Source organism: Paraburkholderia sp. 2C, assembly GCF_054589215.1.
In genome coordinates, this window is record NZ_BAAILL010000036.1 from 1 (window position 1) to 54,249 (window position 54,249).

A 54,249-nucleotide genomic window follows, 5' to 3' on the forward strand; every position below is an offset into this window, starting at 1 on the left:
AGACTTCCTCTCCGATAGCGCCGCCGAAGAGACGCTCGACGCGGTGATCAACTGGGGCCGTTACGGCGAGATTTTTTCGTATAACGACCAGTCGGAGATTTTCAGCCTCGAGGACGTCGAGTCCTGACTCGCGCGGGAACCGCTACTGCAGGTTCCCCCACCGGTCGACCGCGGGTTCCGCCGACGCCCATTTCCACCAGCGTTTGTCCTGCTGCATCTGGCATGCGGCGGCCGTGTACCAGTGCTCGGGCGAATTCGCCTCGTCGCCGTCGGCGACCGAGAACGCGAACTCCTTGCAGTCCGCGAGCGCCGACGAAAACGCGCGCGTCACGCGGATCTGCCCGTGGCCGTTTTCGATCGGCAGCGTGTGCTTGACGTTCCACGGCCGCGTGTCGCCGACTTTCATCGTGCCGACGAGCGCCGCGATCACGTTCTGCTGATCGCTATGCATGACGCGGTAGTAGCGATTGATGGACTCGGTCGTCACCGCCTGCACGGCGATGCCGACGCCGATGCCGATCGCCGGGTTCGCGGTGACGATGCCGGTTGCCGTGCCCGCCGCCGCGCCGCCTGCCGCACCGAGCGACGTGGAGCTGCAGCCGCTCATCAGCGTGCCGGCGCCGGCGCACAGTGCGGCGACGAGCGCTACGCGCAGCATGCCTTCGACGGCGCTCATTGCAACGCGCCCCAACGCTCGGTAGCGGGCTCAGCCGATGCCCACCGCCACGCGGTGCCGTCCCGGCAGATCGAAGCGACATAGAACGCGCTCGACGCGGGCTTGTCCTGGGTCGCCGCCTTGTCGACCGAGAACACAATTTCCTTGCAATCGAGCGGCCCGCTGCTGATGACGCGGCTCACCGTCACGCGGCCGTGTTCGTCTTCTTCGAGCGGCACCGAATGCGTGACGCTCCACGGTGCGACGCCGCCGACCTCGAGCGGCCCGGCGACCTGAGCGATGCCATCCTGAGTATTGCGATGGATCACGCGCTCCGAATACTGGACGCCGGCGCGCGCCGCGGCGACTGCGCCAAGACCGATGCCGGTCGCGACGGCTGCGTTGTTGGTGATGGACCCGGCGACGGCCGCACCGGCGATACCGGCACCCGCTGTTGCGCCTTCGGAGTAGAGCGACGAGCAGCCGCTCAGTGCGGTGGCGACCGCGGCGATAAAGAGCGCGGCCAGCAGCGCGCCCGGACGCGGCACCCGAATGGCGCCGGACATGATTGTTTGCATTGCTTCTTTTTGCTCCTGCTTACCCGTCGCGCCGCATGGAAGGGGGGCGCGGCCGCTACGGGTCAGACCTCATGACTTGTTAGCAAAAGGATTGTGCAGGATGCCTTTTGTAATTGGCATAGAAAAAATGCAAGTAATTGCAAAAGCTGATGCGTGTGCCGGACGTTTCTGTTTAACGCCCGGCTATCGGGTGCTGTGGCTCGACTCAGTTGCCCGGTCTGATGGACGGGTTGTCTTCCGGGCTGCCGTCATCTTCGTCGCCGTAGGTGCTCAAGCGGTTGTACAGCGTCTTCAGACTGACGCCGAGCGCCTTCGCCGCGCGCCGCTTGTCGCCGCCGCAGTACTTGAGCGTGCCGAGAATGATCTGCTTTTGCGCGTCGGCGAGCGGCGTGCCGATCCACACGCTCATCGAGTCGCCGAGCGTAACGGGCTTCTTCACGCGCGACATCAGATGCGGATGAGGCAGCTCGACCGACTTTTCCGCGAGGATAAATGCGCGATACACGGCGTTTTTCAGTTCGCGCACATTGCCGGGCCACGACCAGGTGCGCAGCGTCTCCATCGAGCGCTTGCTGAATACCTTGTTCGTGCCTTCCTGCTGATTCAATGCGGCGAGAAAGTGCTGCGCGAGCAGTTCGCGGTCGCCTTCGCGTTCGCGCAACGGCGGTGCGCGCAACGGAAATACCGCGAGCCGGTACATCAGGTCTTCGCGCAGTCCGTTTTCCTTGACGGCGACCGCCGGATCGCGGTTGGTCGCCGCGATCACGCGCACGTCGCCGCGAATCAGCTCGGAGCCGCCGACGCGAAAGAACGTGCCGGTTTCGAGCGCGCGCAGCAGCTTGACCTGGCGCACCGGCGACATTTCCGTCACCTCATCGAGAAACAGCGTGCCGCCGTTCGCATGCTCGAAGTAACCGATGCGGCCTTGCACGGCGCCCGTGAAGCTGCCTTTCTCGTGGCCGAACAGTTCGGCTTCGATAAGCTCGTCCGGAATCGCGCCGCAATTGACCGCAACGAATGCGCCGCTCCTGCGTGCGCTGTGTTCGTGAATCGTGCGGGCGATCAACTCCTTGCCGGTACCCGATTCGCCGATGATGAGCGCGGTCGCGTCGGTCGCCGCCACGCGTTCGATCTGCTCGTAAAGATCGAGCATAACGGGGGACGAGCCGTACAGCGTCCCGTACGACTTCAGTCCCGCGACGCCTTCGGCGCCGCGCTGTTTTGCCTGTGACGTTGCGCTGCCGCCGGCAGTGTCGGCGGCGGGCGAGTCCAGATCGGTTGACGCCATAACCAGGGTGTCCTGTGTAAATGTTCGAGGATGTGATGGCGCGGGCCGTGAGAGGGCGGGTTCCATCCCGATGCATCACCGTGAACCGCGCGTGCGCACGATGCGCGATACGCTGCAGTTGCGCCGGAAGCGATCCGCCATCTCGTAAAAACTAATTTAACCACTGGCACGCCATACCCGGCAAGGCGCTTGCATTCGTCGCGCATGGCAGTGGCGGGCGGAAAAAAGTTCGTGGCGGACGTTTGCGAACCTGGCAGCCGGCAACATTGACACGTTGTTCGCGAGGAACTTCGCGATGCGCGCGTTCATCGACATGATTGTCGGGTATGGCTGTTGCAAGCGTGCCATCTATCGACAAAAGAATCGACGTAAAGATCGACAAAACCTGAAAACAGGAGAAACGCGATGACAGCCACCACCGACCAGTTCGCGCTCGGCAAGCAGAAAATTGTCGAGGACCTGAACGTATTGTTGACGGATTCGGAGGAAATGCTGCGCCTCGTGGCCCAGTTGCCAGGCGAAGGTCTTGACGCATTGCGCGAACGTCTGCGTGCGCATGTCGATACGTTGCGCACGGCGCTCGCCGATGCGCAGGTCGCCGCGCAGCGCGGCTATCGCAGCGCGACGGTGCAGACCGAGCGATATGTGCGGCAAAACCCGTGGCAGGCGCTTGGCCTTGCCGTGGGTGCGGGCTTTGTGCTCGGTGTGCTGGCGGCGCGCTGACGCGGCAGCGGTTTCGTTCATGGTTCATTGCCCACGGTTCTCACAAGCAAGGAGGTCAACATGGCTCGACCCAGAATCGGCATCTTCGGTGCGCTCTTCGCCATCGGCGGCATGCTCGCATGGCGCTGGGCGCAGAATCGCCGCTCCGCGCAAGCGGCCACCCTGCGCGATCTGACGCGCTGGGAGGGCGAGGGCGGCGCGGTCACCGCCGACAGCGACGCTTTGCAGCCGGCGACGACGTCGGGCGGCACGCATCCGCGCGTCGGTAACGGCGCCGATCACAGCGCGGCCGGCGGCGCGTGGCCGTTCCCGCGTAGCTGACCGGTCCTGCCGGCTGGCAAGGCTGCGTCGCGGTGGCGTCAGCGCTTTTGGCTGACGCAAGCAGCCGCAATGCTTGCGCGCCTGCGCCCTGCGCGGTCACGCGCGCCGCCTCGCGCCGTGCGCCGTGCGGTGTTCGCGGCACGAACGCCGCGCTGGCCGGCGTTTTTCTGCCGGCGGTCGACCGCGCATTCGGCAAAACCTGACCGGCCCGTATCGTTTTATTGGGATATCGCCGTATAATAAGTAAATGAACAACAATGAAGCGTTTTGCCTCACTTTTAGGCGGCAATTGTTGCGAGATTGCGCTAAGTTGGTAAATTTTTCATAGACAGCCGCTCCAAGCGGCGTTGCCACACCTAGCATTGACGTAGGCTCGTGACCGTTCGCGTTCGAGCTATCCACCACCCGTACTTTTAGGTTTCGGAAAACGCGATGCCACACGCACTGATTGTCGATGACGATCCGGGTACCCGCGAAGCGCTAGCCGCGATCATCGCCGAAGACGGCCTGACCACCGCGACTGCCGGCGATTTGCGCGAGGCCCGCATTCAACTCGTCCGGCAGATGCCGGACGTCGTATTCACTGACCTGAAGCTGCCGGACGGCACGGGCGTCGATCTGTTCGAAGATCTCGATCCGCGCTCCGGCGTCGAGTTCATCGTGATCACGGGACATGCGACCGTCGAGTCCGCCGTGAGCGCGTTGAAGATGGGCGCCGCCGACTATCTGGTCAAGCCGATCAACATGCAGCGCGTGAAGGCGATTCTGAATCGCCTGCCGCGCGCGGGCGATCTCAAGGCCGAAATCGGCACGTTGCGCGGCGAGCTGCGCCGCATGGGCCGCTTCGGTCTGATGCTCGGCAATTCGGCGGTCATGCAGCAGGTGTACGACCAGATCAGCCGCGTCGCGCCGACGGCCGCGTCGGTCATGCTGGTCGGCGAATCGGGCACCGGCAAGGAAGTCGCGGCGCAGACGCTGCATCAGCTGAGCCTGCGCCGCAAGCATGCGTTTCTCGCCGTGAATTGCGGCGCGATCTCGCCGAACCTGATCGAGTCGGAAATGTTCGGTCACGAGCGCGGCTCGTTCACCGGCGCCGATCGCCAGCACAAAGGCTATTTCGAGCGCGCCAACGGCGGCACGCTGTTCCTCGACGAAATCACCGAGATGCCGATCGAGCTGCAGGTCAAGCTGCTGCGCGTGCTCGAAACCGGCATGTTCATGCGCGTGGGCACGACGAAGGAGATCGAGACCGACGTGCGGCTCATCGCCGCGACCAATCGCGATCCGGAGCAAGCGGTGCTCGAAGGCAAGCTGCGTCTCGACCTGTATCACCGGCTCAACGTGTTCCCGATCAGCCTGCCGCCGCTGCGCGAGCGCGGCAAGGATGTCGAACTGCTCGCGCAATCGTTCCTCGACGAACTCAACGAGCAGCACGGCACGCGCAAGCACTTTCCGCCGGCGGTCAAGGACATGCTGCTGTCGTATCCGTGGCCGGGCAATGTGCGCGAACTGAAGAACTACGTGCAGCGCGCGCACATCATGTCGGGCACCGACTCCGACAGCACAGCCACGGTGCCGCTGCAAATCACGCTGTCGAAGTCGACGGCGGGCACCGCGATCACGATTCCGTTCGGCACCTCGCTCGCCGAGGCGGACCGTCAGCTGATTCTCGCGACGCTCGAGCAATGCGGCGGCGTGAAGACGCGTGCCGCGGAGATTCTCGGCATCAGCCTGAAGACGCTGTACAACCGGCTCGTCGAATACGGCAACGACGCGGGCCGTGCCGACGATGGCGACGGCGCCGAAGAACCGCAGGCATTCGGCAAGGCCGACGCGTAGGCGGAGTGCCGCGCGCGCCTGCGCACACGCCGCAGGTCACCGCAGGTCACCGCGGTCTGCTGCGGGCCTTTGCGGATACCAAAGAAGAGCGGTATCCGCAGAAGTCGCCGGGAACCCGAAACGGCACAGCCTTTGCAACGTCCTCGAAGAGGCACATGAGGACGCGAACAAGGAGGCTCCATGTCGAACCCGCACCACGACACCGTCGCTTTATCGAGTGCATCGGCATTGTTCGCGCGGCGCCGGTTGCGGACGACGGACGGGTTGCATCGTCCGGAGCCGACCGAGCCGCCCGGCCCCGACGATCCTGACGAGGGCGACGACGCGCCGCCCGATCCCGATCGCCTGCCTGGCGAACCGCTGCCACCGCCGATCGGCGACCCTCCGCCGAATTACGCGCCGCAAAGCGTTCGCGTGCCGATGCCGCGCGACGCGCATTGCGCGGCGAGCCGCCGCGTTCCCGAGCACCAGCGACCCGATCGTATTGATCCGACTTATCGGATGGCCCTCAACGGTGCCGTTGCATCTGCGCGGCTTGCTGTACTCGTTACAAAACCAGCGAACTTTTTACCGGCAATTTACGTTGCCGGGTTCTAGACTGTGGTGATGCCACCGTTCGGTGGCGGCCTTCCCCTGGAGGCATCGATCATGAGACACCCTGCATTGCGGCGCTCCGCGCGCCACTCGAAGCGCGAACCGCGCCCCGGCAGTGTTCCAGCCAGCTCGCCCGCGGCACCGGACCCGGCGGCGCAAAACCGCGCCGCGCCGGATGCCCCGCCGGACGGGGATCACAACCAGGGCGGCACGCGCAGGGAAGGACTCGACTACCAGCGCGATCTCGGTTCCGAGCAGGACGCCTGAGCGCTCCCGGTCGCACTTTCCGGTTGATTTGCCCGTGGTGGGAAAGCCTGCGCGCGCGCGGCGCGCGCAGGACGTTTTCGCTCGTTTGTCACATTTGCATACATTTTCCTGTTCCGGTTTGCCGCAATGCGGCATAACTCTTGCGTGCACTATTTCGGCGCATCGTCGCACGGAACGTCAACTGAATGAGGGGGAGCTGTATGAGCAGATTGATCGTAGTGTCGAACCGCGTCGCGCCGACGCAGGAAGGCCGTCCCGCAGCGGGTGGTCTGGCGATCGGCGTGCTGGATGCGCTGAAGGAAACCGGCGGTGTCTGGTTCGGCTGGAGCGGGGAGATTGCGGGCGAGCCGTCGCAGCCTGTGATCGAGAAGCAGGGCAACGTCACCTACGCGACCGTGGCGCTTTCGAAGCGCGACTACGACCAGTATTACCGCGGTTTTTCGAACGCGACGCTGTGGCCGACCTTCCACTACCGCAACGACCTGTCGCGCTACGACCGGCAGGAATATGCGGGCTATCTGCGCGTGAACGCATCGCTCGCGAAGCAGTTGAAGGAGATGATTCGCCCTGACGACATCATCTGGGTGCACGACTATCACATGCTGCCGTTCGCGCGCTGCCTGCGCGAGCTCGGCGTGAAAAACCCGATCGGCTTTTTCCTGCACATCCCGTTTCCGGTGCCGCAAGTGCTGCTGACCGTGCCGCCGCACGAAGAGCTCGTGAGGGACATGTGCAGCTACGACGTGGTGGGTTTTCAGACCGAGGCCGACCGCCAGTCGTTCGTCGACTATATCGAGCGCGGCCGTCACGGCAGCGCGAGCGAAGACGGCATCGTCCATGCGTACAACCGTTTCCTGAAGGTGGGCGCGTATCCGATCGGTATCTATCCGGATGCGATCGCGAAAGCGGCCGAGCAGTTTGGCGACCGCAAGGCGGTGAAGAGCCTGCGCGATGCGATGCGCAACCGCAAGCTGATCATGAGCGTCGATCGGCTCGACTATTCGAAGGGGCTCGTCGAGCGCTTCCAGGCGTTCGAGCGGTTGCTGCTCAATGCGCCCGGCTGGCACGGCCGCGTGTCGCTCGTGCAGATCGCGCCGCCGACGCGCTCGGACGTGCAGACCTATCAGCGCATCCGCCAGAACCTCGAAGGCGAAGCGGGCCGCATCAATGGCCGATTCGCACAGCTCGACTGGACGCCGATCCAGTACCTGAACCGCAAGTACGAACGCAATCTGCTGATGGCGCTATTCCGCCACTCGCAGGTCGGCTACGTGACGCCGCTGCGCGACGGCATGAATCTGGTCGCGAAGGAATACGTCGCGTCGCAGGATCCGGCCGACCCGGGCGTGCTCGTGCTGTCGCAATTCGCGGGCGCCGCGGAGCAGCTGCCGGGCGCGCTCGTCGTCAATCCGTTCGATCTGTCGCAGATGGCCGAAGCGCTCGAACGCGCGCTGTCGATGCCGCTCGCCGAGCGGCAGGCACGCCATGCGGACATGATGGCGCCGCTGCGCGAGAACAATCTTTCGGTGTGGCGCGATACCTTCCTCGCTGACTTGCGGCATGTGGCGACCGCCTCGTCGGTGACCGAAAAAGCGGTAAAGCGCGCTGACGTGACGGCTTGATGGAGTCGGACGTGGCGGCTGTCACGTCGACGCGTATGCATGAAACCCGATTTGCGCATCGCGCCCGATGCGCGGAGATCGGATGGCAGCTTCGGCTGCCGTTTTTTATTGGGCTTGTGTCACGTACTGGCGGGGCGCTTATCCGCGCGATCCGTCACGCCGACGCCGCCGCGCCCGTCTGCGTCACACGCAACGAGCTGACGACGGCCGCGACCGCGGCAAAGCCCGCCGCGACATACAGCGCGACGACCGGACCGTGGTGTTGCACCACGCCAAAGATCAGCGCGACGAGCGCGGCGCCCAAGGTCTGCCCGGTCAGGCGCGCGGTGCCGAGCATGCCGCTCGCGCCGCCGCTGCGCGAGCGCGGCGCGGACGACAGGATGGTCCGGTTGTTCGGCGACTGGAACATGCCGAAGCCGACGCCGCACAACGCCATGCGCCACGCAATATCGGCCGGCTGCGGATGCGTGCCGATCGTCGTCGCGAGCAGCAGCAGGCCGGCCGTCAACAGCGCGAGCCCGATGCCGCCGAGCAGTCCCGCCGACATCCGGTCGGACAGCACGCCCGAGACCGGCGCGGCGACGATGATGACGAGCGGCCACGGCGTCATCAGCAGGCCCGTCTGCACTTGCGACAGGCCGAGTGCGTTCTGCATCAGGAACGGCAGCGAGACGAACGCCAGCATTTGCGCGGTGAACGAGCAGACCGACGTGCCGATCGACAACGCGAAAACCGGATTGCGCATCAGATCGACGGGCAAAAGCGGGGCGGGCTGCGTCAACTGGCGGCGCACGAAGAAGTAGCCGATCGCGAGGGCGCCGATCAACTCCGCCGCAACGTACACGTACGATTGCCCGTGCCCGAGTCCATCGACGGCAAAGATCAGAAGGCCGAACACAAACGCGTTCATGACGGCGCTGACGTAGTCGTAGGGCAAGTCGTGACGCACGTTGCCGGGCAGGGCCTTGATGCCCATCGCAAACGCGGCGAGGCCGATCGGCACGTTGATCGCGAACAGCCACTGCCACGATGCGATCGACAGAATGCCCGCCGCGACAGTCGGTCCGACTGCCGACGACACGGCGACGACCATCGCATTGACCGAAATGCCACGGCCCAGCGACGCGGGCGGATAGATCATCCGCACCAGGGCGGTGTTCACGCTCATGATGCCGGCGGCGCCGAATCCCTGGATCACGCGTGCGAGCGCGAGTGTCGGCAGCGAGTTGGCCAGCGCGCAGCCTAGCGAGGCGAGCGTGAACAGCACCAGTCCGCCCAGATAGACGCGCCGGTAGCCGATCCGGTCGCCGAGCGAGGACAGCGGCAGCAGCGAGATCGTGACCGCAAGCTGATACGCATTGACGACCCAGATCGAACTGGCCGCGCTCGCATGCATATAGCGCGCGATGGTCGGCAGCGCGACGTTCGCGATGGCGCTGTCGATCACCGAGACCGAAATGCCGAATGCGACGACGAGGATTGCCCAATAGCGTTGCGGCAAGGGCAGGCCCAGTTCGTTGTCTTGCGCGGTGGCGGGGCCGCGGCGGTTGGCGGGATCGATGGTAGAGGGGGGAGAAGGGTTGCGGGAAGGTTGTGCGCGCATCGGCGGTGGCGGTGTAGCGATGGTTGTTTTTGCTTGATGGCCTCGCGGCCGCTCAAACCGTTGTGGATCGAAGGGCCGGGCTGGCTAGCGGGCCGGCCCGGCGCCGGCTACTTCAGTTCATACAGCCCCGTGTACGTCGTCGAGTCGAGCTCGTTCTGATGAATGAGCAGGCGCGCGACCGCATTCGTCGTTTCCGGCGCGAGCGGCAACGGCGCCTTCAGCGCGTACAGCCTGAAGATGAAGCGATGCGTCTTGTCGCCGCGCGGCGGCGCCGCGCCGCCATAACCTTGCGTGCCATAGTCGTTGCGCAGTTGCACCGCGCCGTGCGGCAGCAGTGTGCCGTCCGCTTTGCCCGCGTTGCGCGGCAGGCTGCGCGCATCGACCGGAAGATTGACCACCACCCAATGCCAGAATCCGCTGCCCGTATGCGCATCGGCATCGTAGACGGTCAGCGCGAGGCTTTGTGCGTCTTCGGGCGGCGCATCCCACTGCAGGGCGGGCGAGATGTTTTCGCCGTCGACGCCGAACGATTTGTCGTTGTATTCGGCCGCTCTCGGCAGAAAACCGTTCGCGGGAAAGTCGTCCGACCAGATTCGGAAATCAGCCATCGTATGCCTCTTTCATGTGAGTTCTGAGAGGGACGGGCTCTGCGGGCGAGGCCCGGCTTAGCCAGTCAAGTTTAGCACCGCACGCTTACATGCCTTGAGGCCTCGATTGCGCGGATGCGCTCAGGAAAGGCACGTAGGGAGGCGCGTTCGAAGCGCTTCCGGCGCGCGTTCAATGGCCGGCGCAACGATGCGTGGTGTAAGCCTGCAGTGGGGGAGCTCGCGCGGGTGGCTAGGCGCGTTCGTCGAGCGTGGGCGCGTCGCTTTGCAGCCAGTCGACGAGGCGTTGCAACACGCCGTCGAGGTCCCGATTCGCGCCGCGCAATGCGCATTCCCAGACCGTCGCGACACGCCAGCCGCGTTCGAGCAGCGCGGCCGTCACCTTCGCGTCGTTGCTGCGGTTGCGGCCGATCTTTTCGCGCCAGAAGTCGACGCGCGTTTGCGGCCACTTGAACAGATGACAATCGTGACCATGCCAGAAACATCCATGCACGAATACGACCGCGTGATAGCGCGGCAGCACGATGTCGGGGCGGCCCGGCAGGTCGCGCACGTCGAGGCGAAAGCGAAAGCCGCGGCGGTGCAGCAGGCTGCGGATCAGCAACTCGGGTTTCGTGTTGCGGCCGCGTATGCCGGACATCATCCGGCTGCGCGTCGCCGCATCGACGATATCGACCATTCACGCCACCTGGGCGTGGATCGGCAAGCGCGGCGGCGCGAGCGGCACGGCGTTGTCGAGCGCGCCTGTTGTCGGGAATGAGGTGTCCGATGCGGTGCTTGATGCGGTACTTGATGCCGTGCCTGATGCGGTGCCGGGTGCGGTGCCGGGTGCAGCGGCGGTGCCCAACGCGGCGGGCAGTGCCGCTTGCACGTGCGGCAGCATGATGCGCGCGACTTCGCGCATGACCGGCATCACGACGCTATTGCCGAACTGGCGGTACGCCTGCGTATCGCTGACCGGAATGCGGAACGTGTCGGGAAAGCCCATCAGGCGCGCGCATTCGCGCGGCGTCAGCCGGCGCGGCCGCAGCCGATTGCCCTGATGCACGAGGATTTCGGAGCCGTCCTTGTGATAGCGCGCGGACAGGGTGCGCGTGACGCTGTCGGGATACGCGAGGCCGAAGCCGAAACCATTGCCCGCCGCGCGATGTTTTTCCGCATAGCTTTGCAGGTAAGCCCAGAGCTTCGGGCTTAACGTGTACTTCGCTTGCACGGCGCGCGCGCGATGATCGAAGAAGCGCTCGCCGTCCCACGGCAGCACGGGTTCGCTGCCGTCGGTCCGGTGCAGGATCGACGCGAGCCGCGGGCCCGCTTCGGGCAGGCGCAGGTCGTCCCACGTGAATGACGTGGCGTTCCGAAAGCCGACGATGATGATCCGCTCGCGATGCTGCGGCGTGAAATGCTGACCGTCGATCACGCGGTAGTGCACTTCGTAGCCGAGTTCGTCGCGCAGCGTCTGCAGGATCACGTCGAACGTGCGGCCCTTGTCGTGCGACAGCAGGTTCTTCACGTTTTCGAGCAGGAACGCGGCCGGGCGGCGCGCCGCGATAATACGCGCGACGTCGAAAAAAAGCGTGCCCTGCGTCGTGCATTCGAAGCCGTGCGGACGGCCGAGCGCGTTTTTCTTGCTGACGCCCGCAATCGAGAACGGCTGGCACGGAAAGCCCGCGAGCAGCACGTCGTGCTCGGGCACCGTGTGTTCGGGGCAGGACACGATGTCGCCGATCAGCGTGTGGTTGGGCGCCGCAAAGGCGGAGGCCGCTGCTGCTGGGATACCCGTGGTTGTCGCGAGGCTTTCGTCGAAGTGCTCGAAGTTCTCGCGGTAGGTCTTCTGAGAAAACGTGTTCCATTCGCTCGTGAACACGCATGCGCCTCCTTGCGCCTCGAAGCCCATCCGGATGCCGCCGATGCCGGCGAAGAGGTCGATAAAGCGAAAGCTCGGCGCGGCGTCGCGCGCGCGTGGGTGAAGTGCCGTGGCCGTGGCCGGCGCGTGCAGCAGCGCTTGCAGCTTCTGCGCCATGCGTGCGGGGCAGAGCGTCTCGCCCTTTTCCCAGCGGCGCACCGTCTTGATGTCCTTGCCGACATGCGCGGCGATTTCTCGTTGTGTGAAGCGGATGCGCGCCTGTTTCAACAGGTCAAGCGGTGAGGCCTGGGTCACAGGATGTCCTTGCTGGGTATTTTTGCGGACATTATGACGTATCGCGCGCTCCTGTCTTGCCGGTGGCGCGTGCGCGCGACAACGGTCGTGCAATCGCGTGCAGGGGCGGCAACGAATGTGCTAGCGAAAGGTCTGCGGAATCGGCGGAACCCATGCGATCAGCGGGGGCGGCGTGGCCGGGCGGCACGGGTTGCGCGGCGAACCGGCGGCCGGGCGCTCGTCGACGTCGCATTTGCCGCGATGTTGGCCGCCGCAGCCGGGCTCGCCCGGTTGTTTAGCGGGGCGCCCATGAAAGGCGGCGGCTCGAGCCTGGACGCATCGAGATGCTCGAGTTGCAGCAGCAGGCCGTCGATCGCGCAACGCTGCGGTTTGCTCAGATGATCGTGCGCAAGCAACGGGTTCAGACGCTCGCGCCAGTACGCGGCCGGCAGAATCGCGCCGCCGGAGTCGCCGTGCATCGAGGCCGGCATGACGCGGCCGATATGAGCGATGTCCTCGTCGATCAGCATCGACATCGAGAAGCCGGACGGAGTGTGCGGGTGACGGTCCATGCGTCGCATTGACGACGCGGACGCGAAGAACTTGAGGCGCGGGTCGCGAAAAAATTCCGCGATCGCCGTGAGTCAGGTCAGCACGAGCGCGAGACTGCACGACAACACGATCAGCATGAGACCTGCGGCGAGCGCGATGTTGTAGGGGTAGCGCATGGCTGTCGGGCAGAGGTAGGGAGGCGGTGAGGGCATGATAAGACGTTGGAATACGTCCGGCGTGAGCGACCTATCGGGAAAGGTGGGCCTGCGCACACAGGCCGTCGGCGGTGCGTACACACGGTGCGAGTGCGGGGCGAGGCAGCGCGGTAACGAAGATGTTTCATGCTTCGAAACATCGGCGCGCATTGCCTAAAATGAGTGGATGGGTGTCGTCGGGATGGAGGATGTGATGAATGAGTCGACATTGGCCTATCTGTTGGGGCCATCGGTGATGGTGATCGTCTGTGTCGCGCTGTGGATCATCGCGCATCAACATCACAAATCGTCGCATGGCGGCCCGCGCGCGCGTCGCCTGCGCTGGCTCGACACGTATCACGGAGACTGGCGCCATCGTCACTAATGCGTTCATGCGCATGCTGCGGCACGTGTCGGCGCTCGCTCGCCGAACGGTGCCGGGCGCCGCGTGACCGCGCGCAAGTGTTCGCTTTGCGCGCGTCGTTTAACCCCCGCGTTCCCGCTTCCGCGTTTTAATCCCTTCCATTTGTCCTGTCGCGCGAAATAATGAATTGGGGATTTAGGCGTTTACCCTAAACGCCCTCGCTCCTAGACTGTTTTCAACGGTTGCACGCAAAGACGCGCAACTCAAATCGAAACCAATCTCGGAGGTGTGATCATGAAATCGCTCATCAAAGCTGTGGCACTTGCTGCTGTCCTCGCGGTTCCCGCCGTGTCGTTTGCCCAATCGAATCAGCCCCTGACGCGTGCCGAAGTGCGCGGCGAACTGACGCAACTGGAAAAGGTCGGCTACAACCCGTTCGATTCGAGCGACGCACACTATCCGGCCGCCGTTCAGCAGGCGGAATCGCGCGTGAGCGCGGCGGACAACGGCGGCTATGGCTCCGCGACTGGCGGTACGTCTGAATCCGGCACGACCCGCACTGAAGGCGCGCTGAGCACCTATTCGCCGCCGATCTATATCTACCAGCATCACTAAGCCGATCACGCCGTCGGACGACGCACGCTGACTGTGTCGCCAGCGAGTCGTCCGATTCAGCGAGATGTACGGCGGATCGGCCACTGATGTCGAGCCGCTGCGTCGTGTCGAATTAGTCGATAGAACCTCCATCGCCGGCTCCAACCGGCGATTTCGCCCAGCCCGCACCGCTGGGCATTTTTTCGTCTTCTGTTTTGCGCGCGAGGCGTGTCCAACCTCACGTGCTAGGATGCTGTGCGCTCGTCTCGAGCGCATTGAGGCGCGTTTCAAGTCGGCCCACGCTTTGGTTCCGGCCCCGGCCCCGGCTCCGGTTCCGGTTCCGGCTCCGTCAGACCGTTTTCCTGACTGCTCATCTCCCGGCCTGTCCGCATGCCCATCAACTATCTGCGCGGCTTTACCGCACCTGAACGAACCGATGCAGCCAATCGGCGCCTCGGGCGCTCGCTCGCGTTCGTCGCGGGGGCGGCCAACGCGGGCGGATTTCTCGCGGTCGGGCAGTACACGTCGCACATGTCGGGCATCGTTTCGTCGCTGGCCGACAACCTCGCGCTCGGCGATCTTGCGCTTGTCGTCGCGGGCCTGAGTTCGCTCGTGTCGTTCATATTCGGCGCGGCGACGTCGGCGGTGCTGATCAATTGGGGGCGGCGGCACCGGCTGCGCAGCGTCTACGCAACCCCGCTCGCCATCGAAGCCGCGTTGCTGCTGTGCTTCGGCTTGCTCGGCTCGAATCTCGAGCATCATCGGCTGTTTTTCCTGCCGGTCACGGTGTGCCTGCTGTGCTTCGTGATGGGTCTGCAGAACGCGATGATCACGAAAATCTCGCGCGCCGAAATCCGCACGACGCATATGACGGGGCTCGTCACCGACATCGGTATCGAACTGGGCAAGCTGTTCTACTGGAATGGCCTGCGTCCTGAAGCAGGCGATGGCGCGGGCGCGGAGGGCGTGGTACGTGCGGACCGGCAGAAACTCGCCTTGCTGGGCTCGCTGCTCGCATGGTTTCTGGCCGGCGGATTGGCGGGGGCGGCCGGCTTCAAGCACTTGGGGTTCGTGTCGACGTTGCCGCTTGCCGTCGTACTGCTTGCGGTCGCGGTCGTACCCCTTATGGACGATATGCGCAGCGGCGCGCGCAAGATGCGTTTCTAGCGCGTGCAATGCCGCGGCGGGGCGAGCGGATTACTCGCCTTCGTCGTGCAGGTCGTTACCGGAAGCCCACAGCAAATCGATCAAAAAGCTTTCGATGACGGCATGCCATTCGGGCGTGCCTTCGGCAAAGTCTTCCGGATTGTGCTTACCGCGCGCGCGACGAATAGCTCGCACGGAGTTTTCGAGCGCGATCGCCTCGTCGTACCGGGACGTGCCTCGCTTGAGCGGGAGGTGTTTTTCGGATTCCATGCCCCGGTTGTCGGCAGTGGACGGCTAGAACTTTAGCGGCGTTTCAGCGGTGCGCGCGCGTGGCCGAAATGCGCAATCTCGACACAATTGTCACGCGAGACGAAATAATGATTTCCTCGGATTAGGGTTTCCCCTAGGTCGCTGAATGCCTAGACTGATTTCACACGGCGCTTACTTACAGGCCGTCGCAAATCAAACCAATCTCGGAGGTCATGATCATGAAATCGCTCATCAAGGCTGTCGCTATCGCTGCTGTGCTCGCGGTGCCCGCTGTGTCGTTTGCTCAATCGAACCAACCGGTGACGCGTGCTCAAGTCCGCGCCGAATTGGTGCAACTGGAAAAGGCGGGCTACAGCCCATTCGATTCGAGCGACGCGCACTATCCCGACGCACTTCAGCGAGCGGAAGCGCGTGTGACGACCGACACGACGGGTTATGGTCCCGCGACGGCAGGGACGGCTCAATCGGGCGCGCGCGGTCCCGTGTACGACTCGTTTTTGGGTTCGCCGTACAACCATTCGTAAGCAGTTGGAGTGAGCAGTAAAGAGGTAGTAGGGCGGCAGAGCAGTAAGAGGTAGTAGGGGTAGTGAAGCTGTATTGGAGCAGTACAGGCAGTAAAGCAGTAAAGCAGTAAAGCGTAGTAAGGCAGTAGGGGGAATTGCAGTGAAGTTCGCCCGCGGGTGAGTGGAGTACCGCGACGCGAACGCGAATGAAGCCCGCACCGTTCAGACGGTGTGGGCTTTTTCGCATTTGGAACATGGCGCATCGAACGATGAATGGCGAGCAGCGCAGGCCTCGAAGAGCGCGTACTATCTGAGCCGTCTGTTTAACCGGCTCAGGTTGTCGACCACTGCGTACACGGGATACCGCGATGAGAACGCAAACGCTCGCTTTCGTATTGCTGGCCTTGTCCGCGTCGCCTGCGGCACGCGCGGACGTCATCAAGGACAATCTGAACTACAGCATGACCGCCACCCCGTCGCGGAATATCGCCGATGCCGATTGCAACGCATGGACCGCGGCGCCGATCAGATTCGGCGATGGGGAGCCCACCGTCGATGTGGGCAGGCTTGCACTTTCGATGGTCGCGAACGCGGCGGCAGTGCATTCAGGCGCGCATGCGTATGGTCCGAATCCTCATGCATGTGATCGGCGGCCGCCGCAGGAAGGGCCATAGGGCCTAGCGTACATGCTGGCCATACGACTTACTTGCGCCGAAGGAGATGGCCCGAGGCAAGGCGACGGCAAGACACGGCGGAAAGCCGCGCAGAGATCTTGCGACGCTAACTGGTCCCCCCGACAGGAATCGAACCTGTATCTAGCGCTTAGGAGGCACTTGTTCTATCCATTGAACTACGGGGAGAGGACCCAAGACTGCGCACGCAAACGGCAGGGGGCAGAGTATAACAAAGCTGCACGTGCCACCGAATGACGCGCCACTACAAGCAGCACAAAACACAAAGCACAAACGACAACGACTACAAGCGCTGCTCAGAACTCGACAACCGCAAATTCCGACTTGCTCACATCGCACAACGGGCAACGCCAGTCCTCGGGGATATCGGCGAAGCGTGTGCCCGCCGCGATGCCGTCTTCAGGCAGTCCTTCTTCCTCGTTGTAGATCCAGCCGCAGATCAGGCACACCCAGCTTTTATATTCGACAACTTCACTCACGACGTACTCACCCATCCGTTCAAAACGCTCGATTCGCGCGTTGTTCCTTTCCTCGACGGACCACGCGCAGCAATCCACAATTTTACCGGAATTCGCCCAGTTGCCTCTTCGGCAAAGCGCCGCAGTTCCGGACGCCTCGCCGCGTAGCGCGCGAAATCGCCGTAGCACGCCCGGAGTATGCTTTAGCGCGGCCCCTGCGCGCCAACCTGTCCCGTGACGGGCCGTTATCTCAAGGAGAAGACGATGTTCAAGAACAGATGGTTGGGTTTCGCGCTGTGCGTTGCTCTGCTGGCCGCATCGGGGGTTGCGCGGGCCAATGGCGTGTCGTTCATCGAGCCGAAAGACGGCGCAACGGTGACGAACCCCGTACACGTGAAATTTGCCGTCGACGGCATGAAGATCGCGCCGGCCGGCACGATGACCGACGGCACCGGTCATCATCATCTGCTGATCGATGGGCAGCCGGTCCCGAAAGGCACGGTGATTCCGGCCAACGACAAGTCACTGCATTTCGGCAAAGGGCAGTCCGAAACCGAGATCACGCTGCCGCCCGGCGACCACACGCTGACGCTGCAATTCGGCGACGGCGCGCATCGCTCGTATGGCCCCGACTGGAGCCAGACGATTACCGTGCATGTGAAGTAACGCATCTGCAGTAACGCGAAGGGCGGACCCAGGGCGCGGATAGCGGGCGCCGCCTTTCGCCGCAACGCGCGGCGCCGCGACGCACCCTTCGCGCAGTGGGCCTCGCAGTGGGCCTTGCAGTGGGCCTTGCAGTGAGCCTTGCAGTGAGCCTCGCAGTGAGCCTCGCAGTCACCCGCGCGGTCGCCCCGCAAGCCGACCGGTACAATGAGCGCTTCGCCTCATCGCTGCCTGGTCTTTCTCCCATGTCGCTTTACACCATCACCGGCGCGCAACTCGCGTTCGGTCACGTCGCGTTGCTCGATCACGCGGATTTTTCGCTCGAAGCCGGCGAGCGCGTCGGCCTGATCGGCCGCAATGGCGCGGGCAAGTCGTCGCTGCTGAAAATCGTCGCGGACCTCGCGAAGCCTGACGACGGGCTCGTTACGCGTCAACAGAATCTCGTCACGGTCTACGTGCCGCAGGAGCCTGAATTCGAAGCGGGCACGTCGGTATTCGATACGGTCGCGGGCGGACTCGCGCATGCGCGCGAACTGCTCGACGAATACGACCGCGTCGCGCACGCGCTTGCCGAGGCACCGGAAGGCGTCGAGCACGATGCCTTGCTCTCGCGCATGAACACGCTGCAATCGTCGCTCGACACCGCCGACGCGTGGAACTGGCGCACGCGCGTATCGACGACGCTCGCGCAGATCGGCCTCGACGGCGACGCGCTGGTCGACGCGCTGTCGGGCGGCATGCAAAAACGCGTCGCGCTTGCGCGGGCGCTCGTGCTGCAACCGGACGTGCTATTGCTCGACGAACCGACGAACCACCTCGACTTCGACGGCATCCGCTGGCTCGAAGAGCTGTTGCTCTCGCAACGCGCGGGCCTGCTGTTTATCACGCACGATCGCGCGTTTCTCGACCGGATCGCCACGCGCATCGTCGAACTCGACCGCGGCCGGCTGCTGTCGTACCCAGGCAACTTCTCGGCGTATCAGACGCGCAAGGCGCAGCAGCTCGAAGTCGAGCGCGTCGAGAACGATAAGTTCGACAAGCTGCTCGCTCAGGAAGAAGTGTGGATTCGCAAGGGCGTCGAAGCGCGCCGCACGCGCAGCGTCGGCCGCATTGCGCGGCTCGTACAGATGCGCAATGAGCGCGCCGAACGCCGCAACGTGCAGGGCAACGTGAAGCTCGACGTCGCGCAGGGCGAGAAGTCCGGCAAGATCGTTGCGGAGCTGACCGACGTGACGAAGCGCTTCGGCGAGCGCACCGTGGTCGAGCGCTTTTCGGCGACGTTGATGCGCGGCGACAAGATCGGCCTCGTCGGCCCGAACGGCGCCGGCAAGACGACGCTGCTCAAGCTGATTCTCGGCGAGTTGCAGCCTGACGAAGGGCGCGTGCGCGTCGGCACGAATCTGCAGGTCGCGTACTTCGATCAGATGCGCGCGCAACTCGATCAGGAAAAGAGTCTCGCCGACACGATCAGCCCCGGCAGCGACTGGGTCGAGATCAACGGCGCGAAGAAGCACGTGATGAGTTACCTCGGCGATTTCCTCTTTGCGCCGGAGCGTGCGCGTTCGCCGGTCAAGTCGCTGTCGGGCGGCGAGCGTAACCGGCTGCTGCTCGCGCGCTTGTTCGCCCGGCCGGCGAATGTGCTGGTGCTCGACGAACCGACGAACGACCTCGACATTCCAACGCTCGAACTGCTCGAAGAACTGCTGACCGATTACGACGGCACCGTGCTGCTCGTGAGCCACGACCGGGCGTTTCTGGACAACGTCGTGACCTCGGTGATCGCATCGGAGGGCGCGGGCAAGTGGCGCGAGTATGTCGGCGGCTTCACCGACTGGCAGACGCAACGCGACCGCTCCGAGCAGCTCGCGCAGCGCGATGCGCCGAAGGAAGCGGTGAAGGAGACGGCGCCGAAGGAAAGCGCGGCGGGCCGCAATGCTCAACGGTCGGTGAAACTGTCGTTCAAGGAGCAGCGCGAACTCGAGGCGCTGCCCGAACGGATCGCGGCGCTCGAAGGCGAACAGAAAACCATCGCCGCACAACTCGAGGACGGTTCGATCTTCGCGAAGGACGCGCAGGAAGGCACGCGTCTCACGCAGCGCTACGCGGAAATCGACGAGGAATTGTTGGTGGCGCTCGAGCGGTGGGATGAGTTGGAGAGCAAGGGGAAGTAACACGCTTTCAGCGCTTGAGCGCTTGGGTTCGGGACGCTTATTCCGGCTGTCGCATCCGGACAAGCTGGCTGTGTAGTTCCGGCGGGTCGCGTATCAGTGTCCGCCATACGACGCCCGAATCCACGGCGAAGTAACCGTGCGACACGCGATTTCGCATCCGATACATGCCTTCCCATGGAACATCCGGATGAGCCGATGCGAACTCCGGGTGTTCACGCTCGACATTGCGCGCGGCTCCCCGATGATTTCGAGGTTGCGTATCACCGCATCCTGTACGAGAGAGTTGAGCGCGAAGCTTCGCCGTCCATTTCCTCCGTATAGCGCCGGATGCGTTCAATCGCTTGCGCCATGCGAACACGATAGTCGGCGATCCGCAGATCGCTTTTTCTCTTCACACAAGCACCGCGTCGCTGACCACTTTCGCGCGGAACGATTCCGGCAATGCAAGCGGCGTAAGCACATCGACCGACACCCCAGCAACGCTTGCACGCGTCGCTGGGAACTTCATAATATCTCCCCCAAACGGCCAATCCTGCCCGATCCAAATTGCCGCGCGCATCGAAATCAGTACAATACCCGCGAATCCGCTGCTGACCCGCGCGCGCCGCAGACGCCGCCCCACGGGCGTTTGCAGGCGGTGCGGGCACGCAGCCAGGCGGGCAGTCACACTGCCCGTGTGTCGTGCAAACGTTCCATTCCGTTGTTTCGTTTCGCTTTTTTTGAAAAATCAACGCATTGTCCACGCAGATGTCCACAGGACTTGTGGACAACGATGAACCGACGGATCCGAGCAAGCCATGTCTACGAAGAAGTCAAACGCAAACGCTGGGTATAGCGAAGCGTCGATCAAGGTGCTGAAGGGACTCGAGCCGGTCAAGCAGCGGCCCGGCATGTACACGCGCACCGAGAATCCGCTGCACATCATTCAGGAAGTCATCGATAACGCGTCGGACGAGGCGCTCGGCGGCTTCGGCAAACAGATCACGGTCACGCTGCACGCCGATCAGTCGGTGTCCGTCGACGACGACGGCCGCGGCATTCCGTTCGGCCTGCATCCCGACGAAGGCGTGCCGGTCGTCGAGATCGTGTTCACGCGCCTGCACGCGGGCGGCAAGTTCGACAAGGCCGCGGGCGGCGCCTATACGTTCTCGGGCGGTCTGCACGGCGTCGGCGTGTCGGTCACGAACGCGCTGTCCTCGCGTCTGGACGTCGCCGTCTGGCGCGACGGCAAGGTCGCGGAACTCGGCTTTTCGAACGGCGACGTCGTCAAGCCGCTCAAAGTGCGCGCGGCCGAGCGCGGCGAAAAGAAAACCGGCACGCGCGTCACCGTCATGCCGAACGCCAGGTATTTCGACTCGCCGAACCTGCCGGTCGGCGAACTGCAGCGGCTGCTGCGCTCGAAAGCAGTGCTGCTGCCGGGCGTCGAAGTCGTGCTCGTCAACGAGAAGAGCGGCGAGCGGCAAAGCTGGAAGTACGAAGACGGTCTGCGCGGCTATCTGCTCGAAGGCATGGCCGGCAGCGACTTGCTGATTCCGTTGTTCGAAGGCGAGCGCTACGCGGAAAGCTCGCGCTCGAACGAGGAAACCTTTGCCGAAGGGGAAGGCGCCGCGTGGGTCGTCGCTTGGAGCGAGGAAGGGCCGCTCACGCGCGAGTCGTACGTGAACCTGATCCCGACGCCCGCCGGCGGCACGCACGAGGCGGGTCTGCGTGAAGGCCTGTTCCAGGCGGTCAAGAGCTTCGTCGAATTGCACAGCCTGCAGCCGAAGGGCGTGAAGCTGCTCGCCGAAGACGTGTTCGCGCGCGTGTCCTTCGTGCTCTCGGCGAAAGTGCTCGACCCGCAGTTCCAAGGCCAGATCAAGGAACGCCTCAATAGCCGCGACGCGGTGAAACTCGTGTCGTCGTTCGCGCGCCCGGCGCTCGAACTGTGGCTGAACCAGCACGTCGAGCACGGCAGGAAGCTCGCCGATCTCGTCATCAAGCAGGCGCAGGCGCGCACGCGCGCGGGGCAGAAGGTCGAAAAGCGCAAGAGTTCGGGCGTGGCCGTGCTGCCCGGCAAGCTCACCGATTGCGAATCGACCGAAATCGAGCGCAACGAACTGTTCCTTGTCGAGGGCGATTCGGCCGGCGGCTCGGCGAAGATGGGCCGCGACAAGGAATTCCAGGCGATCCTGCCTTTGCGCGGCAAAGTGCTGAACACATGGGAAACCGAGCGCGATCGCCTGTTCGCGAACAACGAGGTGCACGACATCTCGGTGGCGATCGGCGTCGACCCGCACAACCCGGACGACACGGTCGACCTGTCGAACCTGCGCTACGGCAAGATCTGCATCCTGTCGGATGCGGACGTCGACGGCGCGCACATCCAGGTGCTGCTGCTCACGCTGTTCTTCAAGCATTTCCCGCAGCTGATCGAACGCGGCAACGTGTTCGTCGCGCGGCCGCCGCTGTTTCGCGTCGATGCGCCGGCACGCGGCAAGAAACCGGCGCAGAAGCTCTACGCGCTCGACGAAGGCGAACTCGAAGCGATTCTCGACAAGCTGCGCAAGGACGGCGTGCGCGAAACGGCGTGGACCATCAGCCGCTTCAAGGGCCTCGGGGAAATGAGCGCCGAGCAACTGTGGGACACCACCATGAACCCGGACACGCGGCGCCTGTCGCCCATCGCGCTTGGCGAACTCGATTTCGAGAAGACCGTGGCGCGCATGACCATGCTGATGGGCAAGGGCGAAGCGGCGTCGCGGCGCAGCTGGCTCGAAGAGAAGGGCAACGAGGTCGAAGCGGATATCTAACCGCCCACGCAAGCTGAAACGCAAGCCGCAACTCGAGCCGCAACACGGACACGGAACGTAGATGGAAGACAACACTCCCGATCTTTTCGAAGAGGCGCCGCCGCCAGGCGACCTGCTGACGCTCGGCCATTACGCCGAGAAGGCGTATCTGGAGTACGCGGTCAGCGTCGTCAAAGGCCGCGCGCTCCCCGACGTCAGCGACGGGCAAAAGCCCGTGCAGCGCCGCATCCTGTACGCCATGAGCGAGATGGGCCTGTCCGATAACGCGAAGCCCGTGAAATCGGCGCGCGTGGTCGGCGACGTGCTCGGCAAGTATCACCCGCACGGCGACCAGTCCGCGTACGACGCACTCGTGCGTCTCGCGCAGGACTTCTCGATGCGCTATCCGCTCATCGACGGCCAGGGCAACTTCGGCTCGCGCGACGGCGACGGCGCCGCGGCGATGCGCTACACGGAAGCGCGCCTGACGCCGATCGCGAAACTGCTGCTCGACGAAATCGACCAGGGCACGGTCGATTTCATGCCGAACTACGACGGCTCGTTCGAAGAGCCGAGGCTGCTGCCCGCGCGTCTGCCGTTCGTGCTGCTCAATGGCGCCTCGGGTATCGCGGTGGGTCTCGCGACCGAAATTCCGTCGCATAACCTGCGCGAAGTCGCCGCGGCCGCGGTCGCGATGATCCGCCATCCGAAGATCACGCAGGCGGAGCTCATGCAGCTTCTGCCGGGCCCGGACTTCCCGGGCGGCGGCCAGATCATTTCGAGCGAAGCCGAAATCGCGGCCGCGTACGAAACGGGCCGCGGCAGCCTGAAGGTGCGTGCGCGCTGGAAGATCGAAGAGCTTGCGCGCGGCCAGTGGCAGCTCGTCATCAACGAATTGCCGCCGAACACGTCGTGCCAGAAGGTGCTCGAGGAAATCGAGGAGCAGACCAACCCGAAGATCAAGCTCGGCAAGAAGTCGCTGACGCCCGAGCAACTGCAGACGAAGCAGACGCTGCTCGCACTGCTCGACGCGGTGCGCGACGAATCGGGCAAGGACGCGCTGGTGCGCCTCGTGTTCGAACCGAAGTCGAGCCGCATCGACCAGACCGAGTTCGTCAATACGCTGCTCGCGCATACGAGCCTCGAATCGAACGCGCCGCTCAACCTCGTGATGGTGGGCGCCGACGGCCGGCCGCGGCAGAAGGGCATCGGCGAAATCCTGCACGAATGGGTCGGCTTCCGCTTCGCGACGGTCACGCGCCGCACGCAGTTCAGGCTGACCAAGGTCGACGACCGCATCCATATTCTCGAAGGCCGGATGATCGTCTTCCTGAATCTGGACGAAGTGATCCGGATCATCCGCGAGTCGGACGAACCGAAGGCGGCGCTGATCTCGGCGTTCGATCTGTCCGAACGCCAGGCCGACGACATCCTCGACATCCGCTTGCGCCAGTTGGCGCGGCTCGAAAAGATCAAGATCGAGAAGGAGCTCGACGAGCTGCGCGACGAGAAAGCAAAGCTCGAAGAGCTGCTCGGCAGCGAGAGCGCGATGAAGCGTCTGATCATCAAGGAAATCGAAGCCGATGCGAAGCAGTACGGCGACGAGCGCCGCACGCTGATCCAGCAGGACAAGCGCGCGACGTTCGAAGCGCGCGTGGTCGACGAGCCGGTGACGGTGGTCGTATCGCAGAAGGGCTGGGTGCGCGCGCTGAAGGGCCACGGGCTCGATCCGGCCGGCTTCACGTTCAAGGCCGGCGACAGCCTCTATGCGGCGTTCCAGTGCCGCACGCCCGATACGTTGATCGCGTGGGGCAGCAACGGCCGCGTCTACTCGGTCGCGGTCAGCCAGTTGCCGGGCGGACGCGGCGACGGCGTGCCGGTCACGACGATGATCGAGCTCGAATCGGGCACGCACCTCATGCATTACTACGCGGCGACGGCAGACCAGGCGCTGCTGCTGGCGTCGAGCAACGGCTTCGGCTTTATCGCGAAGCTCGGCGATATGGTGAGCCGCGTGAAGGCCGGCAAGTCGTTCATGACGATCGACGAAGGCGCGGCGCCGCTCGTGCCGATGCCGATGGTGCCGGACGCGACGCAGGTCGCGTGCCTGTCGAGCACGGGGCGCATGCTCGTGTTCGGTCTCGACGAGATGAAGACGCTGTCGGGTGGCGGACGCGGTGTCACGCTGATGGGGCTCGACGCGAACGAAACGCTCGCGCAGGCGCTGGCGATCGGCAAGGCGGGGGTCGTGCTGATGGGCACGGGCCGCGGCGGCAAGCCGGGCGAAGAAACGCTGGCCGGCAAGGCGCTTGCCGAGCATGTCGGCAAACGCGCACGCAAGGGCCGCAAGCCCGATACGAAACTGAAGGTCGTGGCGTTGCGGCCGGCGCTGGAAGAAGGCCGGGGCTAACCCACATCGCTCACGCGCACCGTCGCCCTGGAACCCTGTCGACCGCAGCCCGACCACGCGGCGTGCCCTGTATTCCCCGGAATACGCGGCACGCCGCGATTTTATTTGGCGGCGCATGTCGTCCGATAAAAAGCCTCGTCCGTTAATGAGCCAGTAAAACTCAATACGGCTCGGCATCGCTTGCGACGCGGCACATTGCCTCGCCTCGTGCGCGATGAACTGAACTGCGCGGCGCGTGGGCGGTCGAATGCGCAACCCGGCCGCGGCTCAATCGATGCACCGCATCGATACCACACCGATACGACAGAGGAAAACGAATGACCAAAGCGATCGAAATCGCGCTCTTTCTCCACCTGCTGGGTGTTGCCGTCTGGATCGGCGGCATGGTGTTCGCGCATTTCTGCCTGCGCCCGGCCTTGGGCGATCTGTCGCCGCAGTTGCGGCTGCCGCTGTGGGAATCCGTATTCGGACGGTTCTTCAACTGGGTCGGCGTGTCCGTGCTTGTCATTCTGGTGTCCGGCGGCTTCCTGCTGTCGCAGTACGGCGGCGCGCACGCGATGTGGCAGTTGCATGCGATGGCAGGGCTCGGCATCGTGATGATGCTGATCTTCGGCCATATCCGTTTTGCTGTGTTTCCGCGTATCCGCCGCGCCGTGCAGGCGCAGAAGTGGCCCGATGGCGCCAATGCGGTCGCGACCGTGCGGCGGCTCGTCGTGGTGAATCTCGTGCTTGGCGTCGTGACGATCGGCTTCGCAGTGATGTCGCGCGGATTTTGAAGCGCGCCTTGAAGATTAAGGCCGTGCCCCCTAGCCCGACTGTGCGAGCAGCAAACGCCGCGCATTGCCAAGCAGCGCCGGCACCGGCTCCGCGCTGACGTTGGTCATGCAAAGCAGCCCATCGACGGTCGCCACCGAGATGTGCTGCGTCTGCGGCGCGCCGTGCATCGCGGCCGGCGTCACCCACTTGAGGCGCAGGCGCCCGTAGCCGTACTGCGTCGGAATTGCGAGCCGCCCATAGTTGTCGATGCGCAGCGTCGGCGCGCGCTGGCGGCTGCCGATCACGAGACGGTCCGGGCTGGCGCCGGCCGCAATCATCTCGAGCACGGGCATCGAAAAACCGCCCGCGGCCTCGACCGCGGTGCGCCGTATCGCGAGACTCTGTTTGACGGCGCGCGCAAGATCCCAGAACGGAAGCGTCGTGGGCGGCTCGAGTTCGGCGCTGCGCTGTGTGGGAAAGAGCCCGAGGTGTTCGCTTGCACCGAGCAGGGCGCGCGTATCGAGCAAGCTTGCGCAGCGGATCGTATGGTCGCGCCACGAGCGCGACAGCGCGCGTCCCGCCAGCATCACGGCCGCGCACAGCGCGGCATGCACGGAGGCCTGCTCTTCGCGTGCGCGCCGCGTCACGAGCGAGGTGACCGACGGCTCGAGCCAGATCTGCTGAAGCAGCGGCTGCTCGTCGCCGGCGGCAAGCGCCGGTTCGGATGCCGGGCGCGCGTCATCGCGCGCCTGACCATCCGTCGCCTCGCGTGACGAACCGGACGCATCCGGCGAACTCCACGAACCCGACCGCAAGCGAGGCGGCGCCGACTGCTCGCTGGTAGACAGCCCGAGCAATGCGTCGTGAGACGGCGGCATCGCATGCGGACTGCCGAGCGCTTCGCCGGCCAGTGCGCGCATCAGATCGCGAACCAGCAGAATCAGCGATGCGCCGTCCAGTGCCGCATGATGGGCGCCCAGCACCAGTGTCGTGCGGTCGCGGCCGTAGAGAATCGATGTGCGCAGCAACGCGTCGTCGGGACCGAAACGCGTGGCCAGTTCCGCCGACACCAGTTCGAAAAGACGGGTACCCGATTCGCTGGGCACCGCTTGCAGCGCGAGCGGCGCGTCGGGCATCAGCTCGAAGCATGGACGAAAGCCAGGCCGTTGACGAATCCGCGAAGACAGCAGGGTGTGGTGCGCCTGCACGGCGGCGAGCGCCGCGGACCATTGTTCGACCGTCGTGCGTCCTTCGACTTCAGCGGCGACGACGGTCGTGCGCGGCACGCGTTGCTGCAGCAGCCAGAAGTACTCTTCGAATACGCCGAGCGTGCGCAGCGTTTTGCCGGGTCGGATCGACGCATGATGGCGGGTAAGCGAATCGGTCATGAGCGGCCCTCGAACGTTCAGGCGAGTCCTTCTTAGAACGTTCTGGGGCGCAATCTATTCCCGTCCGACGAATAGCAATAAGCGGCTTATAGGGCATACCCGAGGTGCGTTCCCGCAGTGCATCCGCGTAGAGCATCCGTGCAATGCATCCGGCAGGGCAGGCATCGCATGGAGCGTGGGGCAATTCAGAGATGAGCGGTGCGCCCGATGCGAGGCCCAGGGTCTGAAGCGTCGTCAGACAGACTGCCCGCTCGTGCTCGGCGCGTCGCTCGTGTCGTCGTCGCTGCGCTCGCGCGGCGGCTGCCGCGTGCGCATGCCGCACACACCGAACTTGTCGAGCAGCGCTGGAATACCCTCGCTCGGTACGGGCCGCGAGAACAGGAAGCCTTGCGCTTCGATCTGCCCGAGCGCCGCGAGCCACGCGATCTGTTCCTCGGTCTCGGTGCCTTCGACGACGACGGTCAGCCCGAGCGAGCGCGCCAGATTGACGATCGCGGTCACCATCACGCAGACGCTGCGGTCGCCCGGAATCGCCTGGACGAACGAGCGGTCCACCTTCAGCGTATCGACCGAGAAGCGGTTCAGATACGACAGCGACGAATAGCCGGTGCCGAAATCGTCGAGCGCGATGCGCACGCCAAGCCGCTTCAGCGCAAAGATCTTTTCGGAGACGAGATCCGGAAATTCCATCATCGCGGTCTCGGTGATCTCGAGTTCGAGCCGGCGCGCGGGAATGCCGCTCTCGTCGATCGCCCGCGCGATCGTCTCGAACAGATCGCCGCGCCAGAATTGCACAGCCGAAATATTCACCGCCAGCGACAGCGATTCATAACCTTGCGCCTGCCACTGCGCGAGCTGGCGGCACGCGGTCTGAATCACGAAGTCGCCGATCGGCACGATCAGGCCCGTCGATTCGGCGACCGGAATAAATTCGTTCGCCGGAATCAGACCATGCTGCGGATGGTTCCAGCGCACGAGCGCCTCGAAGCCCGTGATACAGCGGCGCGTCAGATCGATTTTCGGCTGGTACGCGAGGAACAGCTGCCCGTCGGCGAGCGCGATGCGCAACTGCTGCTCCCACTTCATCAGGTGGTCGGCGCGGTGCGCGAGTTGCGGCGAGTAGAACTGGTAGCAGTTCTTGCCCGCGTCCTTCGCGCTGTACATCGCGAGATCGGCCTTCTTCAACAGATCGATTTCGCTTTCGTTCGCAATCGAATAGAGCGCGATGCCGATGCTCGCATGCAGCACGAAGGTGCTGCCGCGCACCTCGAACGCCTTCGCAAAGACGGCCGATGCCGCCTCGGCGGCCGCGACCGCGCGTTCTTCGACGTCGTCGCCTTTGACGATCACGACGAATTCGTCGCCGCCGATGCGCGAGAGGGTGCCCGCGTCGGCCACGGCATCGGCAAGGCGCGCGGCGGTCATTTGCAGCACGATGTCGCCGGCGTTGTGGCCGAGCGTGTCGTTGACGGTCTTGAAGTTGTCGAGGTCGATAAACAGAATCGCGAGCCGGCCGATATTCGATGTCTGCGCAACTTCATGGTGAAGAATTTGCAGCGTCGAATACCGGTTACGCAAACCCGTCAGCAGATCGTATTCGACGAGATGCGTCATCTCGCGCTCGCGGCCGAGCAGTTTGCCGATCAGCCCGGTCGCGACCGCGAAGAAGCCGAGCATCGCCAGCGAGATAAAGCTCGCCATTAGCAGATAGACGTTGCGCGTGTGGTTGTAGTCGGCAAATTCTTCGGCCTGCGACAGACCGACGAGCACGCCTAACGGATAGCCGTCGATATGCCGGTACGACACGACGCGCGTGACGTTATCGATCGGGTCGACATAGGTGCCCGACACATGCTCGGAAGTCGGATACGTGCCGCTCGCGGTGAACACGCCCGAGGCGCGTTCGTCGTTGCCGGTGCGGCGCGCGAGCACGGTGCCGTTGTCCGAGATCACCGCGATCACGCCGTCGCGGCCGATCGCCGCGTTGTTATAGAAGTCGGTGGTGAAGTAGCTCGGGTCTTCGGAGACCACGACCACGCCGGCGAACGAGCCGTCGGGGTGGTTGAGGCGCCGCGTCATCTGCAGCGTCCAGTGGCCGGACACGCGGCCGAGCACGGGCTTGCTGATGTAAAGCTGGTCGTCGTTCTCGTGCTCGTGCACCTTGAAATGTTCGCGGTCCGACAGATCGATCGGACGCGGCTTCGCTTCAGCGGTGTTGGCAATCAGCTTGCCGTGCTCGTCGATCAGCGACACTTGCACGAGCGTCTCGCTTTGCACGACGCCTTTCTCGACGGTGCTCGCGAGATCGAAGCGGGAGGGGGATTTTTCGAGTTCGAACTTGACGAAGCGTGTGATCTGGTCGACCTGGTGAATCGCCTTCACCGTATGCTGTTCGAGCGCGGCGGAGAGGATGCCGGCCGACGCCATCGCTTCCCGGTAGGTGGACTCCTTTTCCACCGAGAGCCGCGCGAAGATGACAGTCCACAGCAGCACGAGCACCAGCACGCCGAGCGCCGGGATCGCGAGCAGCGCGCGGCGGCGCGAGGCGGCCGGGTCAAGCCGGTGCCTGGCTTCGCGTACGCTGGAGTGATGGAGCTGATTCATCGAGTGGACCGCGACCCTATGGCTTATGACTGCGCTGCTGACGGCTGCATCAGGCAGTGATTGTGTGTCGATCGACGACTGCGCTATCTGTAACCAGGCTGCATGGTAAGCGAAGTACCGCCATTGATGCGCCATGCGGTCTGGCGTCGTGCGGAACCATCCGGTCGATCCGCGCCCGAGGTCATCGGTTACGTTTTGATATTACTGAATGCCTGGGGATTAAGAAAGCGTTCCCGCATCGGGTATACGCGTGCTTTTCAACGGCCTCGACGCGTGTTCTTCGTGATCGGCTGCGCCGCCCGGAAAGCCGCTCGGGGTGGGCGTTCGGCGAGGTGCGAGAAGCTGTGTGCGGCGCGCTTCGACGCGTTTCGACACGTTTCTTAAGCGGGCTTGCCTGAATAGGAACTGCCGCTTCCACAAAGCCCTTTTACGATGCAACAAGCTCAATGCATGTTGCATGAAAGGAAAGGAAGCGATGTACTTCGCATAGCGATGCTATACGGATTCGCTGCACGCAATCCCTCAATTTATTTTGATTTTTTGCGGCGTGCGCCATACGAGGAAGCGCGCCGCGTTGCCGGTGTTCTCAAATGTTCGCGTTGCCGTAGCGGCAGGTAAAGCGGTTGCCACTGCGTCGCCCTTGCAGGAACAGCGGGCGCGGTCAGCCGATCCGGAACGTGCCGTCGACAATCGTGACCGACGCGCCGCCGATCCATGTCTTGCCGGCTGCATCGTCATAGTGAACGGCGACGTCGCCGGCGCGGCCGAGCACGGTGCCCTGGCGGACCGTGTAGCGCTCGCCCGGGCGTCGTTGCTGCGTGGTCAGCAGGCAGGCGAGCGCGGCGTTCGCACTGCCCGTCACCGGGTCTTCACCGAGGCCGAATGCGTCGCCGGTCATGAGGCAACGCACCTCGAACGTCGCGGGGCTGCCGTCCGGATGCGGGCCGTAGGCGGCAAGACCGTGCGCGCCGACCGCGTGCGCGATCTCGGCAAGTGCGCGCGAATCGGGTTCGAGCGCGAGGCAGTCGTTTGCCGTCGCGAGCCGCACGACGAGCCACGGCGCGCCGTTGTTGACGCCGCACGGCGCCGCGCCGAAGTCGATCGCGTCGCTGCGCAAGGCGGCCGACAGCGCCGCGTACTGCGAGTCGGGCAACGGCGTGATGCGCGCGGGCGGCGCCGCGAAGGCCCACGCGCCGTGATGCGCTGCGGCGGGCATGTCCGCCGCAGCGAGCGCGACGAGTTCCACGAGACCGACGCCGCATTGCTGAACGAGCCGTCCTGCCTGCCTCGGCCGATAGCCGCTTTCGAGCAGCGCATGCGCGGTGCCGAGCGTCGGATGGCCCGCGAACGGCAGCTCGCGGCCGGGCGTGAAGATGCGCACGCGATAATCGGCGGCCGGGTCGGTCGGTTTGCACAGGAACGTGGTTTCGGAGAGATTTGTCCAGCGCGCGATGGCCTGCATCGGTTCGGTATCGAGCTCGTCCGCGTCGAATACGACGGCAAGCGGATTGCCTTTGAACGGCACCGAAGTGAAAACGTCGACTTGCTTGAAGCGGACAGTGCGCGAGGTCATCGTGCTTCCTGGTGAAGGGTGATCGGACAACGGCGGGATGAGATCGCGCGCGGCTGGCAGGATGGCCGCTTTGCGCGCGACTCACGAGAAACGCGAAAGCTCAGGCGAGGTTCTGGTGACCTCGTCTCGGGACTTGCTCATGCAACTTCGTCAGGCAACTTCGCCAGGCAACTTCGTCACGCAACTTCGGCGATCAGTTCGATTTCGACGCAGGCACCAAGCGGAATCTGCGCGACACCAAACGCCGAGCGCGCATGTTTGCCACGCTCGCCCAACACCTCGACGAAGAACTCGGAGGCGCCGTTCGTGACGAGATGCTGTTCGGTGAACGACAGCGTCGAGTTGACGAGGCTCATCACCTTGACGATGCGCGTGACGCGGTTCAGGTCGCCCACGTGCGCGTGGAGCGTCGCGAGCAGGTCGATCGCGATCGAGCGGGCGGCCGCTTTGCCTTCTTCGGTGGTGAGGGTGTCGCCGAGCTTGCCGGCCCACGGCTTGCCGTCTTTCTTGGCGATATGGCCCGACAGATAGACGGTGTTGCCGCTTTGCGCGGCCATCACATAGGCGGCGGCCGGGGCGCCGGCGGTCGGCAGTTCGACGCCGAGTGCCTTCAGTTTGTCGTACACGTTTGCTTGAGCCATGGTCAGTCCTTTCGGGGAATGTGAAACCTGAATGGTAGCGCTGCCGCGCGATTCGAATGCAGTGGCGATGCGTCGTCGCCGCGCTTTCAGATGCGCGCGCGCACGAGCGCCGCGAGCCGCGCGATGCCGGCGTCGATTTTCTCGGGCGGCACGGTCACGAACGACAGGCGCAGCGTATTGTGCTGCGCTTCGTTCGCAAAGAACGGTGCGCCGGGCACGAACGCAACCTGTTGCGCGATCGCGTCTTCGAGCAGCTGCATCGTATCGATGGCGGCCGGCAGTTGCACCCACACGAACATGCCGCCCTCGGGCCGGGTCCATGCGACGCCTTCGGGCATATAGCGCTCGAGCGCTGCGAGCATCGCCGCGCATTGGTCGCGGTACAGCGCGCGGATGGTCGGCACGTGCGTATCGAGAAAGCCATCCTTTACCACTTCATGGACGATGCGCTGCGTGAAGCTCGGCGTATGCAGATCGGTGGCCTGCTTGGCCTGCACGAGTTTGAAGTGCAATTCCTCGGGCGCGATGAGGTAGCCGACGCGCAGACCCGGAGCCAGCACCTTCGAGAACGAGCCGAGGTGCACGATGTGGTCGGGCGCCATCGACAGCATCGTCGGCAACGGTTCGCCACGGTAGTCGAGCGCGCCGTACGGGTCGTCTTCGATGACCGGAAACGGCGCGCGCTGCGCGAAGGCGGCGAGCTCGCGCCGGCGCTCCACGGCAAGGCGCCGGCCCGTCGGGTTCTGGAAATTCGGCTGCGCGTACAGCAGGCGCGCGCCGGCGGTCAGCGCCGGTGTCAGCGCGGCGGGGATCAGGCCGGCGTCGTCGGTCGGTACCTGCACATAGCGCGGCTCGTACAGCGAGAACGATTGCAAGGCGCCGAGATAGGTCGGCGTTTCGACCAGCACCGGGCTTTGCGGGCACACGAGCACTTTGCCGAGCAGATCGAGTGCCTGCTGCGAGCCGGTTGTGATCAGCACCTGCGTCGGACGGATCTGCACATGGCCGTGCTCGCCGTGCCCCGAGTGGCGCGCGGCGATCCATTCACGCAGCGGCAGATAACCTTCGGTCGCGCTGTACTGAAGCGCGGCGGCCGGCGCGTCGCGCAGAATCCGGTCGGAGGCCGCGCGCATCCGTTCCGCGGGAAACGTCGATGGCGCCGGCAAGCCGCCCGCAAACGAAATGACGTCGGGCCGTTCGGTTACCTTAAGAATTTCGCGGATAGCGGAGCTCGTGAGCTTGCGCGCACGTTCGGACAATTGCCACGAGCGGGCGCTCACCTTGGTCAGATCGCTTGGGTCCACGTTGTGTCTCCTCGTCTCTTGTGTCATTAACTCGCGCGAACGGCATGCGGTGCCGTCTGCACGGTCGCGCGGCGGCCGAGCATCACGGTGGCGATGACGGCGGCGGCGAACAGCCATGTCGATGGCGTGACGCTTTCGCCGAAAAACAGCGCCGAAAACGCCATCGTGAAGAAAATCTGCAGCAGCTGCACCTGGCCGACGCGCGCGATGCCGCCCATCGCAAGCCCGGCATACCATGCGAAAAAGCCGAGGAATTGCGAAAAGAACGCGACGTAGGCGAATGCGAGCCAGGTCTTCAGCGCGACGGGCCCCGGGTGCATCAGATGCTGCTGCCACGCGAGCCAGCCGACCGGCAGCGCGAGAAACGGCGCGGACACGACGAGCGCCCAGCAGATCACCTGCCAGCCGCCGATCTGCTTCGCGAGCCGCGCGCCTTCCGCGTAACCGAGCGCGCCGATGCCGACCGCGACGAGCATCAGCAGGTCGCCCGCCTGCGGCGCGCCGCCGCCCGCGTGAAACGCGAATGCCACGACAATCGCGCTGCCCGCGAGCGCGCATAGCCAGAACAGCCTCGAGGGCCGCTCGTGCGAGAGCCAGGCCGCGTAGATCGCAACGCACAGCGGTTGCAAGCCGTTGACGACCGCGCCATGCGACGCGGGCACGTACTTCATCGACCAGGCGGAAAACACCGGGAACGCGATCACCACGCCGAGCGACACGACAAACAGGCTCTTGATCTGCGCCCAGTTCGGCAGACGCTCGCGGCGCCACAGAAGCAGCGCGCCCGCGGGCACGGCGGCGACGAGCGCGCGGCCGAGGCCGTTCAGCAGCGGGTGCCATTCGGCGACGACGATCCGCGTCATCGGCAGCGTGAGGCTGAATACCATCACGCCGATCAGGCCAAGCAGCATGCCTTGGGATTCGCGCGAATTCATGGTTTCGACTGCTCCGTTATTTGAGTGTGCGCGGACCGCCTGGCGTGTCGAACTCGGCGACAAGCGTGGGCGTGCCGTCGGTTGCGGCCAGTTTGACCAGATGCGCGGCGCCGAGCCAGTCGAGATGAGCGGCGATCAGGTCGGCTTGCGGATGCGTGGCGGCAAGCGTTTTCAATGCGATGCCCGAGTCGGGCAGGCGGGCGGTCGGATGCAGCGCGGTGTCCCATTGGATCAGCGTCGGCACGATGCCGTCGCCGGCCTGCTGCCAGCTGGGGAATGCGCCGTCGGCGGGCACCGACAGACCCCACGTGAAATCGCCGCGCGTCATCGGCACGATCGGGGCAATCCGCTCCGGATATTGCGCTTGCCAGCGCACGAGATCTTTCGGCCGCTCGACGCGCGCCACCCAGTGCGACAGATACGGGCCGTTTTCGAGCCGTGCGGCGACCGTGGGATCGTCGAGCGCGAACAGGCGCGGACGCGCCGCGCCGTCGGCGGGCTCGGGCGCGTCCGGGTCGATCGCGATGACCTCGAGATAGACGCCGCCCCACAGATTCAGCAGCCGGTTGCTCGTGCGCATCAGCGGATGCGAGCCGCCGCCGGACGGTGCGACGCCGAGTGCGTCGGCGACATATTGCGAGCCTTCGTCGAGCGTGCGGGCCGAGACGACGAGATGATCGAGGCGAAGCGTGTGGACGGTCATGGTGGATCGAACGAACAGTTGAGCAAAAACGGCGGGGTGGGTAGCCGCGCGGCGCAAGCCTTCGCGCGCGGCTGCGGTGAAAAGGTTCAAGCATACCCGGTCGCCTCGCGGCATGAACCCTGCATGAATCCCTTATGGCCCGCGGCTCCGGTATAGATGGCGTGTGGCCGGCGTCCACCGGACCTTCCCCGGCATCAGTCGAATGTATCGTCTGCGACCTGCACAGTAACGGTACAATCGTGCAGGTAGTCCTCGGTACAGTTGGAGTCAGCCATGTCCGTCCCGCTCGAACAGATTCCCGCCCCGCACGACGCGTCCGCGTTGACGCTCGTCGATCAGCTCGTCCAGTGGGCGCGCCGCCGCGTCGACGAACGCGTATTTCGTCCCGGCATGCGCATGCCGTCCATCCGCAAGCTCGCGCTCGACAAAGGCGTGTCGCGCTTTACCGTCGTCGAGGCATACGAGCGGCTGGTTGCGCAAGGCTATCTGGACTCGCGGCGCGGCTCGGGCTTCTATGTGCGCGAGCGCCTCGCCTCGCCGATGCCCGGCGAGCGCCGCGCGACCCACGAAGCCGCGCCGGCGCCGAGCACGATCGACGTCGTCTGGCTGCTGCGCAACATGCTGCATACGTCGACGCAGCCGGAGCGCGGACCGGGGCTCGGCTATCTGCCGGCGCGCTGGCTCGACGGCGAGCTGATCTCCGGCGCGCTGCGCACGCTGGGCCGGCAGAGCGGCGCGCAGATGCTCGGCTTCGGCACGCCGCAAGGCTTCCTGCCGCTGCGCCAGCAATTGCAGACGCGCCTCGAGGAACTCGAAATCGGCGCATCGCCGGAAAGCATCGTGCTCGTGTCCGGCATCACGCAAGGCATCGATCTGCTGTCGCGGCTTTATCTGCAGGCGGGCGACGCGGTTATCGTCGGCGACCCGGCGTGGTTCCAGATGTTCGGGCGCATCGCGTCGCAAGGCGCGCATCTGGTCGGCATGCCGTACACGCCGGAGGGCCCGGATCTCGACGCGCTCGACACGCTGGTGCAGACGTGGCGGCCGAAAATGCTGGTGATCAACTCGGTGCTGCAGAACCCGACCGGCACGTCGCTGACGGCGGCGCAGGCGTTCCGCATCCTGCGGCTTGCCGAAGAGTACGACTTCATCGTCGTCGAAGACGATATCTACGGCGATCTGTGCCCGCCCGGCTATCCGGCCACGCGCCTCGCGAGCCTCGATCAGCTCAAGCGTGTGATCTACCTGGGCAGCTTTTCGAAGACGCTCGCGGCGAACCTGCGCGTCGGGTTTATCGCGTGCGCGCCGGAAATCGCGCAGGCCGTGGCGGACCAGAAGATGCTCGTCAATATGACGACGCCGGAACTCAACGAGCGCGTGCTGTACAAGATCCTCACGGAAGGTCACTACCGGCGCCATGTCGAGCGTCTGCGCGCGCGGCTCGATACGGTGCGCGACAAGGCGTGCCGGATGCTCGAGAAGACCGGCATGCGGCTCTTCCAGACGCCCGGCGCGGGCATGTTCGTGTGGACCGACACCGGGGTGGACGCCGATGCGCTCGCGGCGGCCGGCCACGAAGCGGGTTTTCTGCTGACGCCGGGCAGTCTTTTTTCGCCGCAGCAGTCGCCGACCACCTGGATGCGCTTTAATGTGGCGAATTGCGGCGACCCGGCGCTGCCCGCATTCCTCGGCGAATATCTGGACAGCGTGATCCGGCGCGCGTCTTGACCCCTTGAAATCGTGCGCTGCGCCCCCAATTCGGCGGGCGATCAGCCGATCAGCGTAAGCCGGTTGCGCGTTTATCATGCACGGCGTGCTTGCACGTGGCGCCGCGTGGTGCTGCGTGGTGCTGCGTATCGCCGCGCGAGGCACGCGATGTGCGTCGCGCAAGCGCTGGCGCCGAACAGGTCAGGCTCGCCGGCGGCCGGATGGTCGGCCCCCGGACGGCCGGCCCCCGGATGGCCGGCCCGCAGAATTTCGAATCAACCCGCAATAGAGAGGACCTCCGACCATGGCACAAGAGACCATGAGCTTTCAGGCAGAAGTGAAGCAGCTTCTGCATCTGATGATCCATTCGCTGTACAGCAACAAGGAAATCTTTCTGCGCGAGCTGATCTCGAATGCGTCCGACGCGGCCGACAAGCTGCGCTTCGAGGCCATCGAGAACAATGCGCTGTACGAAAACGATCCGAACCTGCGCATTCGCGTGTCGTACGACAAGGACGCGCGCACGGTGACGATCGACGACAACGGCATCGGCATGAGCCGCGACGAAGCGATCGCGAATCTCGGCACGATCGCGCGTTCGGGCACGAAGGAATTCTTCGGCAAGCTGTCCGGCGACCAGCAGAAAGATGCGGCGCTGATCGGCCAGTTCGGCGTGGGCTTTTATTCGGGCTTTATCGTCGCGGACAGGATCACCGTCGAGACGCGTCGCGCCGGCTTGCCGGCTGCCGAAGGCGTGCGCTGGGAAAGCGCGGGCGAGGGCGACTTCGCGGTCGAGACGATCGAGCGCGCACAGCGCGGCACGACGATCACGCTGCACCTGCGCGCCGATGAAGACGACCTGCTGTCGTCGTACCGCCTGAAGTCGATCATCCAGAAGTATTCGGACCACGTGGCGCTGCCGATCCTGATGCGGAAGGAAGAATGGGATGCGGAAAAGAGCGAGATGGTCACGAAGGAGGAAGACGAGACCGTCAACCAGGCGAGCGCGTTGTGGACGCGGGCGAAGAACGACATCACCGAAGAGCAGTACAAGCAGTTCTATCAGCATCTGTCGCATGACCATCAGGATCCGCTGACCTGGACGCATAACCGCGTGGAAGGCCGCAGCGAATACACGCAGCTGCTTTACGTGCCTGCGCATGCGCCGTTCGACCTGTGGAACCGCGAGCACCGCGGCGGTCTGAAGCTCTATGTGAAGCGCGTGTTCATCATGGACGACGCCGAGCAGCTGCTGCCCACCTATCTGCGCTTCGTGAAGGGCGTGATCGACTCGAGCGATCTGCCGCTGAACGTATCGCGCGAGCTGCTGCAGGAAAGCCGCGATGTGAAGGCGATCCGCGAGGGCGTGACCAAGCGCGCGCTGTCGATGCTCGAAGAACTCGCGAATATGGAAACCGGGCAGGAAACCGGGCAGAACACCGCCGCGGAAGCTGAAAGCGACGCCGGCAAGGAAAAATACGCGACGTTCTGGAAGGAATTCGGCCAGGTGCTGAAGGAAGGCATCGGCGAAGACTTCACGAACAAGGATCGCATCGCCAGGCTGCTGCGTTTCGCGTCGACACAAAACGATACGGACGAGCAGACCGTATCGTTGGCCGCCTATATCGAGCGGATGAAGCCCGAGCAGTCGAAGATCTACTACGTGACCGCCGATACGTGGCAGGCCGCGAAGAACAGCCCGCATCTCGAAGTGTTCCGCAAGAAGGGCGTCGAAGTGCTGCTGTTGACGGATCGCGTCGACGAATGGATGCTGTCGTTCCTCAACGAGTTCGACGGCAAGCCGCTCGCAAGCGTCGCGCGCGGCGATCTCGACCTCGGCCAGCTCGACGACGAGGAAAAGAAGGCGCAGGAAAAGGTTGGCGAAGAACTGAAGCCGCTCGTCGAACGCATGAAAGAAGCGCTGAAGGACAAGGCGAAAGACGTGCGCCTGACGTTCCGTCTCACCGATTCGCCGTCGTGCCTCGTGGCCGACGAGGGCGATATGAGCGGCTACCTGCAACGCATGCTGAAGGCCGCCGGACAGAAGGCGCCGACGATGCAGCCGATTCTCGAAGTGAATCCCGAGCACCCGCTCGTGAGGGGCCTGCACACCGATAGCGCGAACTTCGACGACTGGGCGCATCTGCTGTTCGATCAGGCGTTGCTGGCCGAAGGCGGTTCGCTCGAAGACCCGGCGAGCTTCGTGAAGCGGACCAACGCGCTGCTGCTGACGCGCGCCGGGTAACACCGAGGCGACCCCATTGCGGCGATTTTCGCCGCGCGGGTGAAAACTGTTGATGAGATGTTGAAATGCGCTGCCGTGAATGAACGGCAGCGCATTTTTTTTAGCCTTTGTTCCCTTTTGCTTAGCCGGCGCTTACCAGCGATCGACTCGCGTTCTAACGCTGCGGCGCACGCTCGTGCAGGTTGCGAACCTGGGCCAGCACTGAACCCGCCAGTTCTTTCGCCTGTTCGCATGCATGCGGATCGGCTAGCACCTTGCCCGCTACTTTTCCGATCGCCGCGCTCGTGTGCTTCAACGTGTGATGCTGCGCGAGTGCGGATCCCGCGAGTTCCTTTTCGACCGGCGATGCATTAAGTTTTGCGAGTATTACTGCGGCGAGATGCGCGATCCTATCGGATGTTTCTTTCGAATTCTTAAGCAATTTACACTCCTTTGAGATTATTCTTGATCTAAAGCGAGTGCGTTCGATTGGCCAGAATGAACGCCGATTAAGTATGGTTTACTAACTAAAAATTTTCAACGAAACTGTGTGTCGCAAATGTTGAACGACATGGCTTGTTAGCTGTGTCGTGCGTTGTAAATCGAAGTGAGGGGTCCTGGATGTTGCAATCGGTGTCGGTGCTGGCGGGCGGTCCTGTGCAGGCGGTCTGGTCGGTCTTGCGCGAGCGGGGTTTCGACGCGGCCGAGGCGCTCGCAAGCAGGCTGGTCGCGGACGGCGCATCGCCGCAGATTCACGCTGACCTGTGCGCAAGCGCGGGTCAGTTCGAACGCGCCTATCACAGCGCATCGGCGGCGCATGGCGATGCCGACCCGGGCGAGCGTTTTGTGCGGCTTGCGTTATTCGCCGATGCAATCGGCAATCAGGCCGCGGTGGCCTCAGCGTGCGAACAGGCCATCGACATGTTCGCGCCGGATCGGGCAATCGCATGGATCGCGTGGATGATCGACGAATGCGGCGCGCCGCCTATGGCCGTTCACCTGTTGCGTGCTTACGAAAAGCGCGTGCCGAACGATGCGCGCGCGCCGTGGTGGCTCGCGCAGTTGCTGGCGGCACAGGGCGAAGGCACCGTCGAAGAACGTCGTGACGCGCTGATGCGTGCGTATGCGCTCGATCCGGACGTGCACCCGGCCCTGGCGTTGCAGGTTGCGCTGATCTTCCGCGAGATGCGCGACTGGGACGCGGTGATGCAGGTCGCGCGCCGTGCGTTGTCGAGCCAACCCGCCGATGCGGAACTCGCGTGGCAACTGAGCCATGCGCAGTGGCAACTGGGCGACGCGCGGGCTGCGGAAGCGACGATGCGTGCGGTCGATGCGGCCGTGCCCGGCAAGGCGCCCGTGCTTGCCGCGATCGGCACGTACCAGATGGAGCAGGCGCACTATCGCGACGGCGAAGCGACCCTGCGCGCGGCGCTCGCGCTCGATGCGTCGTGCGTGGAGGCGGCGGTCGACCTCGCGGAGCTCGAATTGCGGCGAGACGACTGGGCATCCGCGTGGCCGCGCTACGAGGCCCGGCTCACGCGTGCGGACCGCGACGCGCGCAACATCGTCAAGGTGATCGAGCGGCACTATCCGCGCTGGCGCGGCGAAGCGCTGAACAGCAAGACGCTCGTGGTGCACAGCGAGCAGGGCAGCGGCGACGATATCCAGATGGTGCGCTTTCTGCCGTGGCTTGCCGCGCGTCTGCGCGACGAAGGCGGGCGGCTGGTGCTGGCCTGCCGGCGTCCGTTGCAGCCGCTGTTCGCAAGAATCATCGAGCATTGCATTGCAATCGAAGACGGCCTGCCTCGCGACGCGCACTACGCGCTGCCGATGATGAGCGTGCCGTTCGCAATCGGTTTGCAGCCGGAGCAAGTCGACGGCGCCCCCTATCTGCAAGCCGACGAAGACTTGAGCACGGTGTGGCGTCAGTTCGTGCGGGCGGAAGGGCAAGCGCTTGCGCAATCGCAACGCTCCGCATCGAGCCGGCCGGTGCTGCACGCGGGGCTCGTCTGGTCGGGCAGCCCGACGCACCGGCGCGACATGCAGCGCTCGATTCCGCTCGAAGCATTGCTGCCGCTGCGCGCGCTGAAACATGTGGTGTTTCATCCGTTGACGCCCGGCAAGGAAGTCGAAACCGAAACGCTCGCGCAACTCGGTTTCAATGTTTGCAACCTGACAGCGCGCTATCAACAGGGCTTCGACGATGTTGCCGCGCACGTCGCGGCGCTCGATGTGCTCGTGACGATCGACAGCGCGCCGTTGCATCTGGCCGGTGCGCTCGGTCGACCGGTGCTGGCCATGCTCGATCATGTGTCGCATTGGTGCTGGGGGGCAGGAGAGTCGCAGCGCTGGTATCGGTCGGTCGAGCTGTTTCGGCAGCCGTCTGTGGGCGATTGGGCGCCCGCGGTCGAGCGGGTCGCGGAGCGGCTGGCGGAGGGGCTCGCGGAACGGCACGCGGAAGGGCTCGCGGAAGGGCTCGCGGAAGGGCACGCTGAGGGGCACGCGAAAGGGCACGCTGAGGGGCTCGTCGAATGAACGCGCGTTGAGGGACGGCGAAAGGTCACGGCGGTAGTTCGCCGCAGCAGGAGTTCACCGCCGCCGTTCGCTTCGGCGACGAATTGCAGCGACGGATTGCATCGACGAATTGCATCGGTGAATTGCATCGGTGAATTGCAGCGGTGCAGCGCCTCGAAACATCGCGGCCGGCGTCACTGCGCCGGCCAGCCGCGCACCCTATAATGCGGCGCATGCCTACCCGCTTCGATCCTGCGGACGCGCGCTGGCGTGTCGACCCGCTTCCCGGCTTTTCCCCCGACCAGAAAGACTGGCTGACCCGCGGCGGTTCGCTGACCGCGCACTTGCGCACGCTCGGCGCGGTCGCGGTGCGCGTGACGCGCGAAGCCGTGGCAATGCCGTGGGATGACGAGCATCACGCGCTTGGCGTCGCGCCGCGCGCGCCGGTGTGGGTGCGCGAAGTCGTGTTGTCCGTCGACGGTGTGCCGTTCGTTGCCGCGCACAGCGTTGCGCCGGTCGCGGCGAGCACCGGTGTCTGGCAGGCGATGCGGCGCCTGCGCACGCGGCCCTTGGCCGAGTTGCTGTACAGCGACAGCAGTGTCGCGCGCTCGCCGCTGGTCAGCCGGCGTTTGACGGCGCGGCATCCGTTGTTTCGGCTTGCTGCGCGCGAGATCGACGAGCACAGGGAGCGGTGTCCGCATGCGCTCGTCGCGAGGCGTTCGGTGTTCGAACGTTACGGCGCGCCGTTGATGGTCACGGAATGTATGTTGCCCGCGCTGTGGGCGCATCTCGCGGCGCGCTCGGGCCTGCTCGTCGCGCAGCGCCGGCTGATTCCACGCGAACATGGGCGCTCGCTCGAGCATACGGCGGCGCGCTCGCATCAGGTCGGGGTGCATGCAGCACATACGGTGCGTGAGGCCGATCGCCCCGTCACGAGCGAAACGTCGCAGATCCCAAAGCGCTGAAGCAAAGCGAGAAACGTCATGACGCTGAAGCGGTGTTTCCCGCCGGTGGTGGACCAGAACACGAGCGTGCTGATACTCGGCAGCCTGCCCGGCGAAGCGTCGCTCGCTCATAACCAGTACTACGCGCACAAGCAGAACCGGTTCTGGGCGCTGGTCGGCGAAGTCATCGGCGAAGACCTCGTTGCGATGGACTACACCGACCGTTTGCGCACGCTGCTCGAACACCGGATCGGCCTGTGGGATGTCGTTGCGCAAGCGCGGCGCGCCGGCAGCCTCGACAGCCAGATACGCGATCACGCGAGCAACGATCTCGTCGCGCTCATCGAAACGCTGCCTTCGCTGGTCGCGATCGCGTTCAATGGCGGCACGGCGGCGAAGATCGGTGAGCGGGCGCTGGGCGGCCTTGCAAGTCGATATCGGATACTAAGGCTGCCGTCGACGAGCCCTGCGCATGCGTCGCTATCGTACGCGGCCAAGCTCGTTCAGTGGCGGGAGATCCGGCCAATGCTATCCTTCGCTTCGCCTTAAATCCCAGCGCCTCGCGCGCACTCTTCATCAATGACGAAACTGATCAAACGCGCTTCGGCCGAAGCGCGCGCCTTCCGCCATCATGGCGACGACGCACTCGCGTCGCGGCAAAAACTGCATCGCAACAACCGCCACGCCAACCGCCACGCGTCGCGCAACGAAGACCGTCTCGACGACGCGCCGCAAATCGAAGCCCCGCGCAAACCGCGCTTCGCTCCGGTCACGTTCTCGGAAGAGGGTGGCGTGCGCTATCTGCATTTCGGCACCGAGTGGGTGCAGGGCGCCATGCGTCTGCGCAAGCCCGATCACATCGAACTCGAATACGCGCAGCAGATGATGGCCTGGCTGCTGTTCCTCGAAACGCCGCGGCGTATCGTGCAACTGGGCCTCGGCTCGGCCGCGCTGACCAAGTTCGCGTATCGCTTCCTCAAGCGCGCGAAAGTCGAAGCGATCGAACTGAACCCCGCGGTCGTCGTTGCCGCCCGCACGATGTTCGAACTGCCGCCCGACGACGCCCGTCTGACCGTGCGCGAAGCCGACGCCTGGGATTTCGTCAACGATCGCGCCAATCACGGCACGGTCGGCGCGATGCAAATCGATGTCTACGATGCGACCGCGCGTGGCCCGGTGCTCGATAGCGTCGCGTTCTATCGCGCGGTGCGCGCGTGTCTCACGCAAGCGGGCATCGCGACGATCAACCTGTTCGGCGATCATCCGAGCTTCGTGCGTAACATGAAGCGCCTGAACGAAGCCTTCGACGGACGCGTGTTCGCACTGCCCGAAGTGCACGAAGGCAACCGCATTGCGATTGCATTTTCGGGTCCGCCGTTGCACGTGCCTTTTGCGCTGCTGCAGCAGCGCGCCAGGCTGATCGAAAAGGAACTCGGCTTGCCGGCACGCCAGTGGCTCAAAGGCCTGCAAGCATCGACCGGGCAGAACGGCGACGCGTTCACTATCTGAACGTGAACCGCTGTTTGCGTTGCCGCATGAGCGACTGCACGAGCGATTCACACGCTCGATCGGAAAAATTGCCGGCAAGCACCTGACATGACCGGTCAAAGGCGGCGAACGCTTCGGGTCCGCCCGGCTTGACCGGTCATTCAACGCTCTTATACTCTTTCGAAGCTTCCCCAGGGCGCACGGCCAGTCGTCCCGGGACGACTGGCCGTCGAACACGGGCCACCTCACAAATCAAAAGCAACCGCGTCGCATGGGACCGGAGTCGGCGCCAGGGCTGCAGCGCCAGGGCCGCGACCGGTCGACGCGCTGCATGGACAAGGGGAGACACGTCATGGCTGACGACGCCGACGCCAAGGCAAACGCCAATGGAGCCGCCAACGGCGGTACGCACGCAAAGACCCGCACCGGCGCCAGCCAATCCAGCAAGCACTGGCTCTGGCTCCTGTTGTTGCCGTGGATCGCGATGATCTGGGTGCCGTCCTATAACAGGATCGAGCCGCAACTGTTCGAATTCCCGTTCTTCTACTGGTACCAGTTGCTCTGGGTGCTGATCAGCGCGGTGATCACGGCGCTCGTCTACTTCAAGACCAGATCGAAATCAGCGAAGTCTGCGAAAACAGCGGAATCGTCGAAGTCGCATCCGCAAGGGGGCGCATGATGAATGCGATTGCAACTTTCGTCTTCGTGCTGTTCTTTATCGGCGTGACGATTCTCGGCTTCGTCGCCGCGCACTGGCGGCGCGGCGATCTCGCGCATCTCGAAGAGTGGGGACTCGGCGGCCGCCGCTTCGGTACGATCGTCACGTGGTTTCTGCTCGGCGGCGACCTGTACACGGCCTATACCTTCGTCGCCGTGCCGGCGCTCGTGTTCGGCGCGGGCGCGACCGGTTTCTTCGCCCTGCCTTATACGATCCTCATCTATCCGTTCGCGTTCGTCGTGTTTCCGAAGCTGTGGAGCATCGCGAAGCGCCACGGCTATGTGACATCCGCCGACTTCGTCAGCGCGCGCTACGGCAGCCGCATGCTTGCGCTGGCCATCGCCGTGACCGGCATCGTCGCGACGATGCCGTATATCGCGCTGCAGCTGGTCGGCATCGAAGTCGTGATCGGCGCGCTGGGCTTCGATACGACGGGTTTCGTCGGCGACCTGCCGCTGATCATCGCGTTCGCGATTCTCGCCGCCTATACGTACACCTCGGGGCTGCGCGCGCCGGCGATGATCGCGGTCGTCAAGGACGTGCTGATCTACATCACGATCGCCGCCGCGATCGTGTGGATTCCGCCGCAACTGGGCGGCTTCGGTCATATCTTCGCCGCGGTGCCGCCGGCGAAACTGCTGCTGAAAGCGCCCGACGTATCGAGCCTCAACGGCTACAGCGCGTATGCGACGCTCGCGGTCGGCTCCGCGCTTGCGCTGTTCCTGTATCCGCATTCCGTGACCGCGATTCTTTCGTCGTCGTCGGGCAATACGATCCGCCGCAACATGGCGATGTTGCCCGCGTATTCGCTTGTGCTGGGCCTGCTCGCGTTGCTCGGCTTTATGGCGCTCGCGGCCGGTGTGAAGGACATGCCCGAGTTCGCGCCGTACTTCAAGGCATTTGGCCCGAACTTCGCGGTGCCCGCGCTTTTCCTGCACTTCTTCCCGTCGTGGTTCGTCGGCGTCGCGTTCGCGGCGATCGGCATCGGCGCGCTGGTGCCGGCGGCGATCATGTCGATTGCGGCGGCCAATCTGTACACGCGCAACATCCACAAGGAATTCGTCAACCGCAAGATGACGCACGAGCAGGAGACCAACATCGCGAAGATGGTCTCGCTGATCGTGAAGGTCGGCGCGGTCGCGTTCATTCTCGGCTTGCCGCTCACGTATGCGATCCAGCTGCAGCTGCTCGGCGGCATCTGGATCATCCAGACGCTGCCCGCCATCGTGCTCGGTCTCTATACGCGCGTTCTCGACTACCGCGGCCTGTTGCTCGGCTGGGCGGCGGGCATCGCGACCGGCACGTGGATGGCGGTTTCGCTGAAGCTCGCGGGCTCGATCTACACGATCCATATCGGCGACTACGCGATTCCGGGCTATGCGGCGGTGTGGTCGCTGGTCGTGAACCTTGTTGTTGCCGTGGTGGTTAGCGTGCTCGTGCGCGCGGTCGGCATGAAGGGCGCGGAAGACCGGACGCGGCCGGAAGACTATCTCGACCCCGTCGAAGGCTGATCCACCGCGGATCGCATCCGCCCTTCCACTGAGCGTGGCGCAAGGAGCCCGCGGCACACGCCGCGGGCTTTTTTATCCGGGGCCGGTGTCGTGTGCCGCCGCGCAGCGCCGGCGCCCCGGGTCATACTTTCTGAAATCAAACAAAAACAAAACATTAACCATACGATTAAATTTCATTTTGAAATGTTTCTCACAGTTTGAAACGTTCGCTAAAGAAAAGCCCTTATGCGCCGTAAATGAATGCATTGCAGAAATTCAAATAAAGGCCTCGGGGTTTAGCACATGCATGTCTCGATCAAATCGCGTCTCGCTCTGGCGATGGCGCTGCTCTCCGTGCTGTTGCTCGTTATTGGCGGATTAGGCATTGCGGGAATGACGAACGCGAACGACGCAAATCGCGATACGTATAGCGACAAGCTGCCGAGCGCGACCGATATCGGCGATGCGGAAATCGACTTGCAGCGCGAGCGCTCGGCACTGTTTCGCGCGGCGCTCAATCCGGCCGCGGCGGATCTGCGCGGCATCATTACCCATTCGCGCGACTATCGCACCGAGGCGCGTGCGGCACTCGACAACTATATGAAGCTGCCGCGCACGCCCGACGAAGACCAGCTGGCGCGCGACATGATGGAGCGGCGCAGTGCGATGGACGCGGGGCTCGACGCGTTCGGCGCCGCGCTGCTCGGCGGCGACGGTACGCAGATCATGAAGTCGGCGCTCTCGAATAACGATCTGTACGCCGCGTATCACAACGCGAGCGCGAAGCTGCGCGCCTATCAGTACGCCGCTGCCAAGGAAAATTTCGAAGCGCAAGAGCATACGTTTGCGCTGTTCCGCACCATTACGATCGTGTCGATGGCGCTCGGCCTGTTGACCGCGATCGGCAGTTTCCTGAGCCTGCGTCGCGCCATCTCGCATCCGCTTGCCGATGCGCTGTCGCATTTCGACGAAATCGCGCAGGGCGATCTCACGCGCTCGATTCACGTGAAGTCGCGCGATGAAATGGGCCAGTTGCTGCAAGGTATCGCGAACATGCAGGAGCGCCTGCTGCAGACCGTACGTAACGTGCGCACCGGCAGCGAAGCGATCGCCACCGCTACGCGGCAGATGGCGGCGGGCAATGTGGATCTGTCCGCGCGCACCGAAGAGCAGGCTGCCTCGCTGCAGGAAACCGCGGCAAGCATGGAGGAGCTGACTTCGACGGTCAAGCACAACGCCGACAACGCGCAGCAGGCGAGCCAGCTCGCCGCCACCGCCCGGCACGTGACCGTGGACGGCAATGAGATCGTGAGCCAGGTCGTCGAGACGATGAACGGGATCGGCGACAGCTCCGGCAAGATCGCCGAGATCACCAGCATCATCGAAGGTATCGCGTTCCAGACCAATATTCTCGCGTTGAACGCCGCGGTCGAAGCCGCGCGAGCGGGCGAGAACGGCCGCGGTTTCGCCGTCGTCGCCGCGGAGGTGCGTTCGCTTGCGCAACGTTCGAGTTCGGCCGCGAAGGAGATCAAGGATCTGATCGGCACGTCGGTCGATCGCGTGCGCGTGGGCACCGAACTCGTCGCGCGCGCGGGCAGCACGATGGAGCAGATCAGCCAGTCGATCGAGCGCGTGCACGACATCGTCGCCGAGATTGCGGCCGCGTCGCAGGAGCAGAGCCGCGGCATCGAACAGGTCAACCAGGCCGTCTCGCAGATGGACCATGTCACGCAGCAGAACGCTGCGCTCGTCGAGGAAGCGGCGGCGGCGGCCGCTTCGCTCGAAGAACAGGCGAGCCATTTGCGTGCCGCCGTGGTCAGCTTCAAGGTCGAGCAAGGCAAGACCGCGGCACTCGCGGCACCGCGCGTGACGCGCCCGGCGGCCGTGGCGCCGTCGCGCGGCAAGGCGAGTGCGCCGGCGGCTCCGGCGGCAACCGCGTTACCTTCGGCGCGTGCCGTGCGCCGCGCGAACCCGTCCGTCTCCGCTGCGGCCGTCGAACCCGAACTCGCGGCCGCGACGCCCGCCGCCGAGCCCGCCGCGAGCGGGCCCGCGCGGGACGATCAGGACTGGACCACGTTCTAACCGCATCTGCGGCGCGCGGACACCCGCGCGCTGCATTCCGCAAGCGGCTGCCGCGCACGCGTCTGGCCGCCGCGATTCGAATCGAATCGCTTCCGTGAACACGAACGCACCGGCGAAATCACGCTGCGTTTTCCCTGCCAATTGACGATCCACACTGCCCGATGAAAAACGACGACCAGCCGCGCAGAAAATTTCTGCGCCAGGTATTCACCATTCTTCCCGCCACAGCGATCGCACCGGTGATCGTGACGCAAGAAGGCTGCACGCCGTCGCATGCGACGGACGGCGCCGGCGCGGCCGCGACGGTACCGGGCACCACGGCCGCCGCCGCGAAATACGCACCGACCTTTTTTACCGCGGCCGAATGGGACTTCATCCACGCCGCCGTCGACGAGCTGATTCCCGCGGACGACACCGGCGCCGGCGCGCTTGAAGCCGGCGTGCCCGAATTTATCGATCGCCAGATGGAAACGCCGTATGCCTATGGGCGGCTCTGGTACATGCAGGGGCCGTTTCATCCGGAGGCCGTGCCCGAGCTTGGCTATCAGCTGGGTCTGGTGCCGCGCGACGTCTACCGGCATGGCATCGAGGCGTGCAACGCGGCATGCGTGCGCGATCACGGCAAGGTATTTGCCGACTTGCCCCGCGCGACGCGCGTGGCGGTACTCGAACAGCTCGAGGCGGGCAAGCTGCCTCTCGATGCGGTGCCGCCGAAGCTCTTCTTCGGCACGCTGCTGAAGAACACCAAAGAAGGTTATTTCGCCGACCCGATGTACGGCGGCAACAAGGGCATGTCCGGCTGGAAGATGATCGGTTTTCCGGGCGCCCGGGCGGACTTCGCGGATTGGGTCGAACAGCCGGGTGTGAAGTACCCGCTCGGCCCGGTATCGATTCTCGGGGAGCAGGCATAACGATGGCAATCAAAAAAGACAAAGTCGATGCGGTGATGGTCGGGTTCGGCTGGACCGGCGCCATCATGGCGATGGAGCTCGCCGATGCGGGACTCAACGTGCTGGCGCTCGAGCGCGGTGAAATGCAGGACACCGCGAACACCGCCAAATATCCGAACATCGCGGACGAACTGGCGTATGCGGTGCGCGGCAAGCTATATCAGGATCTGTCGAAGGAAACGCTCACGTTCCGCCATTCGCCGGACGGCCTGGCTGTGCCGTATCGTCAGCACGGTGCGATGCTGTTCGGCAACGGCGTCGGCGGCGCGGGCTTTCACTGGAATGGCCTGACGTGGCGTCCGCAGGCATCGGACCTGCAATTGCGCACGCACTATGAGCAGCGCTACGGCAAGGCGTTCATTCCGGACGGCATGACGATTCAGGATTTCGGCGTGACCTACGACGAACTCGAGCCGTATTTCACGCACTTCGAGGAAGTCGCCGGCATTTCGGGCAAGGCCGGCAATCTGAACGGCAATCTCGTGGCAGGCGGCAATCGCTACGAGGCATGGCGCAGCAAGGAATATCCGACGCCGCCGCTCAAGGACATTTACGGCGCGCAGCTCTTTTCGCGTGCCGTGCGCGAACTGGGCTACGAGCCGTTCCCGATTCCGGCTGCGAACGTGTCGACGCCGTACACGAATCCGTATGGCGTGCGTCTCGGCCCGTGCAACCTGTGCGGCTTCTGCGAAGACTTCGGCTGCTACATGTATTCGAAGTCGTCGCCGCAAACCACGATTCATCCCGTGCTGTTCCAGAAGAAGAACTTCGAGCTGCGCACGCGCTGCCAGGTGCTGCGCGTCAATCGCGACGCGAGCGGCAAGGTCGCGACCGGCGTCACCTATATCGATGCGCAAGGGCGCGAGATCGAGCAGCCGGCCGACCTCGTCGTGCTCAGCGCGTTCCAGATGCACAACGTGCGGCTGCTGCTGCTCTCCGGCATCGGCCAGCCGTACGACCCGGTCACCGGCGACGGTGTGGTCGGCCGCAACTTCGCGTATCAGATGAACGGCGGCGTCAACGCCTTCCTCGCCAAAGGCACGCAGCTCAATCCGTTTATCGGAGCGGGCGCGGCGGGCCAGGCGATCGACGACTTCAATGGCGATAACTTCGACCATGGCCCGCTCGGCTTTATCGGCGGCGCGAACGTGCGGCATATGCGCACCGGCGGACGCCCGATCGGCCAGGCGGGCGTGCCGAAGGGCACGAAGCCGTGGGGCAGCGGATGGAAGGCCGCGGTGCAGGACAGCTACCAGCGGATGATGACGATCGTCGCGCAGGGCTCGGTGATGTCGTATCGCGACACCTATCTGAGCCTCGACCCGACCTATAAGGACGCGTACGGGCAGCCGCTGTTGCGCGTGACGTTCGACTGGCACGACAACGAGCACAAGATGACCGAGTACACGGTCGGCCAGGCCGCTCGCATTGCGCGCGTGCTGACCGATCACGTCGATGTGAACGCGCGCAAGTCGGGCACGCACTTCGACACGCGCGCCTACCAGAGCACGCATACGACCGGCGGCGCGGTGATGGGCGCCGATCCGAAGACGAGCGTGGTGAACCGCTATCTGCAGAACTGGGATGTGCACAACGTGTTCGTGCTGGGGTCGTCGGCGTTCCCGCAGAACTTCGGCTACAACCCGACCGGGCTGGTCGGCGCGCTCAGCTACTGGTCGGCGCGCGCCATCCGCGAACAGTATTTGAAGAACCCCGGCCCGATGGTGCAAGCATGAGAGACGCGCTCACAAAGATTCGTTCCTGCGTGGCGATCGCCGCCGCATTCTCGCTGTTCGCGGCGAGCGGCGTGTCAGCCGCGGCCTCGTCGAATGGCGCCGGCGTCGATGATGCCGCGCTCGTCAAGCGAGGCGAATACCTCGCGCGTGCCGCCGACTGCGCCGCCTGCCATACGGCAAAGGGCGGCAAGCCGTTCGCGGGTGGACTGCCGCTGCAAACGCCGATCGGCACCGTCTACTCGACCAACATTACGCCGGATGCGTCGACCGGTATCGGCGGCTACACGTATACGGACTTCGACAACGCGCTGCGGCACGGCACGTCGAAGGCCGGTTATACGTTGTATCCGGCGATGCCGTATCCGTCGTACGCGCGCATCCAGCCCGACGACGTCAAGGCGCTCTACGCATACTTCATGCACGGGGTGGCGGCGGTTCAGCAGCCGCGCACGCCGAACGGCATCCGCTGGCCGTTGTCGATGCGCTGGCCGCTCGCGTTGTGGCGCGCTGCGTTCGCGCCCGAGGTCGCCGCCAGCGCGAATCCGCCGGCCGCGGACAGCGAAACGGTGTCGCTCGAGCGCGGCCGTTACCTCGTCGAGGGCCTCGGGCACTGCGGCGCGTGCCATACCTCACGCGGCGCGCTGCTGCAGGAGAAGGCGCTGACCGACAACGGCGGGCCGGCCTTCCTGCAAGGCGGCGTGGTCGAGCAGTGGTTCGCGAACAGTTTGCGCGACGACCGCGTGGACGGCCTCGGCGACTGGACGCGCGACGATATCGTCACGTTCCTCAAAGCCGGTCGCAATGCGCATTCGGCCGCGTTCGGCGGGATGCGCGATGTCGTGCTCGACAGTACGCAGTACATGACCGATGCGGACCTGAACTCGATCGCGACGTATCTGCAGTCGCTCGCGCCGGCGCGTCAGCAGGCCGCGCTCGCCTACTCCGACGAGGCGGCGCTTGCACTGCACGCGGGACACACCGGCATGCGCGGCGCCCGGACCTTCCTCGACAACTGCGCGGCGTGCCACCGGTCGGACGGCAAGGGCTACAACGGCGTGTTTCCGCGGCTCGCGCTGAGCGCCACGGTCAACGCGCAGGACCCGACGTCGCTCGTGAGCCTCGTGCTGCACGGCGCGTCGATGCCGGGCACGCAGCAGGCGCCGACCGTGTTCACGATGCCCGCTTTCGGACAGCGCCTCAACGACCAGCAGGTGGCGGACGTCGTGACGTTCATTCGCGGCGCGTGGGGCAATCAGGCGCCGGCGGTCGATGCGGACGAAGTGCGGCGCATCCGCAAGAGCAGTCAGACGAGCAGTCAGATGAGCAGTCGATGAAGTGACACAATGCGCGTTGCATCCGTTACGCGCCGCATCAGCACGAAGTTGCCCGGCCACGCCTCACGCGCGCGCCGGGCAATTTTCTTTGCACGGGCGGCCCGGGCGTGGACGAGGTGCGCGATACTGCGCACAGCACGCACTGACCTGACGCGAAACCTCCCCTCGAAACGACTGCGAGACGAATATGGCTCTGGACGATTCGGAACACGCCGCCGACGGCGCGGCCGGCGCGAACGTCGTGCCCCGCCGCTCGGCGCTTGCGCGGCTGTTGCGCACGGTGACGTCGCCGTACTACCGCTACCGCAACGCCAAGGTGCTGCACGGCATACGTGTCGGTGCCGCGATGCTCGTGTCGGTGGCACTGATTCGCGCGCTGAACGTGCCGTATGGCATCTGGGCATCGATCACCGTGCTGATCGTGATCGGCGGTTTGCAGCACCACGGCAATATCCGGCGCAAGGCGCTCGAACGGACCGTCGGCACGCTACTCGGTGCCGGGCTCGGGCTCGCGTTGATCGTGCAGCACAGCCTGTTCGATTCGATTGCGGTGACGGCGATCCTGATGGCGGTTGTGGCGGGCGTCTGCGGCGCATTTGCGATCGGTTCGTACGGCTATATGGCTTTGCTGACCGCGATCACGATGTGCATCGTCGGCGGCTTCGGCGACCACCAGGTGTCGGAAGGGCTCTGGCGCGCCGCCGACGTCGCGATCGGCACGATCATCGCGCTCGCATTTTCGTTTGCGCTGCCGCTGCACGCCACCTATACGTGGCGCTACCTGCTCTCCGACAATCTGCGCGACTGCGCGCGCATCTATACGCGCATGGCGCACGGCGACTGGCTTTCCCCTGAGGAACAGTCGACGATGTTTCTGCGCATGGCGCGGCGGCTCGTGCAGCTGCGCACGGTGATGCCCTGGGTCGCCAAGGAAATCGAAGTCGCACCGGGGCGGCTCGATCAGATCCAGCAATTGCACCGCATGCTGTTGAGCGCGCTCGAAATCATGTCGAACGGCGTGTTGACGCGTGCCGATCCGGCGATGCGCGCCGGGTTTGCCGGTCAGTGCGGACGCGATGCCACGGTGGTGCGCTCGGTGCTGCTCGAGCTGGCGCGGGCGCTGCGTTTTACCAATGTGCCGCACTTCCGGATGCCCGACGCGTTGCCGCCGGCGCTGCTCGATCCCGCCGCGGTCGCGAAGGCCGCCGCCGAGTTGCAGGGGCCGTGCTGGCTCAACGAGCGCGTCGTCGAGCAGGTGGAGCGCTTGCGCGCGCTGCTCGTCGAGACGGAACCGGCGTGGAACATCGAGCGCCGCACGCGCATTACGCACCGTCATGAACATCAGCGGCAGCATTGACGGTTGAGGCGGCGGCGCGCCGGGCCTTTGATCGGGCCCGCCTTCACATCAAGTGCCGCCTTCGAATCAGCCTGCCATCAATCAGCTCTGGTAGCCCTTGTCGTGCGGAATCGTCACCATCCACATGATGCCGAAGCGGTCGACGAGCATGCCGAAGCCCTCGGTCCAGAAGGTCGGCTGCCACGGCATCATCACCTTGCCGCCGTCGGCCAGCGCGTTGAAGAGCTTCTCGCCCGATGCCTTGTCGTCGGCGGTCAGCGACAGGCTGAAGCCGCTCGGCGCACCCTCGCCGGGTTCGCAGTTGCCGTCGGACCCCATCAGTTCGGTCGTGCCGATACGGAATGTGCAATGCATGATCTTGTCTTCGGTGCCGGGCTTGGGCGTGTGCCCGGCGTTCGGCGGCGCGTCCCTGAAATGCGTCTGGAACAGCACTTCGGCGCCGAGCTTCTCGCGATAGAACGCGAGCGCTTCTTCGCAGCGGCCGTTAAAGAACAGGTAAGGCTGAACTAGCATCGTTGTCTCCCGGAAATGGACACGTCAGTTGCCGTGTCGGTTGCCATCGCGATTGCCGCGACGGTCAATGTGTGGGCCGCCTCGTCAGCGGAACACATGTGCAAACGATTCTAGTCGGCGAGCCTGCCCGCACTGTGAAAGTTTGTTGGCGCGGCGTGCGGTGGATCTGGAAGACGCGGGGAGCGTGGGAACGTGGGTACGCGGAAACGTGGGTACGCGGAAACGTGAGAACGTGAAAACGAAACGGCGCGTGCGGCTCGCATGCCGCACG

The 54,249-nt window shown here is 64.6% G+C and carries 48 protein-coding genes, 1 tRNA gene and 1 pseudogene; 29 read left to right on the plus strand and 21 right to left on the minus strand.

Annotation, left to right across the window (positions count from 1 at the left end; genetic code table 11):
• A partial coding sequence (locus ACYPXD_RS12635) for an AAA-associated domain-containing protein (protein ID WP_459713264.1) occupies positions 1-127 on the plus strand: 127 nt, incomplete at its 5' end.
• A gap of 15 nt (positions 128-142) precedes the next feature.
• On the opposite strand, the gene ACYPXD_RS12640 is transcribed toward ACYPXD_RS12635, so the two are convergent.
• The 3 genes from ACYPXD_RS12640 to ACYPXD_RS12650 all read right to left on the minus strand — a co-directional run bounded on the left by ACYPXD_RS12640 (position 143) and on the right by ACYPXD_RS12650 (position 2,521).
• A complete protein-coding gene (locus tag ACYPXD_RS12640) occupies positions 143-676 on the minus strand; it encodes a hypothetical protein (protein ID WP_459711572.1) in 534 nt (177 codons plus the stop codon).
• On the minus strand, positions 673-1,221 hold the full coding sequence (locus ACYPXD_RS12645) for a hypothetical protein (protein WP_459711575.1): 549 nt from the start codon (positions 1,219-1,221) through the stop codon (positions 673-675). Before ACYPXD_RS12645 ends, ACYPXD_RS12640 begins: the two co-directional genes overlap by 4 nt.
• 217 nt (positions 1,222-1,438) lie before the next feature.
• Positions 1,439-2,521, minus strand: coding sequence for a sigma-54 interaction domain-containing protein (locus tag ACYPXD_RS12650; RefSeq protein WP_459711578.1), 1,083 nt, complete (start codon positions 2,519-2,521; stop codon positions 1,439-1,441).
• A 405-nt stretch (positions 2,522-2,926) separates the two neighbouring features.
• Here ACYPXD_RS12650 and ACYPXD_RS12655 point away from each other — a divergent pair, with 405 nt between their 5' ends.
• The 5 genes from ACYPXD_RS12655 (at position 2,927) to otsA (ending at position 7,887) form a co-directional block, all read left to right on the plus strand.
• Complete coding sequence (locus ACYPXD_RS12655) at positions 2,927-3,244, plus strand: ElaB/YgaM/YqjD family protein (RefSeq protein ID WP_459711581.1); 318 nt, start codon at positions 2,927-2,929, stop codon at positions 3,242-3,244.
• A 60-nt stretch (positions 3,245-3,304) separates the two neighbouring features.
• Positions 3,305-3,565 (plus strand): hypothetical protein, encoded by a 261-nt coding sequence (locus tag ACYPXD_RS12660; protein WP_459711583.1) that lies wholly within the window; start codon positions 3,305-3,307, stop codon positions 3,563-3,565.
• 432 nt (positions 3,566-3,997) lie between these two features.
• A complete protein-coding gene (locus ACYPXD_RS12665) occupies positions 3,998-5,404 on the plus strand; it encodes a sigma-54-dependent transcriptional regulator (RefSeq protein ID WP_459711586.1) in 1,407 nt (468 codons plus the stop codon).
• A 648-nt stretch (positions 5,405-6,052) separates the two neighbouring features.
• Positions 6,053-6,265: a hypothetical protein gene (locus ACYPXD_RS12670; RefSeq protein WP_459711588.1), complete on the plus strand. Its 213-nt coding sequence runs from the start codon at positions 6,053-6,055 to the stop codon at positions 6,263-6,265.
• Between the two features lie 200 nt (positions 6,266-6,465).
• On the plus strand, positions 6,466-7,887 hold the full coding sequence (otsA, locus tag ACYPXD_RS12675; protein WP_459711591.1) for an alpha,alpha-trehalose-phosphate synthase (UDP-forming): 1,422 nt from the start codon (positions 6,466-6,468) through the stop codon (positions 7,885-7,887).
• A gap of 154 nt (positions 7,888-8,041) precedes the next feature.
• On the opposite strand, the gene ACYPXD_RS12680 is transcribed toward otsA, so the two are convergent.
• The 5 genes and pseudogenes from ACYPXD_RS12680 to ACYPXD_RS12700 all read right to left on the minus strand — a co-directional run bounded on the left by ACYPXD_RS12680 (position 8,042) and on the right by ACYPXD_RS12700 (position 12,804).
• The gene (locus tag ACYPXD_RS12680) at positions 8,042-9,490 is read right to left on the minus strand and encodes an MFS transporter (protein ID WP_459711593.1); all 1,449 of its coding nucleotides are present in this window, start codon (positions 9,488-9,490) and stop codon (positions 8,042-8,044) included.
• A gap of 107 nt (positions 9,491-9,597) precedes the next feature.
• Complete coding sequence (locus ACYPXD_RS12685; protein WP_459711595.1) at positions 9,598-10,098, minus strand: YbhB/YbcL family Raf kinase inhibitor-like protein; 501 nt, start codon at positions 10,096-10,098, stop codon at positions 9,598-9,600.
• 229 nt (positions 10,099-10,327) lie between these two features.
• Positions 10,328-10,774, minus strand: a complete 447-nt coding sequence (locus ACYPXD_RS12690) for a very short patch repair endonuclease (protein ID WP_459711597.1) — start codon at positions 10,772-10,774, stop codon at positions 10,328-10,330.
• Between the two features lie 177 nt (positions 10,775-10,951).
• A pseudogene (gene dcm / locus ACYPXD_RS12695) lies at positions 10,952-12,253 on the minus strand (DNA (cytosine-5-)-methyltransferase); the annotation flags it as partial.
• Between the two features lie 158 nt (positions 12,254-12,411).
• Complete coding sequence (locus tag ACYPXD_RS12700) at positions 12,412-12,804, minus strand: hypothetical protein (RefSeq protein WP_459711599.1); 393 nt, start codon at positions 12,802-12,804, stop codon at positions 12,412-12,414.
• 388 nt (positions 12,805-13,192) lie between these two features.
• Between ACYPXD_RS12700 and ACYPXD_RS12705 the strand changes: the two genes are divergently transcribed.
• The 3 genes from ACYPXD_RS12705 (at position 13,193) to ACYPXD_RS12715 (ending at position 15,103) form a co-directional block, all read left to right on the plus strand.
• Positions 13,193-13,363: a hypothetical protein gene (locus tag ACYPXD_RS12705; RefSeq protein WP_459711601.1), complete on the plus strand. Its 171-nt coding sequence runs from the start codon at positions 13,193-13,195 to the stop codon at positions 13,361-13,363.
• Between the two features lie 273 nt (positions 13,364-13,636).
• Complete coding sequence (locus tag ACYPXD_RS12710) at positions 13,637-13,957, plus strand: DUF4148 domain-containing protein (protein WP_459711603.1); 321 nt, start codon at positions 13,637-13,639, stop codon at positions 13,955-13,957.
• A gap of 369 nt (positions 13,958-14,326) precedes the next feature.
• Entirely contained in the window at positions 14,327-15,103 is a 777-nt protein-coding gene (locus tag ACYPXD_RS12715; protein ID WP_459711605.1) for a YoaK family protein, read from the plus strand.
• Between the two features lie 30 nt (positions 15,104-15,133).
• Here the strand turns inward: ACYPXD_RS12715 and ACYPXD_RS12720 are convergent, their stop codons facing one another.
• The gene (locus tag ACYPXD_RS12720; protein WP_219800357.1) at positions 15,134-15,352 is read right to left on the minus strand and encodes a hypothetical protein; all 219 of its coding nucleotides are present in this window, start codon (positions 15,350-15,352) and stop codon (positions 15,134-15,136) included.
• A gap of 218 nt (positions 15,353-15,570) precedes the next feature.
• Between ACYPXD_RS12720 and ACYPXD_RS12725 the strand changes: the two genes are divergently transcribed.
• Positions 15,571-15,876, plus strand: coding sequence for a DUF4148 domain-containing protein (locus ACYPXD_RS12725; protein WP_459711608.1), 306 nt, complete (start codon positions 15,571-15,573; stop codon positions 15,874-15,876).
• A 347-nt stretch (positions 15,877-16,223) separates the two neighbouring features.
• Entirely contained in the window at positions 16,224-16,529 is a 306-nt protein-coding gene (locus ACYPXD_RS12730) for a hypothetical protein (protein ID WP_459711610.1), read from the plus strand.
• 111 nt (positions 16,530-16,640) lie between these two features.
• On the opposite strand, the gene ACYPXD_RS12735 is transcribed toward ACYPXD_RS12730, so the two are convergent.
• Positions 16,641-16,715 (minus strand) — tRNA-Arg (locus ACYPXD_RS12735).
• 128 nt (positions 16,716-16,843) lie between these two features.
• Positions 16,844-17,026 (minus strand): rubredoxin, encoded by a 183-nt coding sequence (locus ACYPXD_RS12740; protein ID WP_308835243.1) that lies wholly within the window; start codon positions 17,024-17,026, stop codon positions 16,844-16,846.
• Between the two features lie 243 nt (positions 17,027-17,269).
• Here ACYPXD_RS12740 and ACYPXD_RS12745 point away from each other — a divergent pair, with 243 nt between their 5' ends.
• Positions 17,270-17,671: a DUF4399 domain-containing protein gene (locus ACYPXD_RS12745; protein WP_459711612.1), complete on the plus strand. Its 402-nt coding sequence runs from the start codon at positions 17,270-17,272 to the stop codon at positions 17,669-17,671.
• Between the two features lie 242 nt (positions 17,672-17,913).
• The gene (locus tag ACYPXD_RS12750) at positions 17,914-19,839 is read left to right on the plus strand and encodes an ATP-binding cassette domain-containing protein (protein WP_459711615.1); all 1,926 of its coding nucleotides are present in this window, start codon (positions 17,914-17,916) and stop codon (positions 19,837-19,839) included.
• Between the two features lie 37 nt (positions 19,840-19,876).
• Here ACYPXD_RS12750 and ACYPXD_RS12755 read toward each other — a convergent pair whose 3' ends face one another.
• Entirely contained in the window at positions 19,877-20,005 is a 129-nt protein-coding gene (locus ACYPXD_RS12755; RefSeq protein WP_459713266.1) for a HepT-like ribonuclease domain-containing protein, read from the minus strand.
• Between the two features lie 631 nt (positions 20,006-20,636).
• Between ACYPXD_RS12755 and ACYPXD_RS12760 the strand changes: the two genes are divergently transcribed.
• The 3 genes from ACYPXD_RS12760 (at position 20,637) to ACYPXD_RS12770 (ending at position 25,793) form a co-directional block, all read left to right on the plus strand.
• Positions 20,637-22,628: a DNA topoisomerase IV subunit B gene (locus ACYPXD_RS12760; protein ID WP_459711617.1), complete on the plus strand. Its 1,992-nt coding sequence runs from the start codon at positions 20,637-20,639 to the stop codon at positions 22,626-22,628.
• A 61-nt stretch (positions 22,629-22,689) separates the two neighbouring features.
• Positions 22,690-25,017 (plus strand): DNA topoisomerase IV subunit A, encoded by a 2,328-nt coding sequence (gene parC, locus ACYPXD_RS12765; protein WP_459711619.1) that lies wholly within the window; start codon positions 22,690-22,692, stop codon positions 25,015-25,017.
• Positions 25,018-25,334: 317 nt separating this feature from the next.
• A complete protein-coding gene (locus ACYPXD_RS12770; RefSeq protein ID WP_219796842.1) occupies positions 25,335-25,793 on the plus strand; it encodes a CopD family protein in 459 nt (152 codons plus the stop codon).
• A 30-nt stretch (positions 25,794-25,823) separates the two neighbouring features.
• Here the strand turns inward: ACYPXD_RS12770 and ACYPXD_RS12775 are convergent, their stop codons facing one another.
• The 7 genes from ACYPXD_RS12775 to ACYPXD_RS12805 all read right to left on the minus strand — a co-directional run bounded on the left by ACYPXD_RS12775 (position 25,824) and on the right by ACYPXD_RS12805 (position 34,921).
• Positions 25,824-27,161 carry a hypothetical protein gene (locus ACYPXD_RS12775; RefSeq protein ID WP_459711622.1) on the minus strand — a complete coding sequence of 446 codons (1,338 nt, stop codon included), beginning with the start codon at positions 27,159-27,161 and terminating at the stop codon, positions 25,824-25,826.
• Between the two features lie 234 nt (positions 27,162-27,395).
• Positions 27,396-29,765 (minus strand): bifunctional diguanylate cyclase/phosphodiesterase, encoded by a 2,370-nt coding sequence (locus tag ACYPXD_RS12780; RefSeq protein ID WP_459711624.1) that lies wholly within the window; start codon positions 29,763-29,765, stop codon positions 27,396-27,398.
• A 661-nt stretch (positions 29,766-30,426) separates the two neighbouring features.
• Positions 30,427-31,338: a PhzF family phenazine biosynthesis protein gene (locus tag ACYPXD_RS12785; protein WP_459711628.1), complete on the minus strand. Its 912-nt coding sequence runs from the start codon at positions 31,336-31,338 to the stop codon at positions 30,427-30,429.
• 176 nt (positions 31,339-31,514) lie between these two features.
• The gene (locus ACYPXD_RS12790; RefSeq protein ID WP_459711632.1) at positions 31,515-31,979 is read right to left on the minus strand and encodes a RidA family protein; all 465 of its coding nucleotides are present in this window, start codon (positions 31,977-31,979) and stop codon (positions 31,515-31,517) included.
• An 86-nt stretch (positions 31,980-32,065) separates the two neighbouring features.
• Positions 32,066-33,283 (minus strand): aminotransferase-like domain-containing protein, encoded by a 1,218-nt coding sequence (locus ACYPXD_RS12795; protein ID WP_459711634.1) that lies wholly within the window; start codon positions 33,281-33,283, stop codon positions 32,066-32,068.
• A 26-nt stretch (positions 33,284-33,309) separates the two neighbouring features.
• Positions 33,310-34,218 (minus strand): DMT family transporter, encoded by a 909-nt coding sequence (locus ACYPXD_RS12800; protein WP_459711637.1) that lies wholly within the window; start codon positions 34,216-34,218, stop codon positions 33,310-33,312.
• Positions 34,219-34,234: 16 nt separating this feature from the next.
• Positions 34,235-34,921, minus strand: a complete 687-nt coding sequence (locus ACYPXD_RS12805) for a VOC family protein (protein WP_459711640.1) — start codon at positions 34,919-34,921, stop codon at positions 34,235-34,237.
• A 273-nt stretch (positions 34,922-35,194) separates the two neighbouring features.
• Between ACYPXD_RS12805 and ACYPXD_RS12810 the strand changes: the two genes are divergently transcribed.
• Positions 35,195-36,649: an aminotransferase-like domain-containing protein gene (locus ACYPXD_RS12810; protein WP_459711644.1), complete on the plus strand. Its 1,455-nt coding sequence runs from the start codon at positions 35,195-35,197 to the stop codon at positions 36,647-36,649.
• Positions 36,650-36,932: 283 nt separating this feature from the next.
• Entirely contained in the window at positions 36,933-38,873 is a 1,941-nt protein-coding gene (gene htpG / locus ACYPXD_RS12815; RefSeq protein ID WP_459711647.1) for a molecular chaperone HtpG, read from the plus strand.
• Between the two features lie 154 nt (positions 38,874-39,027).
• On the opposite strand, the gene ACYPXD_RS12820 is transcribed toward htpG, so the two are convergent.
• Positions 39,028-39,294, minus strand: coding sequence for a hypothetical protein (locus ACYPXD_RS12820; protein WP_459711650.1), 267 nt, complete (start codon positions 39,292-39,294; stop codon positions 39,028-39,030).
• 179 nt (positions 39,295-39,473) lie between these two features.
• Between ACYPXD_RS12820 and ACYPXD_RS12825 the strand changes: the two genes are divergently transcribed.
• The 11 genes from ACYPXD_RS12825 (at position 39,474) to ACYPXD_RS12875 (ending at position 53,465) form a co-directional block, all read left to right on the plus strand.
• Positions 39,474-41,387, plus strand: coding sequence for a tetratricopeptide repeat protein (locus tag ACYPXD_RS12825; RefSeq protein ID WP_459711653.1), 1,914 nt, complete (start codon positions 39,474-39,476; stop codon positions 41,385-41,387).
• A 212-nt stretch (positions 41,388-41,599) separates the two neighbouring features.
• The gene (locus tag ACYPXD_RS12830; protein ID WP_459711656.1) at positions 41,600-42,331 is read left to right on the plus strand and encodes a chorismate--pyruvate lyase family protein; all 732 of its coding nucleotides are present in this window, start codon (positions 41,600-41,602) and stop codon (positions 42,329-42,331) included.
• Between the two features lie 18 nt (positions 42,332-42,349).
• Entirely contained in the window at positions 42,350-42,859 is a 510-nt protein-coding gene (locus ACYPXD_RS12835; RefSeq protein ID WP_459711658.1) for a DNA-deoxyinosine glycosylase, read from the plus strand.
• Positions 42,860-42,889: 30 nt separating this feature from the next.
• Positions 42,890-43,819, plus strand: a complete 930-nt coding sequence (locus ACYPXD_RS12840; protein WP_459711661.1) for a class I SAM-dependent methyltransferase — start codon at positions 42,890-42,892, stop codon at positions 43,817-43,819.
• Positions 43,820-44,261: 442 nt separating this feature from the next.
• Complete coding sequence (locus ACYPXD_RS12845) at positions 44,262-44,477, plus strand: DUF3311 domain-containing protein (protein WP_459713269.1); 216 nt, start codon at positions 44,262-44,264, stop codon at positions 44,475-44,477.
• A complete protein-coding gene (gene mctP / locus ACYPXD_RS12850; RefSeq protein WP_459711663.1) occupies positions 44,477-46,027 on the plus strand; it encodes a monocarboxylate uptake permease MctP in 1,551 nt (516 codons plus the stop codon). The genes ACYPXD_RS12845 and mctP overlap by 1 nt, the downstream gene beginning before the upstream one ends.
• A 282-nt stretch (positions 46,028-46,309) precedes the next feature.
• Positions 46,310-48,088 carry a methyl-accepting chemotaxis protein gene (locus tag ACYPXD_RS12855; protein WP_459711665.1) on the plus strand — a complete coding sequence of 593 codons (1,779 nt, stop codon included), beginning with the start codon at positions 46,310-46,312 and terminating at the stop codon, positions 48,086-48,088.
• A 161-nt stretch (positions 48,089-48,249) separates the two neighbouring features.
• Positions 48,250-48,999: a gluconate 2-dehydrogenase subunit 3 family protein gene (locus ACYPXD_RS12860; protein WP_459711668.1), complete on the plus strand. Its 750-nt coding sequence runs from the start codon at positions 48,250-48,252 to the stop codon at positions 48,997-48,999.
• A 2-nt stretch (positions 49,000-49,001) separates the two neighbouring features.
• The gene (locus ACYPXD_RS12865) at positions 49,002-50,774 is read left to right on the plus strand and encodes a GMC family oxidoreductase (RefSeq protein WP_459711671.1); all 1,773 of its coding nucleotides are present in this window, start codon (positions 49,002-49,004) and stop codon (positions 50,772-50,774) included.
• The gene (locus ACYPXD_RS12870) at positions 50,771-52,108 is read left to right on the plus strand and encodes a c-type cytochrome (RefSeq protein WP_459711673.1); all 1,338 of its coding nucleotides are present in this window, start codon (positions 50,771-50,773) and stop codon (positions 52,106-52,108) included. Before ACYPXD_RS12865 ends, ACYPXD_RS12870 begins: the two co-directional genes overlap by 4 nt.
• A 187-nt stretch (positions 52,109-52,295) precedes the next feature.
• Positions 52,296-53,465, plus strand: coding sequence for an FUSC family protein (locus ACYPXD_RS12875; protein ID WP_459711675.1), 1,170 nt, complete (start codon positions 52,296-52,298; stop codon positions 53,463-53,465).
• Between the two features lie 81 nt (positions 53,466-53,546).
• Here the strand turns inward: ACYPXD_RS12875 and ACYPXD_RS12880 are convergent, their stop codons facing one another.
• Positions 53,547-53,978 (minus strand): VOC family protein, encoded by a 432-nt coding sequence (locus ACYPXD_RS12880; RefSeq protein ID WP_459711678.1) that lies wholly within the window; start codon positions 53,976-53,978, stop codon positions 53,547-53,549.
• Positions 53,979-54,249 lie beyond the last annotated feature (271 nt).

Bases quoted from the DNA above. Each gene is read 5' to 3' on its own strand.
- ACYPXD_RS12640 (WP_459711572.1), bottom strand. From the start codon at position 676: ATGAGCGCCGTCGAAGGCATGCTGCGCGTAGCGCTCGTCGCCGCACTG.
- ACYPXD_RS12645 (WP_459711575.1), bottom strand. From the start codon at position 1,221: ATGTCCGGCGCCATTCGGGTGCCGCGTCCGGGCGCGCTGCTGGCCGCG.
- ACYPXD_RS12650 (WP_459711578.1), bottom strand. From the start codon at position 2,521: ATGGCGTCAACCGATCTGGACTCGCCCGCCGCCGACACTGCCGGCGGC.
- ACYPXD_RS12655 (WP_459711581.1), top strand. From the start codon at position 2,927: ATGACAGCCACCACCGACCAGTTCGCGCTCGGCAAGCAGAAAATTGTC.
- ACYPXD_RS12660 (WP_459711583.1), top strand. From the start codon at position 3,305: ATGGCTCGACCCAGAATCGGCATCTTCGGTGCGCTCTTCGCCATCGGC.
- ACYPXD_RS12665 (WP_459711586.1), top strand. From the start codon at position 3,998: ATGCCACACGCACTGATTGTCGATGACGATCCGGGTACCCGCGAAGCG.
- ACYPXD_RS12670 (WP_459711588.1), top strand. From the start codon at position 6,053: ATGAGACACCCTGCATTGCGGCGCTCCGCGCGCCACTCGAAGCGCGAA.
- otsA (WP_459711591.1), top strand. From the start codon at position 6,466: ATGAGCAGATTGATCGTAGTGTCGAACCGCGTCGCGCCGACGCAGGAA.
- ACYPXD_RS12680 (WP_459711593.1), bottom strand. From the start codon at position 9,490: ATGCGCGCACAACCTTCCCGCAACCCTTCTCCCCCCTCTACCATCGAT.
- ACYPXD_RS12685 (WP_459711595.1), bottom strand. From the start codon at position 10,098: ATGGCTGATTTCCGAATCTGGTCGGACGACTTTCCCGCGAACGGTTTT.
- ACYPXD_RS12690 (WP_459711597.1), bottom strand. From the start codon at position 10,774: ATGGTCGATATCGTCGATGCGGCGACGCGCAGCCGGATGATGTCCGGC.
- ACYPXD_RS12700 (WP_459711599.1), bottom strand. From the start codon at position 12,804: ATGGACCGTCACCCGCACACTCCGTCCGGCTTCTCGATGTCGATGCTG.
- ACYPXD_RS12705 (WP_459711601.1), top strand. From the start codon at position 13,193: ATGAATGAGTCGACATTGGCCTATCTGTTGGGGCCATCGGTGATGGTG.
- ACYPXD_RS12710 (WP_459711603.1), top strand. From the start codon at position 13,637: ATGAAATCGCTCATCAAAGCTGTGGCACTTGCTGCTGTCCTCGCGGTT.
- ACYPXD_RS12715 (WP_459711605.1), top strand. From the start codon at position 14,327: ATGCCCATCAACTATCTGCGCGGCTTTACCGCACCTGAACGAACCGAT.
- ACYPXD_RS12720 (WP_219800357.1), bottom strand. From the start codon at position 15,352: ATGGAATCCGAAAAACACCTCCCGCTCAAGCGAGGCACGTCCCGGTAC.
- ACYPXD_RS12725 (WP_459711608.1), top strand. From the start codon at position 15,571: ATGAAATCGCTCATCAAGGCTGTCGCTATCGCTGCTGTGCTCGCGGTG.
- ACYPXD_RS12730 (WP_459711610.1), top strand. From the start codon at position 16,224: ATGAGAACGCAAACGCTCGCTTTCGTATTGCTGGCCTTGTCCGCGTCG.
- ACYPXD_RS12745 (WP_459711612.1), top strand. From the start codon at position 17,270: ATGTTCAAGAACAGATGGTTGGGTTTCGCGCTGTGCGTTGCTCTGCTG.
- ACYPXD_RS12750 (WP_459711615.1), top strand. From the start codon at position 17,914: ATGTCGCTTTACACCATCACCGGCGCGCAACTCGCGTTCGGTCACGTC.
- ACYPXD_RS12755 (WP_459713266.1), bottom strand. From the start codon at position 20,005: ATGTATCGGATGCGAAATCGCGTGTCGCACGGTTACTTCGCCGTGGAT.
- ACYPXD_RS12760 (WP_459711617.1), top strand. From the start codon at position 20,637: ATGTCTACGAAGAAGTCAAACGCAAACGCTGGGTATAGCGAAGCGTCG.
- parC (WP_459711619.1), top strand. From the start codon at position 22,690: ATGGAAGACAACACTCCCGATCTTTTCGAAGAGGCGCCGCCGCCAGGC.
- ACYPXD_RS12770 (WP_219796842.1), top strand. From the start codon at position 25,335: ATGACCAAAGCGATCGAAATCGCGCTCTTTCTCCACCTGCTGGGTGTT.
- ACYPXD_RS12775 (WP_459711622.1), bottom strand. From the start codon at position 27,161: ATGACCGATTCGCTTACCCGCCATCATGCGTCGATCCGACCCGGCAAA.
- ACYPXD_RS12780 (WP_459711624.1), bottom strand. From the start codon at position 29,765: ATGAATCAGCTCCATCACTCCAGCGTACGCGAAGCCAGGCACCGGCTT.
- ACYPXD_RS12785 (WP_459711628.1), bottom strand. From the start codon at position 31,338: ATGACCTCGCGCACTGTCCGCTTCAAGCAAGTCGACGTTTTCACTTCG.
- ACYPXD_RS12790 (WP_459711632.1), bottom strand. From the start codon at position 31,979: ATGGCTCAAGCAAACGTGTACGACAAACTGAAGGCACTCGGCGTCGAA.
- ACYPXD_RS12800 (WP_459711637.1), bottom strand. From the start codon at position 34,218: ATGAATTCGCGCGAATCCCAAGGCATGCTGCTTGGCCTGATCGGCGTG.
- ACYPXD_RS12805 (WP_459711640.1), bottom strand. From the start codon at position 34,921: ATGACCGTCCACACGCTTCGCCTCGATCATCTCGTCGTCTCGGCCCGC.
- ACYPXD_RS12810 (WP_459711644.1), top strand. From the start codon at position 35,195: ATGTCCGTCCCGCTCGAACAGATTCCCGCCCCGCACGACGCGTCCGCG.
- htpG (WP_459711647.1), top strand. From the start codon at position 36,933: ATGGCACAAGAGACCATGAGCTTTCAGGCAGAAGTGAAGCAGCTTCTG.
- ACYPXD_RS12825 (WP_459711653.1), top strand. From the start codon at position 39,474: ATGTTGCAATCGGTGTCGGTGCTGGCGGGCGGTCCTGTGCAGGCGGTC.
- ACYPXD_RS12830 (WP_459711656.1), top strand. From the start codon at position 41,600: ATGCCTACCCGCTTCGATCCTGCGGACGCGCGCTGGCGTGTCGACCCG.
- ACYPXD_RS12835 (WP_459711658.1), top strand. From the start codon at position 42,350: ATGACGCTGAAGCGGTGTTTCCCGCCGGTGGTGGACCAGAACACGAGC.
- ACYPXD_RS12840 (WP_459711661.1), top strand. From the start codon at position 42,890: ATGACGAAACTGATCAAACGCGCTTCGGCCGAAGCGCGCGCCTTCCGC.
- mctP (WP_459711663.1), top strand. From the start codon at position 44,477: ATGAATGCGATTGCAACTTTCGTCTTCGTGCTGTTCTTTATCGGCGTG.
- ACYPXD_RS12855 (WP_459711665.1), top strand. From the start codon at position 46,310: ATGCATGTCTCGATCAAATCGCGTCTCGCTCTGGCGATGGCGCTGCTC.
- ACYPXD_RS12860 (WP_459711668.1), top strand. From the start codon at position 48,250: ATGAAAAACGACGACCAGCCGCGCAGAAAATTTCTGCGCCAGGTATTC.
- ACYPXD_RS12865 (WP_459711671.1), top strand. From the start codon at position 49,002: ATGGCAATCAAAAAAGACAAAGTCGATGCGGTGATGGTCGGGTTCGGC.
- ACYPXD_RS12870 (WP_459711673.1), top strand. From the start codon at position 50,771: ATGAGAGACGCGCTCACAAAGATTCGTTCCTGCGTGGCGATCGCCGCC.
- ACYPXD_RS12875 (WP_459711675.1), top strand. From the start codon at position 52,296: ATGGCTCTGGACGATTCGGAACACGCCGCCGACGGCGCGGCCGGCGCG.
- ACYPXD_RS12880 (WP_459711678.1), bottom strand. From the start codon at position 53,978: ATGCTAGTTCAGCCTTACCTGTTCTTTAACGGCCGCTGCGAAGAAGCG.